The following is a 57,671-nucleotide window of genomic DNA, read 5'->3' on the forward strand; positions in this document are numbered from 1 at the left end:
TTGCATGCATGGATCCAGGAGCATTGTTTGATAAATAAAGTGAATGAAATGACCTAATTTTACAGTTCCATGAGTGAAAGAAAGCATGAGTAGCTGTCTTGAACTCAAGACAGCTTATTCGATATCAAAGGCGTCATTAACTTTATCTTTCAAGAACAAATGTTTAAAACCGAACGGAATATACAGACAATCCCTCTTAAACAACTTTGAGCTTTAAATACGCCCCTCTCCTCATACATGCACATCACCGTATAATAATTCGCCAGTATATTCTGGTGAATGAAGACAAGCATAAGCGACCCATATAAAGAACAAGACAACCAGTGTAATAACAGCCCATCCAGGAATAGGACCCAATGAAGCATTCTCCACAACTCCGAGAAAAGACATTGCTATTTCCTGACGCCCTCCTCCAATTTGGAGCTTATGAGAAGATATTTTCAGGATCCATGCCATGAGCAAAATGAGTAACATCCACACATAGTTTCTGCGTAACCTACGCGATATGGCCGCGCCGAAACTCATGAGAAAGCGCGGTTCACGCAAGTCTTGTCCAAGAGTGCGTGCCCACGGCTCTTCGATGGCCTTGGTGGACAGGAATATAGGAGCAAAATAATAGCGTTCAATCATACGGACACGAGCTCTGTAGACATCGAAAAAACGATATCGTCTCGACTCTATAAGTAGAAGCAGCAGAACGAGCAACATTGCAAACAAGAGCACCCCGTGATGAGCAGAAGGCGTTGAGAGAGACAGCGAAAGCATTGCAGCTGAAGCCGTAATCGCCCAGTTGGTTGTGCGATCAATTCGATCACGCCATCCTGCCATCCGAGCAATTTCAGCTCGATGAAAATGGGCCAGCACCGTGATGAATTCGGAGGATGTTGTAGGAAATGGAGGATTCAAACCCGCCATGAGTTGTTCACCCAATAGTTGTGTTTCGTGTTCCATACTACCTCCAAATGCGTGAAGAGTAGATTTATGAAGCAGCAAATTTCATTGCTATAGTTTAGTTTAACTTACAACTCATTTGATATTATAGTAAAGATATCCGTTTATTATTTCTGAAATCATTATGTTGATTTAAATTTGGTTTTTAATCTTTTCGACTGGCTCTCTACTAACTGGAAGATATTTCCAAAACATTTGGGAGCTTCAGGGTATTGCCAGCCCCCAAAAGACAACAATTAAATCACTTTTATCAACAAACAACCTTTTTGACAACAAAATTTCCAGTACTATGCTAATATCTGAATAGCTCTCAACTTTAAGGAGAATGAAAATGAGTAAAAAAGGACCTATTTTAGGCACACTACTTCTTTTAAGTAGTACGATTGTTTTTGCAGCCGACAACGATAATATGAATCAGTCTAATGGAGCAAGCCCAAGTACGAGTACTCCAAATGACACAACTACGACATCCACTACGCCATCGACGGATACCTCTACATCTACCCCATCTACGGATACTTCTACACCTACCCCATCGACGGATACTTCTACATCTACCCCATCGACGGATACTTCTACGAGTACTTCACCTGGAGCAGATACAACTACTACTCCATCTAGTACAAATACATCGGTCACTCCTTCAAATGATAATCAAGGAACCAGTAGCACTACAAATGTGAACCAATCCACAAGCAACATGACTGCTACCGATGTAGACGTGGATGCAAATGTTACCGAAGTGAATAATAAAGTGAGCATTCAAGGTGTTACAACTGCGCCTTCTTTTACAGCTGTAGAGATGCGTAACGGGGCGTACTTTCTACCAGAAACTGTAACTCCTGTTGGTGGTTTCTACTTTTTAAAAATTGATTCCACTGAACGTGTTTGTACTCTTAAAAAAATTACAAAAGCGAAGGTACTGTCAACACCAAAGAAAACTACAGTCATATTAGGAAAACAAAAACATATTTTATATTGTTATGATAGAAGCTATTTTAACTTCTAACATTCTATCAATAAGGCTCACCCTTATAAAATTTTATAAGGGTGAGCCTTAATAATCCCTTCATTTAATTGCTTTATATAAAATTTATGCCGATACCTAGATTTCTCGCTACACTCCCTCTATAGATTACTAACCTAATAGATGCTATTTCTTTGCAGAGTCAAAAATTATTCATTTAAATTTAAATGAGGCCCATGCAAAAAATGAACGTAACTTGTTTATTTTTTTATAGTTTAGAATCTATAATGAGTCATTATGTCACAATATGGGGCAGATACTATGGATAGTAAAATTGAGAAACAACCATTCACACTTACAATGTTAGGAACACTCACTGACTTTACCCCTGAATTAAAACAAATACCTAAACCTACCCCTTACACTAAGGGAGCTAAAGTAAAAGATTACCCTAAAGGAGAGACATTGAGTGTGGTCTCTTCGTTAATCAAAACAAAAATACCGGCGAAAATAACAAAAGTAGACGTCAAAGATCCGTACCCCTTTCAAGCGGATGAACTTACTGTAATTAATGGTCCGAAAACCGATGGTGCGAATGTCGGAGAAAAAATTGGCTTGGGACTTGCAGCAATTCTAAAAGCAATAGCTCGCGGACAAACTACAATCAACATAATTGCGCATAGTAGAGGCGCTGTGGAATCGATTTTGATAGCCCATGAATTAGAGGCAGTACAATCGATTATTGCGTCTTGCTCTACTTTTGAAGAAGTGTTGAAGCAGTTGTCTGATCAGCAAGTCAAAAGACAAAAAGGTACGCCTACAAATAATACACCCGATATTATAGAGTCCCTAAAATCTCAAATTAATCTGATACCTAAAGAAGAGCAAGTACAATGGTTTAGTCAACTAAAATCCTCTATACCCAATGCTTCAATAAATTTTTTTGGAATCGATCCGGTACCCGGAGATTGCTTTCCGATTACTTGGTATGACGAACGTTTTTTTACCCTACCCGAAATCATAAAAAATATTGAATTAATTTATTATGCAAATGAACGTTCTGATTGGGGCTTTACTCCGATTTTTCCTGAAGTGGTTTCCCATGAAAAACAAAATTTTGTTCGCTATTCCATGCCTGGACATCATGGCACGGGTTCAAATGGAAATGATGGTTCTCAACAAGGAATCATTGTTTCCCCTGATGATTATAAAACTACTCATGTCCAAAAATTAATGATATACAAAATACTTAATTTCTTAAGTAAGCATGATGTAGCCTTTAATGATGCTAGCCAGATTTTTCACCAATATACCGCTTTAGGTAGAAAATATTCCACAAACTCTAAAGAATCTAAATCAATTAATGTGGTCGAACTCGATTTTCCTGATATTTTACGAAAACTTTATGGTGCGATTGCGAAAAATCAAATTGGATATGATGCCTATAATTCAACCCACTATTCCTATATGGGACTTACTAAGCAACGCAGAACTTTGCTTAAAGGACATATCTATGGCTTCTTCAATGACATTTTTTCGACCTATTCTGGTTATGTTAATGAAGAACATGCCTTATTAATGCAAGCACATTTCTTTAAAATTTTTGGCCTAGATACTAAAAGAAAAAATCTTGCTGAGATGCTTGCTACCGCAAGAGCGGTCCTAGAAGAACACATTAAAAAAATCGCTGATAAAGAACCATCTATCCTAGACTCCGAAATAACTCGGAAGACCGTGTTGGAAACTTTTGGCATAGTCATCCAACAGGTGAGCCAGCAATATTTAACTGATGATTGGACATCCCATGAAAAACAACAAGAAAAAGAAATACTTCACCAAGCCATTATTGATATCATCAGTAAATTTCAAGAACTATCAGCATCCGATAATGTAACCATTAAACAGTTTGTGGAAGAACTTCTTAACTTAAGTTTCACCCGCATAAACCATACTTTAATGCTTCAAGCTCAGGGATTAGAAAAAGATTTTAATTGCTTACAAGAATCTATGGATCATCGTTTAAGTCATTATTTTAGTGCATTGTTAATGCAAGCAAATCACAACGAGAGTACCCCCTCAGTTATTCTGGATGAAATTATAAATTCTGAAGAATATAAATTATTACCTAACCATCCCACAGCAATTAAGATAGCTCATATCCATAAAAAATTGACTGGAAAGGGTTTAGAAAAATACAAGATAGAGGAACTTACCAAAAGCTATGAAGAACAATTTGCTAATACTCTTGAAGATTTTGCAAGACTTTATCACCAAATTCAAACTCTACTTTTTGACTTGGCTGCTATGCGTTATATAGTTCCTAAGGAAAAAATTGAACTTGATGAATTGAACTTACTGAGACAAGCTAATGGCTTAATTGCAACGGCTGCAGAACGATTTTATAAAGACAGACCCCAGGCGCTTCCTCCGCTTGCAGAAACCGATTTCATCAAATTGACAGAACAACATGCCATTAAGCATTTTGGCATAATCGATCGTAGGAAAAATAAAAATAAAGAATCTGAAAAAGTAACCACCGAGACAACCAGCATTTTTTCAAAAACACTTTCATTCTTTTGGAATCCTATGAGCTTGATATACGGTTCTCAAGTGACTTCCACCGCTAACGGAGAAATTAATCTCAAGGACGAAATCACCGCTATTCCTAAATAGGATTGACTTACATCACCAGGGGCTTGATTTGAATTAAAGCGTGATAAAAAATAATTTAACTCTAAGCACTTTCTCCACGCTACAATCTAAATAGTATGATTAAATTGTAGCGATAGTTATTTTTTAGCACATCTTAAAAATTTCTTATCCCATTTAAGTTGAACAAAAGTTAGGCACTATTCTTGCTCATTGCTTGCGCGATGAGCAAGCACTCTCTTATCCATTACCTTCCGCCATAATGGGGGAAAAAGAGCCAGAATAATCATTCCCAAATAACCTGAAGGGAGCTGGGGACTTGCGTCAAGGTGTCTTAATAATTGATAAGGACGTGCTCCATGAACATGATGATCAGAATGTCTTTGTAGATGAAAAAGGAGCATATTACTAAGCCAATGACTCGCATTCCATGAGTGTTGAATTGAAACTTTTTCATAGGATCCATCGGCAAATTTCTTGCGCTCCAAACCATAATGCTCCACATAATTAATAATTTCCAGCAAAATAATGGCGGTTAACGACTGAATCATAAAGAAGAGAAGAACCATCCATCCGCCATAATAAAGAAGAAGCAATGCCAGCATGATGGGCATGCCGATAATCCACCAAAATTGATTTTTGACATGGTACCAGGGATATCCTAAACGCTTTAAACGCTTACGCTCTATATTTGATGCAGAACGAAAAGAACCCATAATTGTTCTAGGTAAAAATTGATATAAACTTTCTCCTAAACGAGATGTCGCCGGATCTTTGGATGTAGCCACATGAACATGATGACCGCGTACATGTTCAATAAAAAAATGACCATAGCATACGCTAACTAATAAAATTTTACTTAAAAGTTGATCTACTTGGGAATTTTTATGCATGAGCTCATGCGCAAGGGTAATTCCAATTCCACCGGTTAAAAGCCCGATAGATAAACTAAACCCAATAAATTCTTTTGCTGTTAAAGGAACATGTGCAATGAGATACGCCGCCAAAATTATAAAACAACATTGCAAAGGCACATATATCCAAGTAAGGAGCTTAAAATATTGGGCTTTGAGCAATAAATGTTCTTCAGGAGGGTTAGGATTGCTGGGGTCTAGCAACCAAATATCCATCCATGGTACCAGGGTAAATAATATAAAAAATGGGAGGAACGTATAAAAACCACCATAATAAAAACCAATAAAAGGCAATATCACCAACAAATAAGCCAACATAAAACTCAATTTTTTACTTAAATTCATTTTTCGACTCCCACCTATAAATATAGATGAATCATTAATAATAGGCTAGCCACGCTACTTCACGAAAGAAGAACGCACATTCCTCCAAATCTTTCACGAACTATCGATACTGTCAAACAAAACTTAGAAGTCCTATTGAATTTATGTCACTTAATTATCTCAAAGGAATTTTAGGATAAAGAACTCATTGTTATGTATTTACATGATCATTAATCTGATATATTGGGTATAATTGCATCAAATGAAATGGTAAAAATAAATAACTGAGTATTGATGCACATTTCGATTAACTTTTTTTACTTAAATAAGGTGATCCAATGAAAATATTCAAATTGAACAGATTGGGCCTTTTAATATTCGGAGTGGTAGGTTTATTGGCTCTAAGTGAATGTGCCTTTTCACAGAACTCATGTAAAGGAGGCGGCATGTCCGTCCGCTTTGATTTATCAAAGACTAATAATACACGTATTGAACATAAAAATACGTATATCGTAATTCTAGGTATTGATCCAACCACAAAAAAGCATGCTTATGTTCAATTTAATAATGGAAATCAAGTAGGTACACTTGTTGATATTAACGATGTAACTATGAATGGAAAAAACTATGGGATTCCATTATCAGAATTGATTCCTAATTCGGGAGGAATAGCGCAAGCCTGCATTCCATATCTTACTTCAGGCAGAATTTATATTTCTTTTGGAAATCCATTGGACATGCCTACCGATCGTAATACTTTGACTCCAAAGCAGCCCGATGTAAATAATCCTCAAACGACTACCAATGGAACCCTTTTTGATAAGGTCGAGTTTAATTACAGCACCAGCGGAGAAACAGTGATTAACCCCACGGGAGTTGATTTTATTGCTATCCCTTATACGATTCAACAAGCAGGTCATGAGTATGGACATGCGGGTGGTATAGAAGGCGTCATTAAAAATATGAAAACCATCGTTTGCCGTAGTGCAGGTGAACCAATAAACTCTCCTGAATGTTCACTTCGATGGAAGCGTTCGGAATGGTCCAGTCTAGTAGTGTATAATTCAGAGAATATATTAATGCGAGTTGATGCTCCTGGAAGATTTGGTACTCGATTTAATGGATATTTTACTAATTACATCCATGAGCTGAGTAGGTACTATTCTTCCGCTATTAATCGCTCCATTAAAATTGATCTAAAGGAATTAAATAAAGGGATTTGGTCAGGAGCTTTTGAACCAAATAGTCAAACACTAGTTTTTTCCCCAGTTGGAGGCTCAAGCTCTGAATCGTTGTCATATAACCTAGGCTCGCCGCAAACCAGTAATTCAATCTTAATGGGAGCTCAAGCCCCTTTTTATAATAGAAATGCTATAGATTCAACCATTGCACGCGATCTCACTTCTGCTATTGTTTCTGGCATGTTAATGCGAAAGGAATCTGCTTTCGTAGGTAAGGATTTCTTTGATTCAGCAGGTAATCCAATTTTCAAAAATAAACAACAAATGCAACAACTCCTCAAATATTATTTTAACAATGGTGATAATTCAATAGATTACGTCGCTAATCAATGTGGCGCGACTAAAGATGCCCCCTGTGTGAATGTATATTCCGAGGCCATGCATGCATTAAGTTTTGATAAAAATATTGATCATCCGCAAAATAGCTATTTAAACTCCTATGCTTTTTCCTATGATGATTTTCTAGGTATGGATGGCACTAATACACAGACTGATGCGAAACCAGCAGTGATAGTTATTGGAGATATGAGCAATCGAAAGATCCCGCATGTAGATCTCTAATTAGCCAAGTAATTTTCATGATGAACTTTTATCCCGATCAAGTTGAAGAAAATAATCTATACTTAACCCTTAGATTCAAATAATAAAGAATGGACATCATGAAACAAACAGGGATGGTACTGCAAGGAGGCGGTGCATTAGGTGCTTATGAGTTCGGCGCCTTAAAACGCCTATATGAAGAGCCTTTATTCTCACTAGATATTGTTTCAGGAGTGTCGATAGGGGCGATTAATGCAATAGCCTTAGTTGGAGCCAAAGATGAGCCCATTGCGACTCTTGAAGCAATGTGGGAAGAATTTACTCTTTTTTCTTCTCCTTTTTTAAATGAAAAACTAGCTTCTTATTTGGCCTTATTTGGAAATCCTTCCTTTTTCTACCCTCGTACTGATTATTGGAATTTAGCAGATTGGACAAGTTTTTATTCCACCAAACCTTTGCAAAAACTATTAGAAAAGTATATTGATTTTAAGAAAGTAAATAATACGTCGATGCGTCTAATTCTTACTGCAACAGATATTACAACAGGGAAAGTCAAAACGTTTACGAATCAGGGAAAGGATCGAACAGAAATTACACCGCTGCATGTTATAGCAAGCGGAAGTTTACCTCCTGGCTTTCCCATGACGACGATAAAAAATACCTGTTATTGGGATGGTGGTTTATTTGAAAACACTCCACTCTCCCCTGTCTTAGAGAATCTAACTTCTGATCCGGATGTAGAAAAGCAAATTATTGTAATTAATCTGTTCCCAAGCCAAGGTAAAATACCAACTAATTTAGTTGATGTTTTTGACCGGATTTTTGAAATTCAATTTTCCAATAAGATCCGTTTTAATAAAGAATTAACTGAAAAGATTAATGAATACATTGAAGTAATCAATGAAATTGAACAAATTGTACCTATAGATAGCCCTATCAAGAAATTGCCAGGGTATCAACGTCTAATCGACTACAAATACATCCAAAATATCCTTTATATTGAAAACAAAGATCCCGAAAATGTAAACGCCCCTTTTGATTTTTCTTTTAACACCCTCAAAAGAAGAATAGATGCGGGGTACCGAGATGCAGGAGAAGCTTTAAAAACAGTAAATTGAGAGAAACTGTCCGGCCCTTTAATAATGGTTCATGCAGTCAATCAAACACGACACAAGAAGTTCATTTAATGCTCACTTAATATATTTTATTATATAATATGTTCCTTTATATTCTTATTTTTTGGTGATTGCATGGCTTCTTCTAAACGCTTTTTTATCAATTCGTCGCAAGTGAAGATGATAAATGTTTACGAATCGCTTCATAAAGAATTTAAGAAGGATATGTCACATATCGAATCAGCATATAATGAGATCCTCAATGACAAGAAAATCAATGGAGTTTTAGTAAAAGAAAAAGAAGAACTACAAAATAAAATTAATACTCTTCTCACTAACTTTACTTGTGCTTTTATAAAAGATAATCAAGGTTTACTCAAAGATATTTATCAATTAAAGATAAATATCTTGCAATTGAAAACAAAATTTATGATACAACATATTTTATCGAATAGTTTTGAATTTGATCTTGAGGATTATCTACTTGTAGTAAACCTACACAATTCACTTGAACAATTCCGTAATGATCTACGCTCATTGAAATGGACTGAGGCTGAAAGTGATACATCATTCAATAGTAAATATTTTGATCAGGTGCATTCCTTAGTACGAGAACAATATAACAAATTAGCAGCAGCATTTTCTATAGGTGATCCTTGGGAAAATTGGAGTTATGACGAGGAAGAGGATTCCGATTTAGAAGATAGCAAGCTCGAATTAAATTAATATATCCTTGCCATTAAAGTTGTCCCTTTATTTTGACCAGAAACTAGAACCTTCATTAATAATCCAAGTTCTTCTAGCAGAAACTTTAATTCCTGTATCCTGCGAAAAAATCTTTTCTGTATTTCGGAGTGCCGCTTCATCAAATTTACTGTGTTCATCTAACCCATCTTCAGTCCATAAGCGCTCATAGATTAATTCCGCCATTTTCAATGATATTTGATAGAAACTCGCCAGCTCGGAGATAGTTTTTTCTGGATTGTTTTTCATTGTATGAATTTTTTGATAATACCCATGAATAAATTTTTTAAGTGTTATCCGCTTGTTGGAATCGAAATAGTTTACGGGATTAATATTGGCAACAACCCCCTGATATACACCAGTAAATTGCACCATGGGTTCAATTCTTGGTATGCATGGATCATATGAAAATGGGGGATTAAGTAATGTTATATCGAGTAAATGACGTTTTATTTGTTCATAACGAAGATTTGTAGCACCGGCAAAAACCCAATTAAATTTACCATACTCCTCAGGATAATGTTGTTTAAGGTATAATCTTAAAAGTCGCGCATATCCTGTAGGTGTATCTATCCCTGTTCTAATAGTGTTTTTTTTTAAATCGATACTGCCACATAAATCTAAAATCCCCCCATGCACAGGCATTATTGCAGCTATATCAGCATACTCCTCTTCAAAAACCATCGACAAAGTATCATCATAAGACATAAAAACAATATCTGCCCTTTTATCCTTTAAATCACGATGCGCCTCGTTTGCATCCTTTACATATTTTATATGGATCAGATCATTTTTTTGAGTTTCTAAAATAAACGATAGGATGTCTTTAAAAGCAGAAATTTGAAGAGGACTATTTATCATGGCTACCTCATAGAATAAACTACAGTAGCTTAGCATTTTTGACTATACGTGCACCTGATTCAAATAATTGCTCCTTTAATTTATTGAGATCCGAATACACCAATTTTCCCCGACGTTTTACACACCTTCCGTCAATAATAACCGTATCTACATTATTTCTATTTGCATAAAAAACAATGGATTCATAAAGACGATGTACTGGCCAAATGTTTATCTCTTTAAGATTAATAAGTATTAGATCAGCTTTCATACCTGGAGCCAATGTACCGATAGATCGATCTAAATGAAGCGCTTTGGCTCCATTGATTGTGATCCAATCTAAAGCGTCATCGCATGTTAAATGGATGTTTTTGACTGACCCACCAGCATCAAGTTCCTTTTGATTATCCAGTGCACGCTGTGTCTGCAAAGCAAAACGCAGCTGAGTAAACAAGTCTCCACTCATATTAGAGGGGATATCGGTACCTAAAACAGGCTTGCCACCAACATCTAATAGTTTTCCAGTTGCTGGAAAACCATGTCCCATTTGCATTTCAACCTCGGGAGTGATGCTCAGTGATGCACCATGATCTGCAATTAATTGATATTCTTCTTGTACTAAATTATTTCCATGCACAAAATTTATTTTGTCACTAAGCATTCCGATTTCGTATATTTTTTTTACCCCGAATTTTGCCGCACTTACCCCTACGTGCATCGTAGCTAATACATTTAATTCCCGAGCTAATTTAATATCGTGTAGCAATACCTCTTTTTGGGTGAAATCAGGACCTCGCAAAGCTAAGGCCATTTGTATTCTACTATTGGTTTGGAGCACCTGTTTCTTAAAAAACTTAACTGCATCATGCGGATGTTTTTCGGAACTCTCAAACCACCACTTTGATGAATCAATCCCAGGGGTACCATAAGCAAAAACAGCACGGATACCGGAATCTTCCAGCCCTCGTAGGGCATGCTGGGCATGCTCTAGGCTATTAATGTTATTACACCAATCGAGTACGCACGTTACTCCAGCATCGATTTGTTCTAATGCCCCATACAGATTGGCTAGATACATATCTTCCGGAGAAAATTCACGCCCTAGATCATCAAGCATTTTTTCAAAATAATTAGTTAAGCTCCAGTTTCCCGCAACACCATGCAATCCCGACTGCCATACATGAATATGGGTATTGATTAAACCTGGCATAGCCACCATATCTTGAGCATCTATAATTTCAGCATCCGTATGATCAAGATGTGGAGCAATATCTTCTATCCTGTCATTAACGATTAAAAGATCCATTTTTTCTGAAAGGAAGTTTTTCGTATTCAATAACACTGTATTTTGGATCAGAATAGGTCTTTTTTTCATCTTCCTACCTTAATACTTAGATCATGTGCAACATCGAATAGTTCGAGTGAATGGTATTAGTATAGCTTACTTGAAGAAGCCCTATCGTTTTTAGTGGGTTGACAACAAAAAACTATTTCCGTGGATGTGGTATATAACAACAGCTCAACTAAAAAAAGGAAGGATCGGATGCAAAAATCTAATTTTTCATCCAACCTTTCATTTTACCACTAATAATTTTCTTGATAAACAAGAAATTATCAAAAAATTATACTTTTTTAAAAATTGTCTACTATAGTTATTTTAAAATAATAAAAATAAAATTAGGGGATATCATGTTACTTCGCTGGACCGCTGTAACCCTTTTGATTAGCGCCCTGAATTCTCCATGTTTTGCAGAAGAAAAAGAAATTGCAATTACAATTGATGATCTTCCCTTTGTTGGTTCTGGTGCCGCTACACCAGGAAGCTTGAAAAGAACTCAAGCCCGATTTATGGCCATAGTAAAAGCACTTGTTGACAATCAAGTCCCCGCTACTGGATTTGCTATTGGAGGAGCCATTCCGAAACCTGAATGGGAGCTTCTTGAAACATTCCGTAATCAAGGTTTTGCTTTAGGAAATCATACTTATACTCATAAAAGCTTGAATAATATGAGTGCAGATAAATACATTGCTGATATTGATCACGCAGATACGGTTTTAGCGCCAGTGTTGACCGAACCAAAATATTTTCGCTACCCTTACTTAGCAGAAGGAACAGGGCAGAAAAAACAAAAAGTATATGATTACCTCGCTGCTCATCAATATACAATCGCTCCAGTAACAATCGACAGTAAAGATTATGAGTTTAATGCTCGTTTCTACAAAATCCCCTATAGAAAAAGAGCTCAAATTCTTCCAGCATTTAAAAAACGCTACTTGGCGTACATTTGGAAACAAACATTACTCGCAGAGCGAAGAGCGAAAAAAGTTGATGGTCAACCCGTTAAACAAATCTTATTAATCCACGCTAATCTTCTTAATAGTTTATGTTTAGAAGATATTATTGAATTATATAGAAATAATGGGTACAAATTTATAAGTTTAGCTGATGCGTTAAGAAATGACGGGCCCCCTGTCAATGACAATGCAGAAGCATTAAATAGTGTGATACCCCCTATAAAAGAGGCTCCGGGAAAAACTGCATCAATTAAGATATCGAGATAGGAGTGGTTTTTCGGGCTTCACTCTCTGCCCTTTCGCACCTTTTTCCTAGGACAAAAAAAATCGCATCGAAAGAGTATCCCCTCTACTTGGCTGGAGAGAGGATGAGTAAAGGAAATTATCCAGAGATTAACTTATTTTTTTCTAGGCGAGATATCGCTTGCTTAGGAAGGAGAATCCAGTAGTGACCATGGTTTTTCATATGGCCCGCAATTAAAGTTGCTTTTTCACCACCACCCCAAAAAACATCTCCGCGTACTTTTCCGCGTATTGCTCCGCCGGTATCTTGAGCGATCATCAAACGTTGCATAGGCTTATTTTCATTGGGATTGTTGCTATCAGGACGTGTAGTAGTTAACCAAAGAGGTGCTCCCATAGGTACCCATTGCTTATCAATAGCAAGCGAATATCCAGGGGTTAATGCCACACCTTGTGAGCCTAAAGCGACGCCATCAGACATTTTATGGAAAAAAACAAATGATTTATTTTGATTAATTACTTTATCCATCTGCTTAGGATGAGCTTCCAAATAACGCTTTATCGCCTGCATTGACGCGTTATCTTTGGTCATCACTCCTTTTTTGATCAATACTCCCGCAATTGCAGTATAAGGTTTGCCATTTTGAGAGTCATAACCTATAGAAAGATGGCTCCCATCCTCAAGTTCAATAACTCCTGAGCCTTGAATTTCTAAAAACAAACGATCTATTGGACTATTAATCCATACTAAAACGCGTGCTTTACCTTTAAGTGCGCCATTATTTATTTCTTCACGAGTATAATAAGGGACCAGTTTTTTACCCTCTAAACGACCTACAATACGGCGACTTTTTAAATCGTTAAAAAATAGTCCCAAATCAGAGGTCACAAGATCCTCCGGAGTTTCGTAGAGAGGAACATGAAATTCTTTGGATTTCTTATAGCTTCCTTTAATTATAGGGACATAATAACCGGTGAATAATCCAGGTTTGCCAATATCAGTGAATTCCACAGGCGTAAACCATTTTTCAAAAAATTGCTTGGTTTCTTGTTCTGATGTAGGAGAAATTTTTAAAGCAGCATTACACGCCGGTTGCCAATCTTTTACTTTTAAATCTATATCATCCGTCCCGACCATTTCCTCGGGATTTTGTTTGATAAAAGCACGACAGGAAGTTTGGAAAGTCAGTAAAGATTTTTTCAAATCCGCTGATTTCCAACCAGGTAAACGTTCAAAATCAGCCTGTTTGAACATCTTTAAGGGCAGTTTTGCGGGCCAAAACCACCATGCCAAACTACTTACGGCAATCAAGGCTAAAAAAAGTGTAATAAAGCGTATTTTCGTTTTCATATGCGGACAATTTTTACACGTTATGGAATATTTTGCAACGAAATATAACAAAATTTAAACATTAAGTTCTTATTAAAGCCTATTGGCACGTACACAATTCGTTTAATAACGAATTGATATTAAAGAATTTTTTTGAAACACTCAAATAAAAAACTGCATCAATGCCCCAATATAAAGAAATTTAATAAATTGGTAAAATCAAAGGATAAAAACATATAAATAAATCAAAAGAACCCCAAAAGTCGCTCTGGTTTAGTTATATAGAAGGTAAATACCTCCAACTGCTCACTCCAAGAGAAATCGACCGCTCCTTTGCAAGACAAGGAATAACTCTTCCTGCACTGATAACCCTTATTTGTAATAGAGAAACCGGGCTCCCATCCTCGATAGGTACTACTGTGACGCGTTGATGATGTGTTGCAAACTTCCGCCCCTTTTCCCGTGCTACCAAACAGGGAAACTCGCCCAAATCTTCAATGTAATACTTGTATTGGGTTAAACCACTCATTAAAGAGCATCCTTTTTGATGGAGCAGATGATGTATCGCTTGGTTTGCAGAGTCCGAGCGGACCAAACAATCCTGATTGAATGCTTGAGGTTGATGCAACAATTGCAAGGTTACATCCTCTAATTGATAAAAACTCTGATGTAACATTTCTTGTTTATTGATTGCCTTATAATAGAGCAAAATATGCTGCATCGAGGTCAATGCCAGGATACTGATCACGCCAATGATAAGTAGCGTTATTAATAAAATAAACCCTTTATTTGTTCCACTCATCCACGCACCAAGACCCTAAGCTCCAGTGTTTTGTTCTCCTCTAAACCCATACTAATTTCGAGAAATTTCTTCTCCTTTATGGTTCGCTTTCGAGTATGGATGTAATGAATTAAAGGAGTAATTTCTTCTGTATGGATTAACTTATAATGTAAGGTATCCTTATGATGTGTATTGTTCTTAATGAACCATTTCTCTTCCAGATACTCACCAACATAAGTTGAAGTATTATAGGTAAAAAATAGCGGTTTTTTGAGAACAATAAGTGAATGCTCACTTTGAGATTCGATATCGAGTAGTTCGTGTATCTCAGCGTGTTCACAATCTGCAATAATTAGGGGACGCTTTTTATGAAATACCACTGAATTCTTGACCCATATTTTTGTTCGACTCTCAATTTTGATTATTTTTGCAAAATATTCACTCATACGATTGACTTGAATCAATTGCTCCGGATGGTTACCCACATGCAGAGCTTTAATTTTGTTTTGATGCGTTCGACGGTCAATGGTTTGCAGGCGCTCTATACCCAAACATGGAGTAAAACCCGCGCGTCTAATGCTATCACTTAGCAAATCACTCACCCATTGCAAATCAAAACGTATTGCTAAAACTTGTTCCGTCTCAAGATATTGATGCTTACTCTCTAGAAAAAGCTGGATTAGTACCGTCATAATTAAACTTGCTAGGAAAAGACTAATTAATACTTCGGTCAAACTAAGCCCCGTTTGTTTTTTCATCTATTATGTTCTTCCTATGGGACTACGTTTACGGGTTATAGTGCCTAATTGTTCTAACCATGCAAGGTGAATCAGTATTTGGTGGTTTTGTTGTTGTATTTCCAAATGATACGAAGGAGGAATTGGAGGAAATTTGGATGTCTTAGCCGCTAAGGTTTCCTCAATTTGATCAAGAAATTGAGATCCTTGTGTTCGAAAAACTAATTGATTTAATAATTGTTTGCTCTGCCGTTGTTCTTGTAATAACACAAGAGTCAAAGTAGTTACCAGTATTAAAGATATCAATACTTCAGTAAGGGAAAATCCCTTTTCTCGATTCAAATTCCATATTCCTGTGGTTGGTTTGCCTGCACAGATTAGCGCCCTGGAAATAAAAATTCAAGAGCTATAAAACTGCGACAGGCAGTAAGAGTTTCAATTTAAACCAAATGATTTATTTGTAATCTATTAGATTGTTATTAACCATTAATGTGTTTAAAATGGCGCCGGACATAACCATAAGAAATACCCGCCAAATAACTAGGAAATTAAAGGGGAAAAATGATGTATGCTTATTTCGCTAAAGGTGCAACCGTAGGACATGTATTGGCTCGCCGGGTTTTAAGAGAACTTACTAGTATTCCCGGGATAATTCTAGACTTTATGTTTGCTATATTCTGGATTCCAGATTACACCTCCTACTGGGCCTCAAATAGCGCACATATAGAATATGCAGATGGCACCCGCCACCATGGCGTCATGCGTGGTGTTTTTGGTTGGATAGGAGAACTATTGGGTTTTATAATTGGCACGCCTGTTGGAGCCATTATAGGTACTGCTTTATTTTTCCCTGACTTACTGTTCCAAGGATTTCTTTTTCTAAAGAAGAAGCTCTATGAATCACTTGATGAGTTTGCAGTTTTTATTGGCAGGACAACTTTTTTCGAAAACCTCAATGTTTATGAAGCACCCAACAGTTACGGTCAAAAAGCCTGGAATCTTGGAGTTGCTACAGTAGGCATTCTATTGACTGCCCTTCCTTATATCGCAGCAAAAGTTCTTGAATTTTTTATACCTTTCTTACCCTTATCTGCTCCTATTGCTTACATCGGTTCTGAACTGGGGGGACTGGCAGGATTGGGTCTTGGGGTGTTACTTTATATGCCTGCCTATTTTTTAAATAAATGTACCGATTTGATTGAACTTTGCAGAAATGCCGTACTTAATGGGGTGGCTCTGGTTTATGGAAAATCTGGTGAGGTTCCGGTTGGTGCTCGGGGTAACCAATCCGACTGTTGTGTCCCAGATAACGCAGTGCATTCAGATGAATTTCTTGCTCAAGTGGAGCATTATAATCGCACCTCATGGGCACAACTTATTTTTGGCCCATTAAAAGGACAAGCGTCCTCCGGTAAAAAAGAAAAAAATTCTAAATCAAATATGGATCTACCTCAGGACCCTATTACTCTTGAGCCTCTCGGAATAAATGGAATTCCTACAGTTATTGATCCCCATGGACATACATTTAACGACTATAAAGGAGGCGGGTTTGATAGTATTCGTTTTTGGGTACGCCAACACCACACATGTCCAATTGATCGGGCATATTTAACCGAAGCTGATTTAATTCCAAATCGTGCCTTTGATGACTTGGCTGCTCAAATGAATTTTTCTAAAAAATAATTTATACCGGATGTCCAACATCCGGTGAAAATTAAATGATTTTTAATCTCATAGGCTCGTGACAGAATGCTAAAGCTTGGATAATATGGGAAAAATTTATATTAGGGAAAATTATGACGGTTAACTTTCAGCAATTACCTCATCCAGGCATACGATCTTTAATCCCCTATAAACCGGGCAAATCTATAGAAGAATTAGCGCGAGAAAAAGGGATTAATGACCATGATATTATTAAAATGGCCAGCAACGAAAATCCTTTAGGCTGCAGTCCGTTAGCTTTGGCGGCATTGAGAGAAATGTCTCCCCACGTTCTTGCAACTTATCCCTCACCAATCAATCACCCTATAATTCCTAAACTCGCCCATAAACTAGAAATTGATACCGATCAGCTTTTTGTAAGTAACGGTTCAGATTATATATATACCATTCTACTTAACTGTTTTGCATTACATCATGACAAACATATCATCACCCACGAATACGCATTTAGCACCTATGCAATTCAAGCCCATACCTTAAATATCCCCGTTCATACTGTTGGGATAGATTCAAATTGGCAAGTCAACATAGATAAATTAATTCAAGCCTGCAACGAAAAAACAAGTATTATTTTTCTAGCGAATCCGAATAATCCTACGGGGGTCCTTATTAATCAAAAGGAAATAAAACGTCTGTTAGAAAATATTCCTGAAAGTACCTTATTGGTCATTGATGAAGCATATTATGAGTATGCTGCTTCCCAATTAAATGAGAACAGTATTGAGTGGCTCGCTCATTATCCCAATTTAATCATCACACGCACCTTTTCAAAAATATATGGATTAGCGGGCGTACGATTAGGTTATGCCATGGCTCATCCCTCAATCATTGAGCTCATGCGCCGTATACAGCTTCCTTTTACTGTCAATCAGGTCGCTCTAACCACCGCTTATGCAGCACTGGATGATGATTCATTTATCCAATTAAGTTTGCGAACCAATGCAGAAGGGATGAAACAGATGAGGGAGGGATTAGAACAATTAGATATTCCATACCTACCCTCTGCATGCAACTTCATTACTTTTGACTGTAAGGAAGATGGGATTCGGCTCTACAACTATCTGCTCGATAGAGGTATCATCGTGCGACCTCTGCATCCGTATAAGATGAATAATTACCTACGAGTAACCATAGGAACTAAGGATCAGAATAATCGATTTCTGGATACTCTCAATAACTATTATGGTTATTCAGGGTAATAGAATTTGCCAAAAACCTGCAAGTAAGGAAAATAAAATGACCAGTGACTTAAGCAGCAAACATTGCGAATCATGTGAAGGCATAGGGGCTGCATTAAATGCAGAACAAATTAAGAATTTGATGCCACAATTAAATAAAAATTGGGAGGTTAGTGCAGATAACCGAATTATTAAACGAAGTTTATCTTTTAATAATTTTTATGAAACAATGGCCTTTGTCAATGCACTCGCATGGATAGCAAATATTGAAAACCATCATCCAGATTTAGAGGTAGGTTATAACTATTGTCACGTAAGCTTTATGACTCATGCCCTTAATGGTTTGAGTCATAATGATTTTATTTGTGCAGCCAAAATGGATAAATTGTTAGCAGACTAATAAGTGTAACCTGGCTGCAGCGAACCGGAACCTGGCTTTTTCGATAACAATCTGGGTTCCGTCTGCTGCACCCAAACTCCTAACTCCTAATATTTCATCACCACGTGCTCATCCCCCAAAAGGTTGGTCAAAAGCCCAAGTAACTCATCACTCGGAATTACTTGCCATTGTGGTGCAAGACTCAACTGCGCTTTTGCATAGTCATTACAGTAGGAAAACTGCACTGAACAACGACCCACATGAGCTTTTAACAAGGCCTGAATGGAAGCTAATATTCCTTGGTTCCCAGCATGCAAACGCAACTCCAAACATCGAGCAAATTTAGTACGAGCAGTAGGGACATCGTAGAGAGAATTTGCAGTCATTTTCACGCCGCCATTATAATCATCATGCGCAACTTCTCCTTCGATAACTAACATATCTCCAGTTACCAAATTCGCCACAGAAGACTCAAAAAGCTCTCCAAACACAACGACATCAAGTCGCGCCGTAGAATCATCCATCCCCAAAATGACCAACTTCTTCCCACGCTTAGTCACAATTTTGCGAATTCCTATTATTTGTGCACATATGATGGCTTTTTTGTGCATCGAGGGATTTAATTGACTGATTGAAACGATAAATTCACCAAATTCTCGTCGATATTGATCGGCAGGATGTCCGGTTAAATAAAACCCTAAAACTTCCCTCTCCCCTTCAAGACGTTGAGCCTCAGACCAGGGTTTGCACTGCACGTACTCATGCTCCTTGCTCTCCTCTTCCAATAAGGAAAGCAAATCAAATTGACCACTGGATTGATTTTGATGCTCTTTTTCCGCTACTTTTAACGCTTTTTCCAAAGAAGCAGTCAATATAGCGCGTTCCACATTCCAATCATCAAAAGCACCACTTTTAATAGTTGCTTCCAATACACGTCGATTTACTTTACGCAGATCAAGGCGTTGGCAAAAACTAAATAAGTCAGTATATATTCCCCCAGTTTCTCGTTCTTGGGTAATACAATCAATCGCTGATTCACCCACTCCTTTTATGGCCCCAAGACCATAAATAATGGTGGCGTCATCGGCAGTTGTAAAATGATACATTGAGTGATTGATTGAAGGGGGCAAAACCTTTAACTTCATATGAGCACATTCATCAATAAAAGTGACTACTTTATCCGTATTATCCATATCTGAAGACATAACTGCTGCCATAAATGCCGCCGGATAATGCGCCTTCAGCCAAGCAGTTTGATACGCGACCAAAGCATACGCTGCTGAATGTGATTTATTAAAACCATAACCAGCAAATTTTTCCATTAAATCAAAAATATGGGTTGCTACCTTTTCATCCACACCTCTGGCAGTGGCTCCTTGAGTAAAAATTTCTCGTTGCTTTGCCATTTCTTCTGGCTTTTTCTTTCCCATGGCGCGACGTAATAAATCAGCAGCCCCAAGAGTATAATTTGCCAATACCTGAGCAATTTGCATCACTTGTTCTTGGTATAAGATAACGCCATAAGTGGGTTTTAAAATCGGTTCTAAATCAGGATGAGGATAGTCAACGGCCGCACGTCCATGCTTGCGATCAATAAAATCATCGACCATTCCAGATTGTAAAGGTCCTGGTCTGAATAAAGCCACCAACGCGATAATGTCTTCAAAACAATCTGGCTGTAAGCGATTAATTAGTTCTTTCATACCACGTGATTCCAGCTGAAACACCGCTGTGGTTTTACATGCCTTTAATAAATCAAAAGTCGCTGCATCATCTGTGGGTATTTGACTGATATCAACCAGAGGTAAGCCCTCCGCAGCGTGTTTTTTGTTTACTGTGGCTAATGCCCAATCGATAATTGTTAGAGTGCGTAATCCTAAAAAGTCAAATTTGACCAAACCTGCTGCCTCAACATCATCTTTATCAAATTGGCTAACAATTTGATTTGAACCTTCTTCACAATAAATTGCAGTAAAATCTGTAAGCTTAGATGGCGCAATAACCACACCCCCAGCATGTTTTCCCGCATTACGGGTAATCCCTTCAAGTTTTAAGGCTAAATCAATTAACTCTTTGACTTCTTCTTCCTCGGTATAACGGCGTTTGAGCTCTTCCTCTTGCTCCAATGCCTTGCTTAATGTAATACCAATTTCAAAAGGAATTAATTTTGCTAATTTATCGACAAAACCATAAGGATGCCCTAATACACGACCTACATCACGGACCACTGCCTTTGCAGCCATGGTACCAAAGGTGATAATTTGTGAAACACTTTGTCTGCCGTATTTTTCCGCTACGTAATCAATGACACGATCGCGTCCTTCCATACAAAAATCGATATCAAAGTCAGGCATGGATACCCGCTCTGGATTCAAAAAACGCTCGAAAAGTAATTCATACTCTAAAGGATCCAAATCGGTGATTTTTAATGCATAAGCCACCAATGATCCGGCTCCAGATCCCCGTCCAGGCCCCACAGGCACACCATTTGCTTTGGCCCATTGAATAAAATCAGCCACAATTAGGAAGTAACCAGCAAAACCCATGTTATTAATAACGTTCAACTCTATCTGAAGTCGTTTATCGTACTCTCTTCGAGAGGTCTGTAGGACTTCAGGTTTGTTTTTAAATATTTGCAGTAAGCGCTCTTCTAATCCCACTTGTGATAAATGCGATAAATACTCCTCAACTGTAGAGCCATCTGGGATAGGAAAATTGGGGAGATAATTATTACCTAAGTCTAGTTTTACCGTGCAGCGCTTAGTGATTTCAACAGTGTTTTCAATTGCAGAGGGCAAATCAGAAAATAAAGCAATCATTTCATCGGCTGAGCGTAAGTACTGTTGCGCACTATATTTTTGCGTTCTTCTAGGGTCTGCTAATGAATAACCCTCATGAATGCAAACGCGAGCTTCATGAGCTTCAAAATCCTCCTGATCAAGAAAACGAACATCATTAGTTGCAACTAACGGTAATCTCAGCTCGTCAGCTAAGGCAATTAATTTTTCATTATACCGGGATTCATCTGGCCGTCCCGTACGTTGAATTTCCAGATAAAATCGGTCAGGGAAAAGGGTTTGCCAATATAATGCCCGGCTTTTTGCCAAAGCATCATCATTGGCTAGCAGAGCCTGTCCAATATCCCCAAATCGTCCACCGGATAAAGCAATGAGTCCCTCGGAATATTCCTTGATCCATTCATTGTGTACTCTGGGTTGTCCTTGGTATTGACCTTCTTGGTACGCTTTAGAAATAAGACATGTTAGATTTTTATACCCTTCTAAGTTTAGGCACAAAAGAACTATAGACGAAACGCGTTCTGGCTGCTCAGGGTCATGGCAAGGTAAATCACTTCCAATGATAGGTTTGATTCCCGCATCAACCGCACTCTTATAGTGCTTCACTGCAGCAAACAAATTGCAATAATCAGTTACCGCAACGGCACACATTCCTCGAGATGGTAGAGCTTTCATTAAAGGTTTTACTCGAACCAAACCATCAACTAAAGAAAACTCAGTGTGAACACGTAAATGTACAAAACGTTGTTGCATAAGGAAATTAACTCATTAAGCTTAATTGAGGAACTTTAACCTAAATCAATCGTTTTGCCTACCTGCACCAGCACGATAACAAAACCATAAATACGTTTTAAAACTATTTTTATTCAAATATGGGATTGATGTGGATCAAAAGCATCGCGGACCGCATCGGCAAATAAGTTAATTGCTAAAACTAACATAAACATAAAGAGAAAGGCAGCCAGCATAGGCCACCAGATTACTGGATTACGTGCGAGCTCAAAGCGTGCACTATTGATCATATTACCCCAACTAATTGTCATGGGTGAAACCCCTACCCCCACATAAGAAAGTAATGCCTCAGCCATGACTAGAAAACTAAAATCCAAAACCAAGGTAATTACTACAATATGCATTACATTTGGCAGTAAATGTTTGCGAATAATGGTAAACCAATTAGAGCCTAAGGCACGTGCTGCTTGAACATAATCCACTTCACGCAATTTCAAAGTCTCTGCTCGCAAAAGCCGACATAAGCTCGTCCAACTCGTCACGCCTAGAATGAAACAGAGTGCTAACAAACGGGCATCTGCGCTCTGCGCCAAGGTACTAAACTGCTCTGGGTGATTGGCTATATACACTTGCAAAGATAAAACTGAGGCGGTGATCAATAAAACACCCGGAATCGAACTTAGAGTAGTATAAACATATTGAATCAGATCATCTGCAAAACCACCAAAATACCCAGCAATAACCCCCAAAAATAAGGCCAAGGGCAACATAAATAAAGTGGTTAAAAGACCGATGACCAAACCGGTGCGGATGCTCTTAATTGTAAAATAAAAAATATCTTGGCCAATTTGTCCCGTGCCTAATACATGAAATACTCTTGAAAGCTCATATCCAAGCGCAACAAAAAACGTCAGGACACCAAAAGTAATTAGGGTACTTAAGCTGGGAGCACTTAAAACAAAAAGAGGTTTTATTCCCCGGCCAAAACGAAACAAAATCAGAACTACTCCAGTAAAAAATGCTATTAATATACTGCTTTTCAATGCACTTCTAATTGAACGTTTTATAACCTCATTTTTCTCTGATTCGGTTTTAACCCACTGTCGAGGATAAATTAATGTTGGATAAGTTTGCTTAACAACACCATTTATTAAGGTGGTTTCACTGATGAATTGCGTTAAAGCTAAAGGTGCAGAATAAGTTTTTTCGGAAATCTGATCTATAGGAGCAAGAATCCTATCCAACAAAGTTGTCGCAGTTTCTGAGTCCTTTTGTACCGAGGCAATATGAATGGAATCCAAAACCCCAATAATAATAAAAAATAATAAAATGATGCCCGCACTCACTGCAATGGGCTTATGTAAAATGAGGGAAAAAGAACGTCTAATATGTTGCTTACGCAAGCTTAACAAAATGACCACTACGCTTAAGGCCAATAAGGTGAGAAAACATTTATCAGTCCATAGAAACTCAAAAGTCATTTTTCTTCTCAAATAAACTCATCATTATATTTTTTATGATAACCTCACCCGAGGATCGACCACCATGTAGGAAATGTCGGTTAATACCAACCCAACAATGTAAAGAATTGAGCCCAAAAACACCATAGCCCTTACTATAGCAAAATCTTGTTGTTGAATCGCGTCAATCGTATAACTGCCTAGGCCGGGTACGCCAAAGAACGACTCCAAGATTAGGCTACCCATAAATAGTGAAGGAATGAGCACTACGATACCAGTTAATATGGGTAGCATTGCATTTTTTAATACATGTTTGAACATTACTTTTTGCTCAGATAACCCCTTGGCTCTTGCCGTTTTTACATAGCCTTTGTGCATTTCTTCTAAGAATAAAGTACGATACCATCGACCACCAGCCCCCAAACCACTAAGTACTGCGACTGTAACTGGCAAAATAACAAACTTCAACGCATCAACTCCCCCGTCATAGCCTGAAATGGGTACGAGACGCAATAATTTACCAAAAAGATATTGGCCACCAATAATATAAAACAAACTGGATATGGACATTAAAATAATGCACAGCACCACGCCAGTTAAATCAAGGTAAGTCCCCCTAAAAAAAGCCATGGCCATAGCTACAATAATATTAGCTACAATATCCAATAGTAAAACAGGGACTGCGATTGAAAGACTAGGCCACATCCTATAGGTAATATCCTCACTAATATCACGTCCAGAATCAGAGACACCAAAATCAAAAGTAAAAAGCTTCAGGGATTTTTGAAAAAACAAGGTGGCTTGTATTTTTTGTATGCCTGTTTTTTGTTCGTTGTAGAATAAGGGTAAATCATAACCATGCGTTGCTTTCCAATCCTCAATTACTTGCTGCTCCACATGTTTCTGACCTAAATGCATCCGCGCAATATCATCAGGTGTATTCACCATAAAAAATAAAATAAACGTAATGAGATTAATTCCAAAAAGAATAGGTATTGAATAACTTACTCGACGAAATAAATATTTGATCATGATATAGAGGTCCGTTCTGCTGGTTTTCTTTCTTTCTTGTAATACGCAATAACCAAAGGAAGAACTAGAATTAAAATAAGCACAAACAAGAGACCCAAGGGCCAAAAAATAGGTTGATTCCAAAGTAATCTCAATTTATTGCGTTCAGGCACATTGAGAGAAATATATTTTAAAGTTGCAAAAGACATAGTATTGGGTTTCACTCGTGTAACCCAGTTTTGTGATAAAACAAACTCTTCCGGATGTATCCCCCAGACCCATGGCGCATCATTTCGCACAATTTGCAGCATTTCATCAATATACTTCTGCCTTGTCTCATCATTTTTTCTATTTTTCATTAAATTAAAGAGGCGATCGAATTCAGGATTTTGATAGTTTGCGGCATTCTCACCACTAAATTTAACTTTTCCGTTGGCACCATACAATTGAAAGAGAAAGTTTTCAGGATCCGGATAATCTGCCACCCACCCCCAACTAAATATTTGGGTATCTCCAGTGCGCATTTTCTCTTGAAAACGATTATACAAAGTCGCACGAACATTTAAATCAATGCCTATTTGGGCAAATTGTTTACGCATCCAATCAAAGAGCGACTTGTCCTGAGGGGCTCCTGTTGTGGTTACATCATAATGTAAAATCAAGTGATTTCCAGTAGCGGGATCCACTCCATCAGGATAGCCTGCCTCCACCATGAGTTTTTTGGCATCACTTATAGGACGTCGTTCTATATCGCCATTATTCCATTGATAAACATAGGGGTTAATTCCTTCTTTACCTTTTTTATGACCAAAAATACCGGGTGGAATGGGTCCTTGGGCAGCAATACCTCGGCCATTATGAAAAATTGCTATATTTTCCTCATAGTTTACCGCGATTGAAATGGCCCTTCTTAACTTTCGGGCTCGTTCACTTGAACCACCTACTACTTTATCAAGCATATTAAAGCCCATATAGTAGGTAGAAGGCTGTAACTCTTCCGTAAGATACATGTGTTTTTTTTGCATCTCAAGAGATAGTTCTGCTTTGCCATATCGATTCGTATGAATTGCTTGATCAAAACTATCCGCACCTACAACAGAATTATCATAGTAACCTTGCAAAAATTTATTCCATCGGGGAATGGATTCCTTTTCGAGTGTAAAAACTGCCTTTTCAATAAAAGGTAAGCGTTTACCCGCATTAACCAAATATCCCAATTTTCTATCTTCATCTGAACCCATGCTTGGATGATAATCTTCGTGAAAATTTGGATTTTTTTGTAAAACCATACTTCGATTGGGATTATTTTTTACCAACATAAAAGGACCTGTGCCTACAGGAAACCAGCTCAAAGTGATGTTATTGTCCAGCATTCCTGGTTGGGAATAAAAAAAGTCCGCTTCCCAGGGTATGGGGGAAAAAAAACTCATAGCCAACCAAAATTGGAATTGAGTATATTCTCCCTTTAACGTGATCTCAAACGAGTAGTCATCTATTTTTTTAAGTCCCTTTAAAGGGTAATTACGCAGATCAATGAATTTATTATTTTTAGGTAGGCTTTGCCCGTATTCCGCAAAGCCCACAATATAATCATTCATTAAACCGTAAATCGGAGAGCTTAATTGCGGATTCGCCAAACGTTTTATTTGATATATATAATCATCAACAATCAATTCCCTTGTCCCAGTATGCTTAAAATCAGACAATTGATTAATTCCTTTATCATCTAAATATTCCGTTGTTATATGATGATAACGGTATATGCCCTTATCATCTTTAGCGAAAGCAGGATGAGGCTGGTAATAAATTCCTTTTTTAATATGTATCGTATAAACGCTAAAAGTAGGAATTTGCTGACTGTTTTCAGGCAATGGATTACCTTGCGCATCCAGGTACCTTAACTGTGGCATTTCAGTAGCTATTAATGGAATTAATTGATACGGCCTTTGTAAATAATCATACTGCAACAAAGGTTCATATATTTGGGCAATAAAAATAGACTCATTCGTTGAATAAGAGAGTGCGGGATCCAGAGTTTTAGGCTGTTCGGAAAAGGATGAATAATAGATATTTTCTTTTGATTGCACTTGTGGATAGGGATTATTTAAAACCCAAGGCCAAGCATAAGCGAAGCTAAAGCTTTTTAAAAGCAGTACAATCAGAACCATTCGCCGTATACGATTCAAAAAAATATCCTTATATAAAGGCGTCTCAAGGACGACAAACCAGTGCTCAAAAAATCTTTTTCCCCAAAGAAGAAAATGAGCGAACCTCGCCATTTACTTCAGCAGACCCAAAACCTCCTCTCATCGCAGCGATAACTTCTAACTATCCAACATTTCCAGAAATTGCTCTTCATCCAAAACATCAATACCCAAATCATTTGCTTTATCCAATTTGGACCCAGCTTCGCTTCCAGCAATCACGTAATCTGTTTTAGCAGAGACACTACCGCTTACTTTAGCTCCTAAAGCTAACAATTTTGTTTTAGCTTCTTCGCGACCCATAGTACTTAAAGTTCCGGTTAAAACAACTGTTTTGCCAAATAAAAGATGTTCTTTATTGACTATCTTCTTCTCCAGCTTTGGCCAATGAACTCCAAGGGCTAATAAATGTTCGATAACTTTGCGGTTGTGATCTTGAGCGAAAAAATGGACCACATTAAAAGCACCGACAGGACCCATATCTTGCAAATTCATCAACTCTTCTTCTGTTGCTTTAGAGATAGCATCAATATCTCCAAAATGCTCTGCCAACATCCGCGCACTCGCCTCACCGATTTCACGAATTCCAAGAGCATAAAGAAATCGACTAAGGGTTGTTTTCTTACTTTGCTCTAAAGCATCTAATAAATTTTTGGCTGACTTCTCTCCCATACGGGGAAGATTTGACAGGGTATTAACATCAAGCCTGTACAGATCCGGTAAATGACGCACAATTCCCTCATCCACCAACTGTTCTATAAGTACAGCTCCCAATCCCTCTATATACATGGCCTTACGAGAAGCAAAATGCCACATCATTCGTTTCAATTGAGCCTTACAGAATAACCCACCAACACAACGAGCAACCGCTTCACCTTCCTCACGCACCACTTCAGAACCACATACAGGACATGTTTTAGGTAACTCAATCTCTTTGGTATGTGCAGGGCGTTTTTCTAGAACAACAGAAACCACTTCAGGAATCACATCGCCAGCACGACGAATAATAACACTGTCACCAATACGGATATCTTTTCTAATAATTTCATCCATATTATGTAATGTTGCATTACTTACAGTTACGCCTGCCACATTAACCGGTGCCAAACGTGCCACAGGAGTTAAAGCGCCAGTTCTTCCTACTTGGAAATCAACAGCTAAAAGTTGCGTCATCTCTTCGGAGGCAGGAAATTTATGGGCGCAAGCAAATCGAGGTGCTCTTGAAATAAAGCCAAGTTGTTGTTGCAAAGGAATACTGTCAATCTTATAAACAACCCCATCAATTTCAAAGGGAAGTTGATCACGTTTGGCTAATATATTATGGTAATAATCCAAACACCCTTTAATACCTATCTCTTTTTTGGTATCCAAAGAGACTCTAAAACCAAACTCTTTTAGTAATTGCAATTGCTCCCAATGCGTGTTCGGTAAGCTGTACCCTTCGCAAGCTCCTATTCCATAGCAATAAATAGCTAAAGGCCTACTTGCTGTCACTGCAGGATTCAATTGCCGTAGACTACCTGCTGCAGCATTACGAGGATTAGCAAAAACTTTTTCGCCAGCCTCTTTAGCTTTTTTATTGTAATCTTCAAAGCCTGCTTTCGGCATATACACTTCACCGCGTATTTCGATAATACGAGGTGGTGTGGACACTCTTAAAACCAAAGGAACCGCAGCGATTGTTTTGATATTGGCTGTAATATTTTCCCCAGTAGTTCCATCCCCACGTGTTGCAGCAGAAACCAATGTTCCATTTTCATAGGTGAGATTAACAGCGAGGCCATCTAATTTAGGTTCACAAGTAAAAACTAATTGCTGAATGGGTTCGTCGAGTTTTTCGGTAACTCGTTTAATAAAGGCTTGCAGTTCTTCTTCAGTAAATACGTTCGATAGGGACAACATCGGTTGCCGATGAGTAACCGGCATGAATGCATCTACAGGAGCACCCCCCACACGTTGAGTGGGGGAATCCGCCGTCAATAATGCAGGATGCTTCGTTTCTAAATCGTGTAATTCGCGAAAACATCTATCGTATTCGGCATCAGGAACCAATGGCTCATCAAGGACATAGTAATGATAATCATATTTCCTAATTTTATTTTTCAACTCAGCTATTTGTTCCTTAATCTCATCAATACTCATTCATTTCCATCCATAATTCAAACCCAGAAGCCATTGCTTCTAAAATATGTCCCCTCACCCCCAGCTTTGCATCAATTTATAACCTTACTGAAGGGTAAGCAATGATCTTAAAACATTAGTTTATCATTAAAAAATATGCTATAGATACATATCGATTCAACAAGAACCGAGGCGTGATAAAATGGATTTTAAACGTATCTTAGTCGCAGTATTTTTATTTGCATTCTCTGCAATAACTTATGCTCTTCCTCAGTCTCATGAATATGGCAATTTGGGTATTGCTTTTATACATGGAACAAATGACCACCGAGAAGATGCCGAGGGGGGGTATTGGAAAACCGATTTTATTCAAGATATAGCCCAAGCACTTCCTAATCCTGGAAATTATTATGTAGTTCATTGTGATTACAGCAAATATATGTGGGAGGAAGATGTTGCGGGGTGTACTGCGAATCAGTTATTGGATTTTATAAATCATAAAAAAATTGACTCTCTAATTCTCTATACACATTCCAATGGCGCCAATGTAATGCGTTGGATTCTCTCTAATCCAACCTATGATAAACGATACATGCTATTAAAAAGAAAAATTAAAAAAATTATCGCATTAGCACCTTCAAGCGGAGGGACCCCGCTCGCCGATATGCTTCTCAACGGAGGAATTTTTGAAGCCAGCTTGAGTTGGTTATTAGGATATACAGGCGATGCAGTGAAACAACAACGTGTCGGTGACATGCATATCTATAATGAAGAACTCTTATTTGGCACAAAAAAACGTCCCTCCTTGCCCGTACCTTTTGATTCAGTGATAGGAACTAACGTTATCTCCTCCCCTTTTTCTTCAGCCAGTTATTGTAACGGTTATTTACTCAATAGCGGTTTAAGGCTTGCTAAAATCTATTTGGATTCTTGTGCAGATGGTTTTTTAAATTGCAGTTCCCAAATTGCTGCGGGATCCGTTTGGTTTTACGATAAAGAACAAACGGAAGATCAAACGACACTGAGTCATAACCAAAGTCGTCATTCATGTTTTGGACTCGATAAAATATTGATTTCTGTCTTAGATTCAAAAGGAGCTGCAAAATGAGAACTACTCTTACTTTTCTGTCTTTATTTTGTTGCGCACAGGTCAACGCATACAACTTACCGCAAATTCCAGTCAAATCGTATGATTGTGATATTTGCGATAGCTTACCTCATGAAAGCCTCCAAGATCATTGGAAGATTGCGGCCAGTCCTTTAAATAAAGCAGAAAGCAACATTCAAAAAAGTTACAGTTATCAGCAGCGAGTTACCGCTGCTCAATTGCAAAAGGGTGTCAACTTACCGGTTCAAGCTGCAGAGGCTGTAATACGCATTATTCCTTTGGAAAAAAACAAATCCATGCCTGAATTGGAGTTAAAAAGTGGCTCCGGTTCATTCATTAGTTTAAAAGAGGCTTCTTCTCTCTACAGTCAAGATGAGGCTATAGATGAGTCGCTAAAAATCGGTTCACATCAGACCATGCTCCAAATCAAACCGGATTTAGGTGCTGGAAATTTCATAATCAAAAGCAAATCAGCAGACTCTGCAAATGAAGCACATACTTATCTGATTGATGTTTTTGAAAAATACTCATTGATTTATCTCCAAATTGAACCATCGGCCTTACAATATCAATATGGAGCTCAATTTAACGCACTTATTACCCTAAAAGATAATGTAACCACTTATCCAGTAGAGGATATAGATGCTACGCTAGTAGGTCCTGATAACCAAACTATACCTCTCAAAATAAAAGAGGTAAAACGTAATCAATTCCAAGCCAGCGCTGTCTTATCTTCTGATGTGAATCCTCATGGAGTGAATTGGTACATCGATGTGGATGTATTATGCGAACTTAGTGATAATAGCCCTCTTCATCGCACTGGCCGAGCTGCGTTTTCCTATGCAATACCTTCTGCCAGTCTAGTTAGTATAAAAAAAATTTCCTCTAACCCCTTAACTTTAGCCGCAACGGTAGAAGTTGCGACAGGAAGTCGTTATGCATTACAAAGCGTTTTATACAAGAAAAACTCAAAGGGAATAGATATTCCTATTGAAACAGCACAAAGTGCACAATGGCTCGAACCAGGAAAACAAATAATTAAATTTAGCTTTGACAATTCTGCACATTTAGCAGAGGATCAGCTTTCTGTTGGTTATTTACACCTGACTGATTACGGGCAATTAAAACCAGTTTATCAATACGATCAAACGATTAAACTAAGTCAACTTTTGGACTAATGAATGCAATTTTTATCTTCAATGACCTTACTTGAGGGCATAGCATGTGCTTTAGCCCTGCAATTTTTAATTTTGATTTGGATTTTGATTACCCAAAGCCAGCAAAAAAAACTGAGCCGGCAGTGTAATGAAAAGACTATGGAATCTTTTACCATGCAGCTGCACCAGGTTCACTTGGATGTAAGTCAGAAAATTGCCCAAGGACAATTAATGACCCAACAGCTAATCCATGATACCGTCCAAAAACAAATGACGGATGTTCGTGAGCAAATTAGCCATAGCTTTAAACAACATGCCAGTTCACTCACCTCTCACTTACAGTTACTTACAGAAGAAATTCGCACTCATCTCCATACCTTAACGCAACAAGTTAACCATAAATTAACTGAAGGCTTTGAAAAAACTTCGTCCACTTTTATTGACGTAGTAAAACGATTAACGATCATTGATGAAGCACAAAAGAAAATCACTGAATTATCAAGCCATGTGGTTAGTTTACAAGATGTATTAGTAGACAAAAAAGCACGAGGAGCTTTTGGTGAAGTACAACTGGCAACACTCATAAGTAACATGATTCCACCCAACCATTTTGCGATGCAACATACATTAAGTAATCAGAAACGAGCTGATTGTATTTTATTTTTGCCTGAGCCAACGGGTAATGTAGTAATAGATGCTAAATTTCCTTTGGAAACCTATCAACGGTTAATTAATACTGAGACGGGTTCAGTCGAAAAAAAATCATTACAACAGCAATTTCGACAAGACATTCAGAAACATATTAAAGACATTGCAGATAAATACATCATTCCAAATGAAACTACCGATGGTGCCATGATGTTTATTCCTGCGGAATCCATTTTTGCAGAAATACATGCCAATTACCCAGACTTAATTTCATTATCTCAAAGATTAAAAGTATGGCTTGTTTCCCCAAGCACGTTAATGGCCGTACTTACCACAGCTAAAGCGGTACTCAAAGATGACGCTACTCGTAAACAAGTTCACATTATTCAAAAACATCTCCAAGCATTGGCAGATGATTTTCAACGTTTTGAAAAAAGAATGGACAAACTCTCCAAACATATCAATTTGGCACATCAAGATGTCAGTGAAGTAAATACGTCCGCCAAAAAAATTACATCACGTTTCCAAAAAATTGAGTCAGTTGATATCGAATTAGATGAGTTGGAACTCATTGAAACCGACACAACAAATGAAGCATAAATTGATCTAGAATTTTGTAGCCTTGGTGAAGGCAGCTTAACCCGAAGATACGATCTAAATAAACTCTCAATCCAGGGATCGCTTCACTTCACACAAGTATAATCCAACATTAGCTTAAAAAAGAAAAGTTATATGACGTCCCCATTTACTGAAAAAAATTATCTTAATCAAACATTCACCCAATTTAGTATTGAAAAAACACGAATTGAACAGATTAAATTTGAAAACTGTCAGTTCAAGCAGTGCAAATTTACTGACGTTATTTTCACTACTGTAACCTTCACTGATTGTGATTTTGAATCTTGCGATCTTACATTGGCAAAATTTCCAGGATGTAAATTTTCAGAGGTTTCATTTAAAAACTCAAAAATCATTGGAGTAAACTGGACGGAATTAAGCTGGCCCTTAGTCAAACTGACTAGTCCACTTTATTTTTATAGGAGCAACTTAAGCCATTCCAGTTTTTATGGGCTTGAACTTTCTAATTTGATTATTGAAGAATGTAAAGCGCATGATATTGATTTCAGAGAAGCAAATTTATGTCATGCAAATTTTGTAGATTCCGACCTACTGAACAGTCTGTTTCTCCACACAAATTTAAATTCTGCTGATTTCACAAATGCCATCAACTATCTAATCAATCCCAACGAAAATAGAATTAAACATGCACGTTTTTCATTTCCTGAAGTCATCTCTTTATTAAATCATTTTGATATTAAAATAAATGATTGGACTTAAAACCATTAAACGATACTAATAAAACACTGGCATTTTAATAAACTGTAATTTTAAGATGAACCAAAAACACACATAAGGTATAATTGCTAACTTTTAAATTTGATTTGCCTAAGCTATGTCCAACAATATCCTGCTCTATCAACCTACCCAAGCCAAGCAAATATGGGGACAACTCCATGGAAGCAGTTTGGCATTGGCATTGGCTGAATACTGCCAACAAACTCCTGGTATTAAGTTATTGATTGCTCAAGATAATCTCAGCGCAAATCAGTTGCAGGCAGAATTGAATTTTTTTCTAGGCGCCAATACCTCCCAAGAGTTATTGTTTTTTCCTGATTGGGAAACACTTCCTTACGATCAATTCTCGCCGCATCAAGACATTATTTCCGAACGGTTATATACCTTAAGCCGAATTCAACAAGTCACTAATGCAATTGTTATCACTTCGGCAAGCACATTAATGCATAGGCTCTGCCCACCTGAGTTTTTAAATCAATATGCCTTAATGCTTAAGGAAGGACAAAAACTGGATTTAACTGCCTTTCGTAACCAGTTACAACAATCCGGTTATCATTGTGTTAATAAAGTTCTTGAACATGGTGAGTTTGCCCTACGCGGTTCAATTATCGACGTTTATCCTATGGGTTCTGGTTTACCATTCCGAATTGAACTCTTCGATGATGAGATTGACAGTCTGCGGGAGTTCGATACTGAAACGCAACGTACAATAGAAAAAATTAAAGAAATTAATGTACTACCTGCACGAGAATTTCCTTTAAATGAACAAAGTCAACTGCTCTTTCGACGGGCTTTTAGAGAGTTATTTCCGGTAAATCCTAGCCAGTGTCCCATTTATGAAGCGATCAGTGAAGGTCAGTTCCCTTCTGGAATCGAATATTTTCTACCTTTATTCTTTGACAAAACCGTTACCTTTTTTGATTATCTACCAGAGGATGCCAAGGTTTGTTTGATTGAAAACATTCAAAATAATGCAGAACAATTCTGGCAAGAATTGAATGAGCGCTTTGAGCAACGACGATATGATATCAGCAGACCTATTTTACCACCTACAGCCTGTTTCATTAATCCAATTGAATTATTAACTAAAGCAAATACGTATAAACAACTTCGATTATTCCAAAATCCCTCGGAAAAGAAAGGTGCTGTGGTTAATTTTGATATCGTACCCGGCCCACAATTACCAATTGATAGGAAAACCCAAGAACCTTTAAGTCAACTTCGTGCATATTGTGCGGATTCCACCCGGCGTTATTTAATTGTGGTCGAAAGTGCCGGCCGACGAGAAGTGCTACTTGATTTGTTAAAACCAAGTGGTATTTCCGCTAAAGTACAATCTTCATGGCAGGATTTTCTTAACGATACAGCCCCGCTTAACATCACCACTGGAGATCTAATTTATGGATGCGAATTAAATCAAAGCCATATCGCAATCATTGTTGAATCTCAATTATTTGGAGAGCAAAGTACACCTCAAAGACGGGGTACACAAAAGACGATTGATCCCGATTTAATTATCCGTGATATGGCAGAACTACGTGTTGGCGCTCCAGTAGTTCATTTGCAGTTTGGAGTAGGACGTTATCAGGGACTGCAACATATCGAATCCAACGGATTTGCAAGTGAATTTTTAGTTCTTACTTATGCGGGTGAGGACAAAATTTATGTCCCGGTTACTTCACTCCACCTTATTAGCCGCTACACAGGTGTGGATAGTGAACATGCACCCTTGCACAAATTAGGTTCGGATCAATGGCAAAAGGAAAAGAAAAAGGCGGTCGAAAAAATCCATGATGTAGCGATCGAATTATTAGATCTCTACGCCAAAAGAGAGGCTCAACCAGGATATCAATATCAAATAGATCATAATGAATATGTAAAATTTGCCAGCGCCTTCCCCTTTACAGAGACACCTGATCAATTACGCGCAATTGAGCAAATTATAAAAGACATGGAATCCCCAAGACCTATGGATCGTTTAATTTGTGGGGATGTAGGTTTTGGTAAAACCGAAGTAGCGATGAGAGCTGCTTTTGTTGCAGTACAAAGTAATAAACAAGTCTGCATTCTAGCGCCAACAACTCTTTTGGCCGGGCAACATTTCGAATCATTCCGCGATCGATTTGCTGATTTCCCCATCAATATCGAATTACTTTCACGTTTTCGTTCCAATAAAGAAACGGAAGCAGTTCTTACTGGCTTGAAATCAGGAACAGTTGATATAGTCATAGGAACCCATAAATTATTCCAAAGTAATATTTCTTTTAAAAATTTAGGACTTTTGATTATTGATGAGGAACATCGTTTTGGAGTCAAACAAAAAGAACACATTAAAGCGTTGCGGACTCATGTGGATATTTTATCCATGACTGCTACTCCAATTCCAAGAACGCTGAATATGGCTATGGCTGGAATTAGAGATATTTCTCTGATGACAACCCCTCCGGCCAAACGCCTTGCAATTAAAACGTTCTGGCAGGAGAAAAAAGATCCAACCATTCGTGAAGCCATTTTAAGAGAAATTCTTAGAGGCGGTCAGGTTTTTTTCCTGCATAACAATGTAGAAACAATCGAACGTGTGTGTCAGGATTTGCAAACTCTAGTTCCAGAAGCCAAAATCCGCAGCGCACATGGACAAATGCGAGAACGTGAGTTAGAACGGGTAATGTCTGATTTTTATCACCATCGTTTTAATGTATTAGTCTGCACCACAATCATTGAAACGGGTATTGATATTCCTACAGCCAATACAATTATTATTGATCGTGCTGATAAGTTTGGTTTAGCCCAATTACATCAGTTACGTGGACGAGTTGGTCGATCGCATCATCAGGCCTATGCCTACTTACTTACTCCCCATGAAAAAGTATTAACCGCTGATGCAGTCAAACGTTTAGAAGCGATTGTATCATTAGAAGATTTAGGCGCAGGATTCACCCTGGCAACCCATGATATGGAAATTCGCGGAGCAGGTGAGCTTTTAGGAGAAGAACAAAGTGGGAACATGCAAGCAATTGGATTTAATTTATTTATGGAGCTGCTTGATAAAGCAGTCCATGATTTAAAAGAAGGAAAAACACCCGAGTTATCTGCGCCAATGCACCAAGGACCTGAGATCGATTTACGAATCAGCGCTATTATTCCTGAGGAATACATTCCTGATATTCACAACCGCCTCATTATGTATAAACGGATTGCAAATGCAAAAACTAAAGAGCAATTGCATGATTTACAAATCGAATTGATTGACCGATTTGGATTATTACCACCACAAGTTAAACACTTATTATTGATTACCGAATTAAAATTAAAAGCTGCACAAATGGGTATTCAAAAAATCAGTGCGGGAGCCCAGCAAGGTAAGCTGGAATTTAGCGAAAAACCTTCTATTGATCCAGGCATATTGATTCATTTAATTCAAGTACATGCCAAAAGATATCAAATGGAAGGACCCCAGCGCTTACGTTTTAACCTAGACAGTACTTCTTCAGAGGAACGTATTTTCGAGATAAACTCTCTGCTTAATAAATTAGCTGGCGAGAACAAGGCCTAAGGCGTGTAATAAACGGTAAAAAAGATAATATTTTGAGAACTCCTAGAATAACCTCAAAAAATTGGATTTTCGATTGAATGACTTTGAAAGAAACTTTTGATCTTTTCATTGACAAATACAACTCAATCAATTAACAATCTAATCGCCTGTCATCGCTTTTAATTAAATAGAAGGAACTATTATGATTAAGAATTTCTCTTTAAGCTCATTATTATTGATTTCTAGTTTTATTCCTGGAATCGCAATGGCGGATCCCACTGCCTATGATATTAATGTCTACTGTCCGGCGACTCAAGGACCCACTGCTGTAACCCATTTTGGAAACTATATTGGTGGTTATGGTGTGGAATATGTATTATCTCAAACACTACAAGTATACTTCCGTTCTAATGGATCGGTTCAAGATGTTCCCGCTAATTTAATAAACTATTTTAATGATTCAGTGACTTATAACAGTGCCTCAGGAAACATCATTTGTAGTTATCAAAGCAATAATCCTGCGGATCCAAGATTTACCGTAGCTTATACTGTGACTAATGGTATGGGAGGCACAGTACAAGCCCAATCGAACAATTCCATCAGTGTTAGAATTCCAGCTGGTTTAAGAGGTTAAGTTTTAGATCTTTAAATCCTGGGTGAAAGCATAGCTGAACCCAGGAGCCCTTCTCTAAGACAAAACCAGGTTCGGTTTCGATTCACCCAGGTTACCCTATCCAAATTAACTTGTTCCACCGACTGTCAAAGCATCGATTTTCAAAGTAGGTTGACCTACTCCAACCGGAACAGATTGCCCTTCTTTACCGCAAACCCCTATTCCTCGATCCAACCCCAAATCATTACCAATCATACTGATTTTTTTCATCACATCTGGACCATTACCAATAAGTGTGGCTCCTTTAACTGGCGCAGTGATTTTTCCATTCTCAATGAGATATGCTTCGCTGGCAGAAAATACAAATTGGCCTGAGGTAATATCAACTTGTCCCCCCCCAAAATTGACCGCGTATAAACCACGTTTTACTGAACGAATAATTTCTTCAGGATCATGGTGTCCTGCCAACATGTAAGTATTCGTCATCCTAGGCATAGGTACATGGGCATAAGATTCACGACGGCAATTACCTGTAGACTTCATACCCATCAATTTGGCATTTAACTTATCTTGCATGTAATTCACCAAAATACCATTTTCAATCAACGTAGTGCATTGTGAAGGAGTGCCCTCGTCATCAATAGTTATAGAACCACGTCTGTCTTTTAAAGTTCCGTCATCAACTACCGTAACTCCTGGAGCTGCAACTTGTTGTCCAATACGGCCAGAAAATGCCGATAATCCTTTACGATTGAAATCTCCTTCCAAACCGTGTCCTACAGCTTCATGTAATAAAACACCCGGCCAACCCGGGCCCAAAACCACTGGCATTGTCCCAGCTGGTGCAGGTTGTGCTCCCAGATTAATCAAGGCTTCGCGCACTGCCTCTCGAGCATAACTCAAGGCATTTTCTTTTTCATAAAAATAGGAATAAGGTACTCTCCCACCCCCACCAGAGCGTGCTGACTCCCTTCGTCCATTTTTGTCCTCTACAATAACGCTTACATTAATACTCACTAGGGGTCTGACATCAGCAATCATTTGGCCATTCATTCCAGCCACCATAACAACTTCATAGCAACCACTTAATGAAGCGTTAACCTGAATTACACGAGGATCAATACTACGCGCTTCTTTATCAATCGCTTCTAACAAAGCAATTTTTTCTTGCTTACTCATGCCTTCAATTGGATTTAAACCTTGATAACGACTTACAGCCGCTCCTTTTACTTGAATGGCTTGAATTGGTTTAGAACCAGTCAGTGCAATAGAACGGGCTGCATCAGCAGCTCGCAACATCGAAGGTAATAAAATATCATCACAATAAGCAAATCCTGTTTTATCACCGCTAACGGCGCGAATTCCTACGCCTCGATCTAAGGAGTAGCTCCCGCTTTTCACTACTGAATCTTCCAAATACCAAGATTCATAACTGCAACTTTGAAAATAAAGATCGGCATCATCAATATGATGATTCATCATTGTTTTGAATAATTTTTCTATACCCGTTTCATCCAGTGCTGCAGGAGCTAGTAAAATCTTTTTTGCTGTAGTAAGGGCTTCTGTCATTTAATTACCTTAATAAATAAAAATAGTGTCTCTTGGTTTTGCGATCAAAAACATAGTATCTACCTATAAGTTTAATACATGATGATCGATACAGGGAAATTTTCGACGTATTTCCTTTTGGTTTTGTAAATCAATATCTGCTGTCACCACTCCGGTACCCGTTTCTTTTTGAGTGAGGATTTTCCCCCAAGGGTCAACAATCATGCTATGACCAAAAGTGGTTCGTCCATTTTCATGACGCCCCCCTTGATTTGCTGCTAAGACATAACATAAATTTTCAATGGCTCTGGCTCGCAATAATACCTCCCAGTGTGCAAGGCCAGTTAGAGCTGTAAAGGCAGAAGGAACCGTAAAAACTTGCGCTCCTTGCAACATTAGCTGCTGGTAGAGTTCAGGAAAACGTAGATCATAACAAACCGTTAATCCTATTTTTCCAACTGGAGTGTCAACAAGAGCCAGTTGGTGCCCGCGTTCAATGGACATTGACTCCTGATATGCTTCAGTTGGTGAGACGTTTACATCAAATAAATGAATCTTATCATAGCGTGCTACACATTTACCTTGATTATCATACACTAGGCAACTGGCACGTACTTTGGATCCTGAACTTTTAAGAGGAATAGTCCCCGCAATTACCCATAACCCTAATTTTTTTGCCAATTGGCTGATTTTTTGTTGTATAGCTCCCACGCCAAATCTTTCACCAACTTGCAATTTATCTTCTTCATGAAGTCCCATAAATGCAAAATTCTCAGGCAAGAGTACAAGTTCAGCTTGCTCTTCACGAGCTTGAATCATTAATTGTTCGACTTGGTGTAAGTTATCAGCAACTCCTGCTGAGGAAACCATTTGTACTAATGCTGCTCGTGCCATAATAAATCCTAAAATTTATGACATCAAAAATGTCGAGATTTTCCGCGTATTCTGGTAACTGGATCCTAAAGGATCGCGATCATTAAGTTAAGAATTTTTGTCATCCTGGGATCTATTCTTAAATTATCAATATGCCCTGCCAGTATTGGGTATCCACCTTAGCAAACGACCCATATTTCATAACTTATTGGATTGCCCTAAGATAATAATCTTGCCTACACGCTCTATTCAAAATTTATTTATAATACTACTATAGTACTGTAGAACCTCAAAACAAAAATAATTCGTTTTAAACTTGAAATATGGGAAACTCATCCATAGATATGCTAAACTAAATATAAATATAGAGGAGCTCTAAACAATGAACCGAAATAATGTCACTATTCTGACTCGAAGCAATGAGTCTGCACTCTCAAGCAATAAGGTACTGCGTAATACTTATTTATTACTCGGTTTGACATTTTTGTTCAGTGCATTTATGGCCGTTTTATCGCTTACAAGCGGCGCACGCCCAATGAATCCTCTTCTGATGATAGTTGGTGTTTATGGGTTAATGTTTTTGACTCAAGCGTTACGAAATAGCGTTTGGGGACTCGTAAGCGTTTTTGCCTTCACGGGCTTTTTGGGTTATACCTTAGGTCCTGTGCTGAACTTTTATATCAGCCATTTTTCTAATGGTCCACAAATAATTGCAACCGCTCTGGGTGGTACTGGAATTATTTTCTTCGCACTCTCTGGGTATGCATTAACTACTAAGAAAGACTTTAGCTTCCTAGGTGGGTTTCTTTTTGTTGGTGTAATGGTTGCTTTATTGGCAATGATAGCAGGAATTTTCATTCAAATTCCGGCGCTACAATTAGCCATTTCAGCCGTTTTTATACTTATTTCTTCTGGATTAATTCTCATGCAAACAAGTGCAATTATTCATGAAGGTGAAACGAATTACATTTCCGCTACAGTAGGTCTTTTTGTATCAATTTATAACTTGTTCGTCAGCTTGCTTAATATACTAAGTGCATTTTCAGGCCGCGACTAGTTATCGTTCTCCTCTACCTAAATCCCGGTTCGTTTTTGCCGGGATTTTTTTTGGGGTGGAATATCCACTGGTGGATAGGTTCCGTGCTCACTAGTGGATATTTCAGGACGTTAATACTCGTAGCACTCTATTTAACTTTGTTGCCAAGTAGCTTTTGCCCTGAATAGTTCCGGTAAGTCATTTACAGTCTTTTTGACTTCTTGAGGAAGAGCAAACACATCTCGAGTTTTTTGATAATAAATCCCCAAAGGAACGGGATACTCAGGAAAAGATAGGGAAGCGAGTCGTATCGCCGCGGCGAAGCTAGTTGGGTCATGTCGATAAAGACCAGTTTCTTCTGCTGAAACACGAGCGAACTCTTCTGCTTCTACATGCAAAGCTTTCTCTTTTTGCGCACCATAAACTAAAGGTTGCCCTTCTTCTAATAGGACTGTATTCTCGGCACGATTACTTTTCAGCGCAAACTCATCAAAAGCACCATGATTGAAAATATTACAATCTTGATAAATTTCAACAAAAGAACAGCCTTGGTGTTCCTGTGCTTTCTTTAATATTGAACCCAAATGAACGGGATCCTTATCTACTCCACGAGCTATAAAACTAGCCCCCGCTGCTAGGGCTAAAGTAAGCGGATTCACAGGTTCATTAACTACCCCTTTGGGCGAGGTTTTCGTTACTTGGCCCTTTTGTGATGTGGGAGAGAACTGTCCTTTAGTTAAACCATATACTTGATTATTAAATAATAAAATATTTACGTTTACATTACGTCGTAAAATATGGATCAGATGATTGCCTCCAATACTTAAAGCATCCCCATCTCCAGTAATGACCCAAACGCACAGATCATCCCTTAACGCTTTTAACCCCGTTGCCACCGCAGTTGCTCGACCATGAATAGTATGAAAACCATACGTATTCATATAATAAGGCAAGCGGCCCGCACAACCTATTCCGGAAATAAACACATGCTGTTCTGGTGGTAAGCCTAACTCAGGTAATATTTTTTGCAGGGCCATTAAAATTGCATAATCACCACAGCCTGGACACCAGCGAACCTCATTTGCATTGGCAAAATCTTCACGTTTATAGTTGTTGTTCATAGTTGGCTTCCGATTTTATAGTGTTCACCAGATGACTGACGGTAAAAGGCTGACCATTCGATTGACTGATTGCACGAGCATCAACCAAATAACGGGCACGAATAATTTGGCATAATTGTCCAGAGTTTAATTCTGCGACGAATACCCTATCGTATTTTTTCAAAATAGCGCCTAAATCATTCGGCAAAGGATTCAGATGACGTAAATGCACGTAAGCAATCGCCAACCCTTCTGCCAAACATTGCTGCACCGCTGATTTTAAACTGCCATAGGTACTACCCCAGCCAATTAAAATGAGGGTTGCATTAGCATCCCCTTCAATTGTCAACGGGGCATACTCTTGTGCGATTCCATCGATTTTCTGCTGACGTAAATGAACCATTTTTTGGTGATTCTCAGCATCATAGCTTACCCGTCCCTCTTCACCTTGTTTTTCTAAGCCCCCCAATTGATGAATGTATCCTGGAGTACCGGGCTTATTCCAACTACGACTCAAAAACTCATCCCGAGTAAACGGTTTTGGAAAACGGTTAAATTCAACTTGAGGTAATTTTAAAGAAGATACATCTGGGATTTTCCACGGCTCAGCAGCATTTGCCAGATAAGCATCCAATAGAACAATTACAGGAGTCATGAATTTAATGGCTAAATAAAATGCTTCTAAAGTCGTATAAAAACAATCGGCTGCGGATTGTGCTGCTAGCACCGGCAAAGGCGCTTCACCATGACGTCCATAAAGTGCTTGTCGCAAGTCACTTTGACTTGTTTTCGTAGGTAAACCCGTCGAAGCTCCAGCCCGTTGGACATCAAGCAAAACCAAAGGTAATTCAGCAACTACAGCCAAACCCAAACTTTCACTTTTTAGATCCAATCCAGGACCGGAGGTTGTAGTTAAAGCCAACCTCCCGCCATATGCAGCGCCAATACAAGCACAAATTGCAGCAATTTCATCTTCTGCTTGCAGAAGTTGTACTCCAAAATCAGATAAGCGGGCACATTCATGCAGGATTGCTGAAGAAGGAGTAATTGGATATCCCGAAACTAAGGTCGGTATTTGTGTCGACGTAGCAAGTGTTGCGAGTGCTAATCCCACTGCCTCGACCCCTGTAATTTGCCGATAATCCCCCACATCTCGATTCACTTCACCTAGCATATAATCGCGGCGAGTTAATTCTAAAGTCATTGCATAATTATATCCCGCCAATAAAGCCAATTGATTGGCTTTAGCAACAACAGCGTTTGCTTTGAATTTTTTAGCTATAAACGACTCGCATGCGGTAGTGTGCAAATCAAATAACCACAAAACCAAACCTAAAACATAAAAATTTTTGGTTTTGGTGGCTTGCGGTTTAGTTAATTCCAGCGAAGACACGGCCTGTAGAGTCTGGGTGATTAAAGGAAATGAAACAATTTGATAATGTTCGGCACAATTGTCTAGAAAACTCTTATCCATTCCCGCCTTTTGCCAATCCTTTTCTTGATAACTGTCTTCATTAATAATCAACAAACCGCCTTGGTTCAGATGTTGCAAGGAGTTTTTTAATGCGGCTGGATTTAATGCAACAAGCACATCAAGCGACTCACCTGCGGTGAATATAGCATGCTCGGCCATCGCCAGTTGGAAACCAGAAACTCCCGCTACAGTACCCGCTGGCGCTCGAATTTCAGCAGGAAAATCAGGTAGGGTCCGCACATCTCGGCCGGTAAGTGCCGCGCTAATGGTGAGTTGTTCTCCCACCAATTGCACCCCATCGCCTGAGTCTCCGGTAATACGAATAACAATCACGTCAGATGTTGACATAAAGTCTTGCTTCCTGCATTAGTTGACGCATGTGTCTTACCGCCTCTTTCATACCACAAAATAAAGCTCGGGCAATAATTGCATGGCCTATGTTAAGTTCATGTAATTCTTTAATAGACGCTATAGGTTGCACATTATGATAATTGAGACCATGGCCGGCATTGACAATCAAATTTAAACTCGCTGCATATTCCGCAGCGTGTTGTATTCTCGATAATTCATACTGTTGCTGTTCCACATCAGTAGCATCAGCATAACAACCGGTGTGCAATTCAATAACAGGAGCACCAATATCTGCTGCAGCCTTAATCTGTTCACGATCTGGGTCAATAAATAAAGATACTTCACTACCCATAGATTGCAAACGTCGTACAGCACGGTCTACTGATTTTTGGTGCAATATTACATCCAGTCCCCCTTCTGTAGTTAATTCCTCACGTTTTTCCGGGACCAAACACGTATGCTCGGGTGAAATTTCTTCAGCAAAATCAAGCATGGCATCCGTAACTGCCAATTCAAGATTCATTCGTGTTTGCAAAACTTCTTTGATCAAACGTACATCACGCGCTTGGATATGTCTTAGATCTTCTCTCATATGCAGAGTAATGCCATCCGCACCCGCTTCTTCTGCATCAATAGCCGCTTGAACAGGATCAGGATAACGGGTACCACGTGCTTGACGTACTGTAGCTATATGATCAATATTAACACCCAATAGTATTGGCTTATTCATTCTACACCTTACACATAAAATAAAGAGTATAAAGTCCATTCTGACCTAAACTCAAGTTGCTTAGAACATATATCTTCGTTACATCAGTTTAAGTCAGGAATATTTCCGTGAATTCATTCACCTGCTTGCCCAGTTCTTTTCACTCAGCAAGATACAAAGCCCTTGTTTTAATTTCGCGTCCACCCAGAAGATGATCGATTGCTTGACGCATAATTATTTTTGCTGATTTAAGGTAAGGAGCCTCATTTAAGTTATCTTGTGCCAAGGCAAGAATATGCGCACCTGAAATTCCTCTGCTGTCGCGAATAAAACCTTCGCCAGCAACAAATTGATAATACGAATCAGGGACAATCAAATTTGTTGTTCGCGCTTCCTGGGTTAATGAAAAGGAATAACCACATGCATGCAGTAAAGTCCACTCAAAACGTCTTAATAACGCTTCAATGACTAATCGTTCCTTTGCTAATGTAAGGGCATTTAAAGTAAATAAATAAGCATCAAATAATGCCGAGTCAGAAGAATTGCGACTGAGGGCATAGTAAAGAATTTCGTTTAAATATAAACCTGCAAAAAGCGAGCTGCCTGTAAGCTGGAGTGATGGGGAAGTACTTTCAGTAGTTTGTACATAATATCGCTCACGACGTTCCGCAAGATTGATCCATAACGAAGTAAAAGGTTGTAACAGGGCTTGTTTTTTAGGGGTACGTCCGCCCTTATAAAGACATTGAATCACTCCAAGCTCGCGTGTAAAAAAACTGACTTGAGCACTGGTATCCCCAGACCATTTTTTGTGTAAAACCCAAGCTGCTATTGTCCTAGTTGTCATAACCTAATTGTTTTAATATACGCTCGTCATCCGACCAGCCTGATTTTACCTTACACCAGCACTGTAAGAATACTTTCTTACCTAATAGTTTTTCCATGTCCACGCGTGCATTCGTTGCCATTTCTTTTAGCTTTTGTCCCTTATCACCAATGATCATTCGTTTGTGATTATCTTTATCCACAAGAATCAATGCATGAATACGCACGAGAGTGCCTTCATCCTTAAAAGATTCAATATCTACGGTAACAGAATAAGGTAATTCTTGTCCGCAAAAGCGGAAAATTTTTTCCCGCAACAATTCCGCACATAAAAATTTTATAGGCCGATCAGTTAATTGATCATCTGGAAATAAATGAGGCCCCTCAGGCAAATAATTCTGTAATTTTTCTTGCAATTCATCCACCTGTACCCCTGTTTTTGCAGATATAGGGATGATTGCTGCAAATTCATGTTTTTGACTTATTTGTTCTATCCATGGTAACAACTGACTTTTATCATCAATTTTATCCACTTTATTTACCACTAAAACACAGGGTACTTTGGCTTGTTTTACTAAATTCAAAACGTATTCATCTTCGTCTTGCCAATGCGTTCCATCAACTAAAAAAGCAATCACATCCACATCACGCAATACACTAATCGCAGTTTTATTCATCATACGATTCATTGCTTTTTTACTTCCTTGGTGAATTCCAGGAGTATCTACATAAACAAATTGGTATTCACCTTCAGTACGTATCCCTAAGATACTATGCCGAGTTGTTTGTGGCTTTCTTGAGGTAATGCTCACTTTTTGCTGCATAATACAATTAAGAAGGGTTGATTTACCCACATTAGGCCTGCCAACTAAAGCGATATAACCACAATAACTAATCATTAAAATTTATTCCTGTTTATTTTTAAAACATTCTATCAGTCACACCATAAAATTTCCAGATTTGAAGCATTTCCACTTGATATTTCACTAAAAAACCAAGTATCCTGTGCAGTATGTGAACAACGGATAGTTCCAATGTCTAATTTTGTAACATCGAAAGGCCACACTCAGCTTATCGTTCCCTTAGCCATTACACCCTTTAGTCATCAAGCACTGCCAACCATAACAGGAAGCCTATTTAGTAACGAAGCAGGAGCTGTTTTATACGGTCATTACAATATGGAATATCTTCTTCCAGGAGGAGATAGACTGCGATTAATTGCCAATCATAATAAAAAAACAGTGCAGCTCATGTTATTTACCTATAAGTCAGAGGTGATCCAACTGCTTCCCGGCGATCGACCTTGTTCATTAGTAGCCAATGTTATTAGCAAAGTTCATCGTTACCGCATACGTTCAGAAAGCTACAGCCAGCCCTTAAGTTCGGTACAAGAAAAAAAATTACAGCTTGCTAATGAATGCATTAAAGCGTTAAAAAAATTATTAAAAACGGAGCGACGATTAGCGAGTCAGGATCATGAAGGTCAGGAAGCATTAAGAAAACAAGTGATTAAAATTATTGGCCACTGTTCCAATCAAAATCGTTTGTTAGCAATTTCCCCGCTGATATCCGAAGGCACCTTAGGAAACCTTCTTTACGAAGCCCATAAAACAGCCCAACATTACTCCTTTAATCGTGTCTATGCTGTATCACGCCTCGATCAAATGGATTTTAGTGATGTCGTAAAAAAACAAGAAGCAAAACAACCATGCCTTGTCTGGGATAGCGAGCTCCACATAGGACACGATAGTAAAGATTTAGATGCTGCATTAAAAGCTATTTGTTCCTATTACAAATTATCTCCGGCACCTGCATTGAGTAATATTCCTGCAAATCGAATTGCACAACTTGCAGCTTTTTTGAATAAATTATGGCGAGATGGCCAAGATTGGATCAATTATCTGGCAATAGATAAAAAACCAGAACACAAGACAGAAATACAACAACGATTAGATGGCCTAACCATAACAAAGATCACCCCCTACTATAGCTTACAAGGGTTTATACAAAAAGGTTACCTCGATTTACCAACCCTAATCAGCAAATATACTAAGAGCGAAAGCCAACCAATAATTGCTGATACCAAAAAAAAAGCAAAAAAAAGAATCAGTAAACTGCCCCATGGTAGTTGGATAATTATTGCTAAGGAAGAGCTTATCCTTATTAGACAAGAGAACAAAATAATGCAATTACGCTATTTTGTTCATGATGGACTTTTCTACCCCCTGCCCGAAGGACATGATCTATACACTTTAGGACAAATCAGTAAACGTCATCTCTACTTACCAGAACGTGTTAGCCTGAGACTTAATGCATTTATTTCGCGTATACCTCGGTTTTTCTATAAATTCTATAAAAGCATGCGTCACTTTATTATCCATGATCTGCGTGATGATTTTTTCAACCACATTCATAAAACCCACATCCCAAAATTAGATGGGTATAAAAAGGAAAGCAAAAATAGCAAATCAAGGGATTCTCTAAGCTCAGCATTGGAAAATAAAGGCCTGTTAGCGAATGGCCAAACTTTAGAAGAATTTATTAAAGAGCAGATTAGCAACAGTCCTTATATCATTGCCCGGCCCAATCATCCACCAAGTCCCCACTGTTATGACAATCCCTTTCATCGAATTTTAGAGATAATACGCCATATCGCCAGTTTTTTTATTGATGTGAGCGAGCAAAATCCATTGATCGGTACTTTAGCAATTGCAGCTTATGCTTATGGAGGTGGAGCAGTACTTGCTCCCGAGTTCCTTAAATCAATTTTAACTAAATTGCACTTACACGGTTTAATTGCGGGAATTGAACCGACACAAAAACTTGCTCACTGGATGAGTCATGGCACAATCTCTGAAGCCATTTCTGCATCGATGACTTATTGGCAAAGCGTCGTGGCGGGTGGAAATTTGGATAAATTTTTTGTGGAAGCATTCAAAATACTCAAAGAAGATCCGGCAGAAATTGCGATTATTGCCTCATTAGCACTTAGCCTTGGTTATGGTTTAACTAAAGTAATTCCTTCCTTGGGACGTGAAATGGGAGATTTTCCTTACACCAATTATGCCGCTTTAGGCGGAAAGGGTGGCGCAGCTATTTATGATACGATTATGCATCCTGGCGAGGATTGGTTTCTTGGCACCTGTAAATGGCTATTTAAGAGTGTTGTCACTTTAGGGAAGCTGAGTATCGCTCCTTTTTTTGAAGGTTACTATTATGGATTCTATAATGGTTTTCTTAAAGGCTGGCGAAAAAGTGGAATCCTTATTAAGAAAGTCAGCAAACAGGTTCTTGCAGCCTCTACTGATTTTATTTTAGCGCTTCTCACCATTCCAATTATCGAAGTCAGTGCTCTTTTTATTCATGTACCCTTTCGTGGTATTACAAATCTACTAACTAAAATGCTTGCTATTCTAGGAAATATCAGTGATATAGGAGACTTATTCCTTTCCTTTGCAGCAAGACCACATTCAGATAATTTAATGGCTAATTTTAGATTATCACCACTTTATGGTTTCACTTGGCCATTTGGTCATTTTTCTGATAATCCATTGTTCAATTTCGGCATTAATGTGATTTGTGCTCTATGCATTCCACTATCACAATTAATAAAAAATCTTATTTTATTGCCTATTTTTGATTTTATTTCTTTCTCGGCTCGCATCGCATTTAGTATTTTAGACCCTATAACGCGTATTCTTGCCTATTCTGTAGGTAATATTATCTGTGCTATTGGCGAAGCCTGGGATCATTCTTTTGGATTTTTGTTTAGCACGAGTGCAAAAGGAACCACCTCGATTTGCAACTGGATCGATGATCAAGCCAGTATGTTGAAACAAACTTTGTTATCATTTATAGAAAGTCAACGTGGTCATCTATATTATTGGGCATTTGCAAAAGAAGATTTAAAATTACACACAACCTTAGAGGATGGAAAATATTATTCCAGTGACCCTAGACGTTATGAATTAATTCCACATTCAAACAGCCACTGTTTATTACAAACGCTCTTGAGCAAAAGCAGTGAATCGCAATTTAGCGAAAAGCATTCTCAAACCATTTCTCATCATCCCCCTATATTGGCAGTAAAAAAATCGAAAAGTAATTCAGAAGGCTCTTCTCAAAATGAAACAATCAGCTATAGTATTTAGCATGCTCACTCTAGTACCACTCATTTCTGGTGATTTATTGAACGATTTTGTATATAATTATACTATGGTGCAACAGGATAAAGATCTATGTCGATTGCAAAAGAAAACCTAACAGAATTCCTAACCTCAGATGAGTTCGCACTTTTAAGTGAAAAACTGGATGCCTCCATACAATCTAAAATAACCAGTGGAGAGCTTACTTTTTCATCTAAGGACGCGGATCCTAATCCTTCTACCATTGATCTGAGCCAATTCGGTTTACATAATCCTGAAGATATAAAGATCTTCTTATTATCCCCTGCTGGAGAAACAGTAATTCATGAAATTGGTTCTGAGTTAGCTCATGAGCGAGCTATTGAAGAAGAGCGGCAACTTCAAATACAAGAAGACATCCTGATGGAGGAGCGTAAAAAAGGTTTTCTATTCCATCTGCTACTCTCAGAAGAGGCTGAAGCACAAAAAGCTCAAAATGAGTTAATTGAGATGCAACAGGAGAAAGCTTTAAAACCCAGCGAGCAAACTCCTCAGAAGAAAAAGACCTCTGAGCAGAACAGTGCACTTAAGGATACTTTAGAGGGCTACGATAGCTCAATTAGAAGTTATCAAGAACAGCAAAAAAATCTTAAAACACAAGAAAAAGCCCTTAACGAAGAGTTAAATAGGCTTGAAGAAGAAAGTTTAGCCATTGAGGCAAAGCATACAACTTACAATAACGTTCTGAACGCCTATGATAAATCGGCCCCAACCTTCGAAAAAAATCCAGAAATGCTCGATAGAGAAATTAGCTCACTTGAAAGACAAATAGATAGATTGACGGAGCATGTATTTGAAGAATTAGATAAAGGCAATGAAAAAGAAGCGCGAAAGATATTGGATCAACAAAATGCATTGAACCTCCAACTAGCCAGCCTAAAGGACATAAAATCCAAAGTGGGGAATGAAAAAGTATTTTTTGACGCAGACTTAAATTCAGAAGGCGTTACTTATGACAAAGCATTGTTTGCTCTGCCTAAAGATCAAGCCCCGGGGCTTGTGAAGCACAACGGTGAATTTTATCTTCTTAATAAAGGAGAAAAGTGGGATGACGTCAAAAATGATTCATTCAAGTTAGCCGAAGCGCAAGCACGCTTTGAAAATGCAAAACCCGAGATAATGAGTGTAAAAAATGTAGTTCAACACGTAAAAAAACAAGAAGTCGAACAAAATGCTTCCCGAAAGGATGAAACCCGTTCAAAACTAGTGGTAAACAAAGCAGAACAATTAATGGTTAAAAACCATATTACTTCGATGCAAGCCGCTCGCGCAAATGCGAAACAAGCATTAACATCTTCTCCTGACTTAGCTATGCAGCCACCAGGGTCCACAATCACGGGTGCAAGTTATGGCTTAGGGGCTACATCCACTCCAACTGATACTCAATCTAAAATATCGTCGACCCCAACTGCATCCCCACAACCAGTTTTTAATGCTGCTGCATTTGTTCAAACTATCAGTAATGAACCCAAACCTACATGGGGATTTATGTTTTCAAAAGTTAAAACAATACAAGATCCCAGAGCACAAAAAGAAGTAGATAAGTTTCTTACCGATGAAGCAAAGAAAAATTTACCAGAAGACAAAAAAAATGAATTGGATAAGTTTAATCCTGAAGCTCTAAAACGAAAACTTATGGGTATGTTGGAAAGAGCACCTGTTCCAGAGGTAGCGATGAATAGTTTCTTAAAACATATGGCCAAATTTGAAGAAGCTTATAAGCCCAATGTGACTTCAGAAGAAAGCCCAGTGGCGCAGCGTGATCAGACCCAACCCCTTTCTCCATTTAATACAACACCGAGCACCTAAACAATTTCCGTAGCTTAGACTCCGAGAGTTCATATTTAAATCCTCGGGGTCCAAGATTGCTTTCTTGAATAACTAATGAATTACCCTAATTTCTTCAAATAAGAATCGCAAATATACTTGCCAACACAAACTAACTCTTCTAACATTAAACTTTGTGACTTAACCAAAGTTTACTAAAAAAATACATCACCGTAGGACTCACCATGATCTTAGATAAGTTACTGGGAAAGCAATCTGTAATTATATCACTGGATGTAGACAATTTTTTGTTTGAACGGTTAGAACAAATTAAAGCAGCCGGTTTCGATTTAGTTGAAATTAATTCAACAGATCAAAAATTATTAGCCCAGGCAGTCACCCGCTGCCCCTCCCTTAAAATCGGTGCCGGTGGTGTAATCGATACGCAACAACTTGAAAACTGCTATCAGGCAGGCGTACATTTTGCGACCAGCCCTGGGTATCTACCTGAAATTGCACAAACCGCAAATGTTTACTCATTCAACTATTTGCCAGGGGTTGCAACAATTTCCGAAGCCATGGCAGTGATGAGTCTTGGACTTGGACACGTCCGTCCCTTCCCGGCTGACTTAGCTTTTTGTACACTATTGAATAAGTGTCTTCCTCACTTAAAACTATTTCCAGCGGAAATTGAATGGGAAGAAGCAGAACATTTTCTTAATTTACCCTCTGTAGCAGCGGTAAGTATACATGACCCTGATATAAAACAGCTCAATGCGCTCACAACAAGTATTTTGGCTTAAGGTCATGTTAGGAATTTAAATTTTATTTCGTTATTATACCGAGCCTAATTTTTCCTTAATCTTCCAAGCCTATAATAGTGCTTAATCAAACTGATTATAGGCTTGGCATGATTGATACCGCTCTATTAGACCAAACAATAGCAACTCTCACTACCTATAACGGAAAAACTAAAATTGATCCTGCGTTTGACAATTACAAACGAGGCATAGAAAAAGCATTTATTGGTTTTATTCATCAATGCAAAACAATTCCTCTTGCACAGCAATTAGATTATATTACCAAAGAAATGAAAGAAAAAACCGGTAGGATGTCTGCCGAAATTGAAAAAGACAGCAACCAAAAGCGTAGTTGGACTTTAATTTTTTCCCTAGCAGCTTTAGCACTCGAACGAAAACGAGATTTACCCCAAGATCATCCTGAAATTGCCCCTATCGATAAGCTCCTCTCTGGGCTAAGCAATGGATGGGTCAATGGATTTGGTTCAATAGGATTCGGTATAACACTTAATAATGAAGCTATAGATGATATTTTAAATGGATTAAAAAGCTGGATTCTAAAATATGATACCGATCGAGTGGAACTGTCTAAGCATGATAATATTTTGGCACTTTATTCTTCTATAAGCGCACTTGAGGAAAAATTATTAGGTTCACGCCTAACCCCAAGCAGATTTAAGGAGGAAATGGGGTTCATAAAGGATCATTTGATTAGTAAATTTAACGAACTAAAAAACCGATTAGAGGTCAGAAAAAATACTGTTCCAGTACTTAACCCATCAAAGGAAATTCTTTCAGAAGAAGATAATTTATACACACAATTTAAGCAGGAATTAAACAGTTTAAAAATACAACAAGGTCAAATTCAACAAAATATCGATAGCTTTCCGCAACAACATTTTAATCGAGTAGCTAAATTACACCAATTCTTAGAGAATGTGCCTTTGGAAAGAAACCAGGAACTCATGAGTCAATTTTGGAAGCACTATGATACCCCAGAAAAATTCAATCAACTTTTATTCGATCTGGAGATACCGGAAAATGAAAAGGCTGGATGGAATGAATATTTTAAATACCAATATGGCTCTTATCGAGAACAAGTCACGGCAATATTATGGACAGGAAGTTGGGGGATTCCCCAATTTATGGGGGGCATACCAAGCCATACCATTTCTTTAGAATTGTTGTATAAAAAATGCGATGCGGTTTTACAACCACTTCGCATAATTCACTCTAAGCTTGAAAAGCAAAAATTAATTTTGGAAGCTCCCGCCTCTTCTCAGCTCATTAACAATATAGAAGAAGAGTTAAAAAACTTGGCGATGTTAAAACCAGCTAAAATTGACTTCTTAGCAGATGAATACGTTAATGTTATAAAACATAGATCAACTAATACATTCGCTAAGATAAATACGGATATTGAGGAATTGAGCAAAGAGCTTGAAAAACAAAGGAAAATGGTTCAAAGCTTCAAAAGCATTCATGAAAAAATCCAACTATTGAAGAAGAACATGGATTGTTCGCGCTTAGAAGGAATGTTTAGATTATATCTAAATGCAGCAAGTATTAAGTTGAACCAGACTTCTCAACCTTTACCCGTTGACTTGCCAATAGCTCTAAAAATCGCTACTTTGGAGCACTCTATAATTAGAGCGCAGTCAAATGTACTTGGACTTCAATTAAGTCTTAATCAAATAGCCCTAGCGTTTGATCATCAAAAATCGAATGTAATCGAACTGGTCTCCAAATTTATCCATGATAAAGAAAATACGTGGGGCCATATATTATTATCCATATTTTCCTCTTCTTATAAAACAATGTTTGATGAGTTAAAGGATGCTCTAAATGAAAAAACACCTGATGAGTGTTTAAATAAAATGATAGGAGCATTGGGCATTACAAATGAACCAAAACAAGAAAAAGAACTTTCAACTCACTTTAAAGAACTAAAAAAAGAAGCCTTAAAAGTTTTAAGTGAGGATTACATAGAAGAAATACCAATAGTTAAACCCACATAGAATTTAATTAATTACTTTTATTAATTAATAAATCCAAAATAAAAAATCCAGCCCCAATACAAATCGCGCTATCTGCTATATTAAAAGTAGCAAAATGATGATGTTTGTAATATACATCTATAAAGTCAATGACATAACCATGGTAGGCTCTGTCGAACAAATTACCTATCGCCCCCCCTAAAATAAGACTTATTCCAGCCAAAAGTAACTTTGCCTGACTTGCAGTACGATATAACCAAATAGCTAGAATACCGCTCACAATTAAACTGAAACTGGCAAAAAACCATCGATGCCAATTTCCAGCGCCGCTTAAAAAACTAAATGCTGCGCCGGAGTTATAAGCCAAAGTAAGGTTAAACATTGGGAAAACAGCTAATGGTTTATAGGGTGTTAAAAAAAACTCCACCAAGTATTTACTTACTTGATCACAAATAACTACAAAAAGACTTAATATAAACCATGGCCATTTTTTCATATAAATTGTCTCTTTTCCTCTTGCCCACTGATATTACTGACACAACGTAAACAGAGCTCAGGATGTTGCGCATCTTGTCCCACATCAGGTCGTCTATGCCAGCAACGAGCACATTTTTCATGGGCACTTGCTGAAACCGCAATCGCAAAACCATAGGCTGTGGCAGACAGCCCAGCAGGAGCTGAATCCATGGGTTGTACTGCTGCATCTGATGTAATTAATAAAAAGCGCAATTCCTCGCCCAAACGAGTCAGTTTAGGGAATACTTTGTTATCCGCATATAAATTTACCTCGGCAGCTAAAGCGGAACCGATTTCGCCCCTTTGACGTGTTTCTTCCAAAGCTTTATTAACTTCGTCGCGAATTACATGCAGTTCTTCCCAATCCGTCATGTTCACATCATCAATCTTTGGCCAAGCATCATACCAAAGCTCCGTAAAGACTGATTCTTGTTTATAACCCGGTATATAGCGGCTTATCTCCTCAGCTGTAAAGGATAATATGGGAGCTATCCAAAGAGTAAAGGCCCTAATAATGTGGTACATAGCAGTTTGACAAGACCGTCGGGCTTTGCTTTCTTTTGCGGTGGTATATTGTCTGTCCTTAATTAAATCCAGATAAAAGCTTCCCATATCTACCGCACAGAAATTATGAATCTTCTGATAAATAATATGGAATTGATAGTTTTCATAGGCTTCTATAATTTCATCTTGCAAGAGCTGAGTTCGTTTTAATGCCCATTTATCCAATTCCAGAAGATCTTTGACATGTACACAATCCTTGGTTGGATCAAAATCAAATAAATTCGCAAGCAAAAAGCGGGCCGTATTACGAATTCTGCGATAAGCATCTGCATTTCTCTTTATAATTTCATCTGAAATGCTCACTTCATGTCGATAATCTGTAGACGCCACCCATAAACGTAAAATATCAGCACCGTGTTGATTGACTAATTTATCTAAAGCAACATAGTTTCCTTTGGATTTAGAAAGCTTTTTACCTTCAGCATCCACGGTATATCCATGAGTCAATACGGTTTTATAAGGAGCCACACCATACATTGCTACGGAAGTGGTTAACGAAGAGTTAAACCAGCCGCGATGTTGATCCGAACCTTCAAAATAAATATCTGCAGGGAAAGCCAAAGCCTCATTTTGCTTTAGAACAGAAAAATGGGTTACTCCGGAGTCAAACCACACGTCCATAGTGTCATTAATTTTTTCATAAAACTCAGCATCCTTTCCAAGTAATTCTTTTATATCCATTTCGAACCAGGCATCGATCCCGGATTTTTCAATAAGCAAGGCTACTTTTTCGATAAGCTCTAATGTATCAGGATGCAATTCACGCGTCGAGCTATGTACAAATAAAGGCATAGGTGTACCCCATGCTCTTTGCCTTGATATACACCAATCAGGTCTATTTTCAACCATATTGCTAATTCGAGCCTTACCCCAATCAGGAACCCAAGTTACTTTATCGATTTCTTTGAGAATATGTTCTCTTAATTGGCTTTTATCCATAGAGATAAACCATTGAGGCGTGGCCAAGAAAATCATCGGTGATTTATGCCGCCAGCAATGGGGGTAACTATGTCTAATATTTTCTTTAGCTAAAAGCACACCATGTTCCGCTAAAGCATTCAAAATAGTATCATTAGCCTTTAAAACAGACAGACCCGCAAACAGTTCTACATCATCAGCAAAACAACCATTTCCTTTAACTGGATTAATTAACGGCAAATTATAGGCTTTACCAACTAAGTAATCATCTGGTCCATGAGCAGGTGCTGTATGAACACTTCCTGTGCCGGATTCAGTAGTTACGTGCTCACCTAATACCACAGGGACAAAACGATTATATAGAGGATGTTTCAATTTCAAATGTTCAAATACCTTTCCTTTTACCGCGCCACGAACGGTATATTGCGTCATTCCATAACGAGCCATCGCTGATTCAACCAAATCAGTAGCAAGTATCCAATATGCATCACCCGTATCTACTAAAGAATAGTCGATTGCGGGATGCAAACATACCGCTTCATTAGCAGGTAAACTCCATGGGGTTGTTGTCCAAATAGGAAGGCCCAGTGGTTTTATTTCTGCCTTTCCTGGAAACAAATGAATAAACTCTTCAGGATTTACTGCAAAAAAAGTGACATCAATCGATGGAGAAGTTTTCTCATCATAGTCGACTTCCGCTTCCGCTAAAGCAGAACCACAATCAATACACCAATGTACCGGTTTAAAACCTTGTTGCAAATGACCGTTTTTAATCATAAGACCTAATGCACGAACAATATTGGCTTCATAGCGAAAATCCATAGTGACATAAGGATTATACCAATCACCAAAAACCCCAAGTCTTTGAAATTCATCGCGTTGAATATCAATTTGGCTCGCTGCATATTCACGGCATTTGGCACGAAACTCTCTAGCAGATACCTTATCCCCAACTCGGCCTATCTTTTTCTCTACATTAAGCTCAATAGGTAACCCGTGACAGTCCCATCCAGGAACAAAGGGTGCATCATACCCGCTAAGCGATTTGGATTTAACGATAATATCTTTAAGTATTTTATTTAAGGCATGACCGCAGTGTAAGTGACCATTCGCATAAGGAGGACCATCATGCAGAATGAAGCGCTTACTTCCGGAACGGGCTTTACGAATTTTTTCATATATTTTTTTTGCCTGCCAATCAGCCAAAACCTCAGGCTCTCGAGTAGCTAGACTTGCCTTCATCGGAAATGAAGTATTGGGAAGATTCAATGTATCTTTATATTCTGCCATAAGAAATTCGCTCTGCAAAATCGTTAAAC

At 38.2% G+C, this 57,671-nt stretch carries 43 protein-coding genes (1 of these 43 cut by a window edge); 21 read left to right on the forward strand and 22 right to left on the reverse strand.

Annotated elements, in window-relative coordinates:
• On the forward strand, positions 1–57 hold the 3' portion of the coding sequence (locus HBNCFIEN_RS10175) for a putative DNA-binding domain-containing protein (protein WP_182390983.1). 729 nt of this gene lie to the left of the window's left edge; only the last 57 of its 786 coding nucleotides appear in the window; its start codon lies off the left edge, out of view; it ends in the stop codon at positions 55–57.
• 174 nt (positions 58–231) lie between these two features.
• On the opposite strand, the gene HBNCFIEN_RS10180 is transcribed toward HBNCFIEN_RS10175, so the two are convergent.
• The gene (locus tag HBNCFIEN_RS10180; RefSeq protein ID WP_182390984.1) at positions 232–951 is read right to left on the reverse strand and encodes a DUF2270 domain-containing protein; all 720 of its coding nucleotides are present in this window, start codon (positions 949–951) and stop codon (positions 232–234) included.
• A 331-nt stretch (positions 952–1,282) separates the two neighbouring features.
• Here HBNCFIEN_RS10180 and HBNCFIEN_RS10185 point away from each other — a divergent pair, with 331 nt between their 5' ends.
• Positions 1,283–1,960, forward strand: coding sequence for a hypothetical protein (locus HBNCFIEN_RS10185; RefSeq protein ID WP_182390985.1), 678 nt, complete (start codon positions 1,283–1,285; stop codon positions 1,958–1,960).
• A 255-nt stretch (positions 1,961–2,215) separates the two neighbouring features.
• A complete protein-coding gene (locus HBNCFIEN_RS10190; RefSeq protein ID WP_255464188.1) occupies positions 2,216–4,591 on the forward strand; it encodes a hypothetical protein in 2,376 nt (791 codons plus the stop codon).
• 176 nt (positions 4,592–4,767) lie between these two features.
• Here the strand turns inward: HBNCFIEN_RS10190 and HBNCFIEN_RS10195 are convergent, their stop codons facing one another.
• On the reverse strand, positions 4,768–5,826 hold the full coding sequence (locus tag HBNCFIEN_RS10195) for an alkane 1-monooxygenase (protein ID WP_182390986.1): 1,059 nt from the start codon (positions 5,824–5,826) through the stop codon (positions 4,768–4,770).
• Between the two features lie 317 nt (positions 5,827–6,143).
• Here HBNCFIEN_RS10195 and HBNCFIEN_RS10200 point away from each other — a divergent pair, with 317 nt between their 5' ends.
• The 3 genes from HBNCFIEN_RS10200 to HBNCFIEN_RS10210 all read left to right on the forward strand — a co-directional run bounded on the left by HBNCFIEN_RS10200 (position 6,144) and on the right by HBNCFIEN_RS10210 (position 9,427).
• A complete protein-coding gene (locus HBNCFIEN_RS10200; RefSeq protein ID WP_182390987.1) occupies positions 6,144–7,607 on the forward strand; it encodes a beta-1,3-glucanase family protein in 1,464 nt (487 codons plus the stop codon).
• A gap of 98 nt (positions 7,608–7,705) precedes the next feature.
• Positions 7,706–8,704, forward strand: a complete 999-nt coding sequence (locus tag HBNCFIEN_RS10205; protein ID WP_182390988.1) for a patatin-like phospholipase family protein — start codon at positions 7,706–7,708, stop codon at positions 8,702–8,704.
• 132 nt (positions 8,705–8,836) lie between these two features.
• On the forward strand, positions 8,837–9,427 hold the full coding sequence (locus tag HBNCFIEN_RS10210) for a hypothetical protein (protein WP_182390989.1): 591 nt from the start codon (positions 8,837–8,839) through the stop codon (positions 9,425–9,427).
• Positions 9,428–9,454: 27 nt separating this feature from the next.
• Here the strand turns inward: HBNCFIEN_RS10210 and HBNCFIEN_RS10215 are convergent, their stop codons facing one another.
• Entirely contained in the window at positions 9,455–10,306 is an 852-nt protein-coding gene (locus HBNCFIEN_RS10215) for a hypothetical protein (RefSeq protein ID WP_182390990.1), read from the reverse strand.
• 19 nt (positions 10,307–10,325) lie between these two features.
• Entirely contained in the window at positions 10,326–11,660 is a 1,335-nt protein-coding gene (locus tag HBNCFIEN_RS10220) for an amidohydrolase family protein (protein WP_182390991.1), read from the reverse strand.
• A 314-nt stretch (positions 11,661–11,974) separates the two neighbouring features.
• Between HBNCFIEN_RS10220 and HBNCFIEN_RS10225 the strand changes: the two genes are divergently transcribed.
• A complete protein-coding gene (locus HBNCFIEN_RS10225) occupies positions 11,975–12,847 on the forward strand; it encodes a polysaccharide deacetylase family protein (RefSeq protein WP_182390992.1) in 873 nt (290 codons plus the stop codon).
• A 115-nt stretch (positions 12,848–12,962) separates the two neighbouring features.
• On the opposite strand, the gene HBNCFIEN_RS10230 is transcribed toward HBNCFIEN_RS10225, so the two are convergent.
• From HBNCFIEN_RS10230 to HBNCFIEN_RS10245, 4 genes are all read right to left on the reverse strand, one after another.
• Positions 12,963–14,174: a murein transglycosylase A gene (locus HBNCFIEN_RS10230; protein WP_182390993.1), complete on the reverse strand. Its 1,212-nt coding sequence runs from the start codon at positions 14,172–14,174 to the stop codon at positions 12,963–12,965.
• Positions 14,175–14,430: 256 nt separating this feature from the next.
• A complete protein-coding gene (locus HBNCFIEN_RS10235; RefSeq protein WP_182390994.1) occupies positions 14,431–14,955 on the reverse strand; it encodes a type II secretion system protein in 525 nt (174 codons plus the stop codon).
• Positions 14,952–15,692 carry a PilW family protein gene (locus tag HBNCFIEN_RS10240; RefSeq protein ID WP_182390995.1) on the reverse strand — a complete coding sequence of 247 codons (741 nt, stop codon included), beginning with the start codon at positions 15,690–15,692 and terminating at the stop codon, positions 14,952–14,954. The genes HBNCFIEN_RS10235 and HBNCFIEN_RS10240 overlap by 4 nt, the downstream gene beginning before the upstream one ends.
• Positions 15,693–15,695: 3 nt before the next feature.
• Positions 15,696–16,013 carry a prepilin-type N-terminal cleavage/methylation domain-containing protein gene (locus tag HBNCFIEN_RS10245; protein ID WP_182390996.1) on the reverse strand — a complete coding sequence of 106 codons (318 nt, stop codon included), beginning with the start codon at positions 16,011–16,013 and terminating at the stop codon, positions 15,696–15,698.
• A gap of 219 nt (positions 16,014–16,232) precedes the next feature.
• Between HBNCFIEN_RS10245 and HBNCFIEN_RS10250 the strand changes: the two genes are divergently transcribed.
• The 3 genes from HBNCFIEN_RS10250 (at position 16,233) to HBNCFIEN_RS10260 (ending at position 18,971) form a co-directional block, all read left to right on the forward strand.
• Positions 16,233–17,354, forward strand: a complete 1,122-nt coding sequence (locus HBNCFIEN_RS10250) for a hypothetical protein (RefSeq protein ID WP_255464191.1) — start codon at positions 16,233–16,235, stop codon at positions 17,352–17,354.
• Between the two features lie 113 nt (positions 17,355–17,467).
• On the forward strand, positions 17,468–18,592 hold the full coding sequence (hisC, locus tag HBNCFIEN_RS10255; RefSeq protein WP_182390997.1) for a histidinol-phosphate transaminase: 1,125 nt from the start codon (positions 17,468–17,470) through the stop codon (positions 18,590–18,592).
• Positions 18,593–18,629: 37 nt separating this feature from the next.
• Positions 18,630–18,971, forward strand: a complete 342-nt coding sequence (locus HBNCFIEN_RS10260; RefSeq protein ID WP_182390998.1) for a 4a-hydroxytetrahydrobiopterin dehydratase — start codon at positions 18,630–18,632, stop codon at positions 18,969–18,971.
• An 86-nt stretch (positions 18,972–19,057) separates the two neighbouring features.
• Here the strand turns inward: HBNCFIEN_RS10260 and dnaE are convergent, their stop codons facing one another.
• The 5 genes from dnaE to ligA all read right to left on the reverse strand — a co-directional run bounded on the left by dnaE (position 19,058) and on the right by ligA (position 29,297).
• Positions 19,058–22,501, reverse strand: a complete 3,444-nt coding sequence (gene dnaE / locus HBNCFIEN_RS10265) for a DNA polymerase III subunit alpha (protein ID WP_182390999.1) — start codon at positions 22,499–22,501, stop codon at positions 19,058–19,060.
• Between the two features lie 113 nt (positions 22,502–22,614).
• Complete coding sequence (locus HBNCFIEN_RS10270) at positions 22,615–23,961, reverse strand: ABC transporter permease (RefSeq protein ID WP_182391000.1); 1,347 nt, start codon at positions 23,959–23,961, stop codon at positions 22,615–22,617.
• 33 nt (positions 23,962–23,994) lie between these two features.
• A complete protein-coding gene (locus HBNCFIEN_RS10275; protein ID WP_182391001.1) occupies positions 23,995–24,972 on the reverse strand; it encodes an ABC transporter permease in 978 nt (325 codons plus the stop codon).
• Positions 24,969–27,119: an ABC transporter substrate-binding protein gene (locus tag HBNCFIEN_RS10280; protein ID WP_182393675.1), complete on the reverse strand. Its 2,151-nt coding sequence runs from the start codon at positions 27,117–27,119 to the stop codon at positions 24,969–24,971. Before HBNCFIEN_RS10280 ends, HBNCFIEN_RS10275 begins: the two co-directional genes overlap by 4 nt.
• 156 nt (positions 27,120–27,275) lie before the next feature.
• Positions 27,276–29,297, reverse strand: a complete 2,022-nt coding sequence (gene ligA / locus HBNCFIEN_RS10285; RefSeq protein ID WP_182391002.1) for an NAD-dependent DNA ligase LigA — start codon at positions 29,295–29,297, stop codon at positions 27,276–27,278.
• A 181-nt stretch (positions 29,298–29,478) separates the two neighbouring features.
• Here ligA and HBNCFIEN_RS10290 point away from each other — a divergent pair, with 181 nt between their 5' ends.
• The 6 genes from HBNCFIEN_RS10290 (at position 29,479) to HBNCFIEN_RS10315 (ending at position 37,711) form a co-directional block, all read left to right on the forward strand.
• Complete coding sequence (locus tag HBNCFIEN_RS10290; RefSeq protein WP_182391003.1) at positions 29,479–30,384, forward strand: hypothetical protein; 906 nt, start codon at positions 29,479–29,481, stop codon at positions 30,382–30,384.
• Positions 30,381–31,562, forward strand: a complete 1,182-nt coding sequence (locus HBNCFIEN_RS10295; RefSeq protein ID WP_182391004.1) for a DUF4785 domain-containing protein — start codon at positions 30,381–30,383, stop codon at positions 31,560–31,562. The genes HBNCFIEN_RS10290 and HBNCFIEN_RS10295 overlap by 4 nt, the downstream gene beginning before the upstream one ends.
• 3 nt (positions 31,563–31,565) lie before the next feature.
• Positions 31,566–32,789, forward strand: a complete 1,224-nt coding sequence (locus tag HBNCFIEN_RS10300; RefSeq protein ID WP_182391005.1) for a DNA recombination protein RmuC — start codon at positions 31,566–31,568, stop codon at positions 32,787–32,789.
• A gap of 132 nt (positions 32,790–32,921) precedes the next feature.
• The gene (locus tag HBNCFIEN_RS10305) at positions 32,922–33,527 is read left to right on the forward strand and encodes a pentapeptide repeat-containing protein (RefSeq protein ID WP_182391006.1); all 606 of its coding nucleotides are present in this window, start codon (positions 32,922–32,924) and stop codon (positions 33,525–33,527) included.
• Between the two features lie 115 nt (positions 33,528–33,642).
• Positions 33,643–37,098, forward strand: a complete 3,456-nt coding sequence (mfd, locus tag HBNCFIEN_RS10310; RefSeq protein WP_182391007.1) for a transcription-repair coupling factor — start codon at positions 33,643–33,645, stop codon at positions 37,096–37,098.
• 181 nt (positions 37,099–37,279) lie between these two features.
• Positions 37,280–37,711 carry a hypothetical protein gene (locus HBNCFIEN_RS10315; RefSeq protein ID WP_182391008.1) on the forward strand — a complete coding sequence of 144 codons (432 nt, stop codon included), beginning with the start codon at positions 37,280–37,282 and terminating at the stop codon, positions 37,709–37,711.
• A 105-nt stretch (positions 37,712–37,816) separates the two neighbouring features.
• Here the strand turns inward: HBNCFIEN_RS10315 and tldD are convergent, their stop codons facing one another.
• On the reverse strand, positions 37,817–39,259 hold the full coding sequence (tldD, locus tag HBNCFIEN_RS10320; RefSeq protein ID WP_182391009.1) for a metalloprotease TldD: 1,443 nt from the start codon (positions 39,257–39,259) through the stop codon (positions 37,817–37,819).
• Positions 39,260–39,322: 63 nt separating this feature from the next.
• Positions 39,323–40,132, reverse strand: coding sequence for a carbon-nitrogen hydrolase family protein (locus HBNCFIEN_RS10325; protein ID WP_182391010.1), 810 nt, complete (start codon positions 40,130–40,132; stop codon positions 39,323–39,325).
• Between the two features lie 361 nt (positions 40,133–40,493).
• Between HBNCFIEN_RS10325 and HBNCFIEN_RS10330 the strand changes: the two genes are divergently transcribed.
• Positions 40,494–41,168, forward strand: coding sequence for a Bax inhibitor-1/YccA family protein (locus HBNCFIEN_RS10330; protein WP_182391011.1), 675 nt, complete (start codon positions 40,494–40,496; stop codon positions 41,166–41,168).
• Between the two features lie 131 nt (positions 41,169–41,299).
• Here the strand turns inward: HBNCFIEN_RS10330 and HBNCFIEN_RS10335 are convergent, their stop codons facing one another.
• The 5 genes from HBNCFIEN_RS10335 to era all read right to left on the reverse strand — a co-directional run bounded on the left by HBNCFIEN_RS10335 (position 41,300) and on the right by era (position 46,505).
• Positions 41,300–42,268, reverse strand: coding sequence for a 2-oxoacid:ferredoxin oxidoreductase subunit beta (locus tag HBNCFIEN_RS10335; protein ID WP_182391012.1), 969 nt, complete (start codon positions 42,266–42,268; stop codon positions 41,300–41,302).
• Positions 42,252–44,069: a 2-oxoacid:acceptor oxidoreductase subunit alpha gene (locus HBNCFIEN_RS10340; protein ID WP_182391013.1), complete on the reverse strand. Its 1,818-nt coding sequence runs from the start codon at positions 44,067–44,069 to the stop codon at positions 42,252–42,254. Before HBNCFIEN_RS10340 ends, HBNCFIEN_RS10335 begins: the two co-directional genes overlap by 17 nt.
• A complete protein-coding gene (pdxJ, locus tag HBNCFIEN_RS10345) occupies positions 44,056–44,802 on the reverse strand; it encodes a pyridoxine 5'-phosphate synthase (RefSeq protein ID WP_182391014.1) in 747 nt (248 codons plus the stop codon). The genes HBNCFIEN_RS10340 and pdxJ overlap by 14 nt, the downstream gene beginning before the upstream one ends.
• A gap of 139 nt (positions 44,803–44,941) precedes the next feature.
• Positions 44,942–45,628, reverse strand: coding sequence for a DNA repair protein RecO (locus HBNCFIEN_RS10350; RefSeq protein ID WP_182391015.1), 687 nt, complete (start codon positions 45,626–45,628; stop codon positions 44,942–44,944).
• Positions 45,618–46,505, reverse strand: a complete 888-nt coding sequence (gene era / locus HBNCFIEN_RS10355; protein ID WP_182391016.1) for a GTPase Era — start codon at positions 46,503–46,505, stop codon at positions 45,618–45,620. Before era ends, HBNCFIEN_RS10350 begins: the two co-directional genes overlap by 11 nt.
• Before the next feature lie 135 nt (positions 46,506–46,640).
• Here era and HBNCFIEN_RS10360 point away from each other — a divergent pair, with 135 nt between their 5' ends.
• The 4 genes from HBNCFIEN_RS10360 to HBNCFIEN_RS10375 all read left to right on the forward strand — a co-directional run bounded on the left by HBNCFIEN_RS10360 (position 46,641) and on the right by HBNCFIEN_RS10375 (position 54,375).
• Complete coding sequence (locus HBNCFIEN_RS10360) at positions 46,641–49,757, forward strand: hypothetical protein (protein ID WP_182391017.1); 3,117 nt, start codon at positions 46,641–46,643, stop codon at positions 49,755–49,757.
• An 87-nt stretch (positions 49,758–49,844) separates the two neighbouring features.
• Complete coding sequence (locus HBNCFIEN_RS10365) at positions 49,845–51,599, forward strand: hypothetical protein (RefSeq protein WP_182391018.1); 1,755 nt, start codon at positions 49,845–49,847, stop codon at positions 51,597–51,599.
• 203 nt (positions 51,600–51,802) lie between these two features.
• On the forward strand, positions 51,803–52,360 hold the full coding sequence (locus HBNCFIEN_RS10370; protein ID WP_182391019.1) for a bifunctional 4-hydroxy-2-oxoglutarate aldolase/2-dehydro-3-deoxy-phosphogluconate aldolase: 558 nt from the start codon (positions 51,803–51,805) through the stop codon (positions 52,358–52,360).
• A gap of 107 nt (positions 52,361–52,467) precedes the next feature.
• Positions 52,468–54,375 carry a hypothetical protein gene (locus HBNCFIEN_RS10375; protein ID WP_182391020.1) on the forward strand — a complete coding sequence of 636 codons (1,908 nt, stop codon included), beginning with the start codon at positions 52,468–52,470 and terminating at the stop codon, positions 54,373–54,375.
• A 7-nt stretch (positions 54,376–54,382) separates the two neighbouring features.
• Here the strand turns inward: HBNCFIEN_RS10375 and lspA are convergent, their stop codons facing one another.
• On the reverse strand, positions 54,383–54,850 hold the full coding sequence (gene lspA, locus HBNCFIEN_RS10380; protein WP_182391021.1) for a signal peptidase II: 468 nt from the start codon (positions 54,848–54,850) through the stop codon (positions 54,383–54,385).
• Positions 54,847–57,642: an isoleucine--tRNA ligase gene (gene ileS, locus HBNCFIEN_RS10385; RefSeq protein ID WP_182391022.1), complete on the reverse strand. Its 2,796-nt coding sequence runs from the start codon at positions 57,640–57,642 to the stop codon at positions 54,847–54,849. The genes lspA and ileS overlap by 4 nt, the downstream gene beginning before the upstream one ends.
• Positions 57,643–57,671 lie beyond the last annotated feature (29 nt).

This window comes from Legionella sp. PC997 (genome assembly GCF_014109825.1).
Taxonomy (GTDB): domain Bacteria; phylum Pseudomonadota; class Gammaproteobacteria; order Legionellales; family Legionellaceae; genus Legionella.

Excerpts from the sequence above, each read along its gene's own strand:
- HBNCFIEN_RS10180 (WP_182390984.1), bottom strand. The coding sequence starts at position 951 with ATGGAACACGAAACACAACTATTGGGTGAACAACTCATGGCGGGTTTG.
- HBNCFIEN_RS10185 (WP_182390985.1), top strand. The coding sequence starts at position 1,283 with ATGAGTAAAAAAGGACCTATTTTAGGCACACTACTTCTTTTAAGTAGT.
- HBNCFIEN_RS10190 (WP_255464188.1), top strand. The coding sequence starts at position 2,216 with ATGTCACAATATGGGGCAGATACTATGGATAGTAAAATTGAGAAACAA.
- HBNCFIEN_RS10195 (WP_182390986.1), bottom strand. The coding sequence starts at position 5,826 with ATGAATTTAAGTAAAAAATTGAGTTTTATGTTGGCTTATTTGTTGGTG.
- HBNCFIEN_RS10200 (WP_182390987.1), top strand. The coding sequence starts at position 6,144 with ATGAAAATATTCAAATTGAACAGATTGGGCCTTTTAATATTCGGAGTG.
- HBNCFIEN_RS10205 (WP_182390988.1), top strand. The coding sequence starts at position 7,706 with ATGAAACAAACAGGGATGGTACTGCAAGGAGGCGGTGCATTAGGTGCT.
- HBNCFIEN_RS10210 (WP_182390989.1), top strand. The coding sequence starts at position 8,837 with ATGGCTTCTTCTAAACGCTTTTTTATCAATTCGTCGCAAGTGAAGATG.
- HBNCFIEN_RS10215 (WP_182390990.1), bottom strand. The coding sequence starts at position 10,306 with ATGATAAATAGTCCTCTTCAAATTTCTGCTTTTAAAGACATCCTATCG.
- HBNCFIEN_RS10220 (WP_182390991.1), bottom strand. The coding sequence starts at position 11,660 with ATGAAAAAAAGACCTATTCTGATCCAAAATACAGTGTTATTGAATACG.
- HBNCFIEN_RS10225 (WP_182390992.1), top strand. The coding sequence starts at position 11,975 with ATGTTACTTCGCTGGACCGCTGTAACCCTTTTGATTAGCGCCCTGAAT.
- HBNCFIEN_RS10230 (WP_182390993.1), bottom strand. The coding sequence starts at position 14,174 with ATGAAAACGAAAATACGCTTTATTACACTTTTTTTAGCCTTGATTGCC.
- HBNCFIEN_RS10235 (WP_182390994.1), bottom strand. The coding sequence starts at position 14,955 with ATGAGTGGAACAAATAAAGGGTTTATTTTATTAATAACGCTACTTATC.
- HBNCFIEN_RS10240 (WP_182390995.1), bottom strand. The coding sequence starts at position 15,692 with ATGAAAAAACAAACGGGGCTTAGTTTGACCGAAGTATTAATTAGTCTT.
- HBNCFIEN_RS10250 (WP_255464191.1), top strand. The coding sequence starts at position 16,233 with ATGATGTATGCTTATTTCGCTAAAGGTGCAACCGTAGGACATGTATTG.
- hisC (WP_182390997.1), top strand. The coding sequence starts at position 17,468 with ATGACGGTTAACTTTCAGCAATTACCTCATCCAGGCATACGATCTTTA.
- HBNCFIEN_RS10260 (WP_182390998.1), top strand. The coding sequence starts at position 18,630 with ATGACCAGTGACTTAAGCAGCAAACATTGCGAATCATGTGAAGGCATA.
- dnaE (WP_182390999.1), bottom strand. The coding sequence starts at position 22,501 with ATGCAACAACGTTTTGTACATTTACGTGTTCACACTGAGTTTTCTTTA.
- HBNCFIEN_RS10270 (WP_182391000.1), bottom strand. The coding sequence starts at position 23,961 with ATGACTTTTGAGTTTCTATGGACTGATAAATGTTTTCTCACCTTATTG.
- HBNCFIEN_RS10275 (WP_182391001.1), bottom strand. The coding sequence starts at position 24,972 with ATGATCAAATATTTATTTCGTCGAGTAAGTTATTCAATACCTATTCTT.
- HBNCFIEN_RS10280 (WP_182393675.1), bottom strand. The coding sequence starts at position 27,119 with ATGGTTCTGATTGTACTGCTTTTAAAAAGCTTTAGCTTCGCTTATGCT.
- ligA (WP_182391002.1), bottom strand. The coding sequence starts at position 29,297 with ATGAGTATTGATGAGATTAAGGAACAAATAGCTGAGTTGAAAAATAAA.
- HBNCFIEN_RS10290 (WP_182391003.1), top strand. The coding sequence starts at position 29,479 with ATGGATTTTAAACGTATCTTAGTCGCAGTATTTTTATTTGCATTCTCT.
- HBNCFIEN_RS10295 (WP_182391004.1), top strand. The coding sequence starts at position 30,381 with ATGAGAACTACTCTTACTTTTCTGTCTTTATTTTGTTGCGCACAGGTC.
- HBNCFIEN_RS10300 (WP_182391005.1), top strand. The coding sequence starts at position 31,566 with ATGCAATTTTTATCTTCAATGACCTTACTTGAGGGCATAGCATGTGCT.
- HBNCFIEN_RS10305 (WP_182391006.1), top strand. The coding sequence starts at position 32,922 with ATGACGTCCCCATTTACTGAAAAAAATTATCTTAATCAAACATTCACC.
- mfd (WP_182391007.1), top strand. The coding sequence starts at position 33,643 with ATGTCCAACAATATCCTGCTCTATCAACCTACCCAAGCCAAGCAAATA.
- HBNCFIEN_RS10315 (WP_182391008.1), top strand. The coding sequence starts at position 37,280 with ATGATTAAGAATTTCTCTTTAAGCTCATTATTATTGATTTCTAGTTTT.
- tldD (WP_182391009.1), bottom strand. The coding sequence starts at position 39,259 with ATGACAGAAGCCCTTACTACAGCAAAAAAGATTTTACTAGCTCCTGCA.
- HBNCFIEN_RS10325 (WP_182391010.1), bottom strand. The coding sequence starts at position 40,132 with ATGGCACGAGCAGCATTAGTACAAATGGTTTCCTCAGCAGGAGTTGCT.
- HBNCFIEN_RS10330 (WP_182391011.1), top strand. The coding sequence starts at position 40,494 with ATGAACCGAAATAATGTCACTATTCTGACTCGAAGCAATGAGTCTGCA.
- HBNCFIEN_RS10335 (WP_182391012.1), bottom strand. The coding sequence starts at position 42,268 with ATGAACAACAACTATAAACGTGAAGATTTTGCCAATGCAAATGAGGTT.
- HBNCFIEN_RS10340 (WP_182391013.1), bottom strand. The coding sequence starts at position 44,069 with ATGTCAACATCTGACGTGATTGTTATTCGTATTACCGGAGACTCAGGC.
- pdxJ (WP_182391014.1), bottom strand. The coding sequence starts at position 44,802 with ATGAATAAGCCAATACTATTGGGTGTTAATATTGATCATATAGCTACA.
- HBNCFIEN_RS10350 (WP_182391015.1), bottom strand. The coding sequence starts at position 45,628 with ATGACAACTAGGACAATAGCAGCTTGGGTTTTACACAAAAAATGGTCT.
- era (WP_182391016.1), bottom strand. The coding sequence starts at position 46,505 with ATGATTAGTTATTGTGGTTATATCGCTTTAGTTGGCAGGCCTAATGTG.
- HBNCFIEN_RS10360 (WP_182391017.1), top strand. The coding sequence starts at position 46,641 with ATGTCTAATTTTGTAACATCGAAAGGCCACACTCAGCTTATCGTTCCC.
- HBNCFIEN_RS10365 (WP_182391018.1), top strand. The coding sequence starts at position 49,845 with ATGTCGATTGCAAAAGAAAACCTAACAGAATTCCTAACCTCAGATGAG.
- HBNCFIEN_RS10370 (WP_182391019.1), top strand. The coding sequence starts at position 51,803 with ATGATCTTAGATAAGTTACTGGGAAAGCAATCTGTAATTATATCACTG.
- HBNCFIEN_RS10375 (WP_182391020.1), top strand. The coding sequence starts at position 52,468 with ATGATTGATACCGCTCTATTAGACCAAACAATAGCAACTCTCACTACC.
- lspA (WP_182391021.1), bottom strand. The coding sequence starts at position 54,850 with ATGAAAAAATGGCCATGGTTTATATTAAGTCTTTTTGTAGTTATTTGT.
- ileS (WP_182391022.1), bottom strand. The coding sequence starts at position 57,642 with ATGGCAGAATATAAAGATACATTGAATCTTCCCAATACTTCATTTCCG.